This window comes from Porphyromonas uenonis DSM 23387 = JCM 13868, assembly GCF_000482365.1.
Taxonomy (GTDB): Bacteria; Bacteroidota; Bacteroidia; order Bacteroidales; family Porphyromonadaceae; genus Porphyromonas; species Porphyromonas uenonis.
This window is the reverse complement of record NZ_AXVC01000028.1, coordinates 1-52,980: the sequence shown is the minus strand read 5'-3', so window position 1 is coordinate 52,980 and position 52,980 is coordinate 1. Positions and strand designations below refer to the sequence as shown.

General features: G+C 52.6%; 36 protein-coding genes, 3 tRNA genes and 2 rRNA genes. 19 read left to right on the top strand and 22 right to left on the bottom strand.

Annotation, left to right across the window (positions count from 1 at the left end; genetic code table 11):
* The 10 genes from L215_RS0103105 to L215_RS0103060 all read left to right on the top strand — a co-directional run.
* Positions 1 to 375, top strand: a 375-nt coding sequence (locus tag L215_RS0103105; protein WP_027451328.1) for an ISAs1 family transposase, incomplete at its 5' end; no start/stop codon positions are given.
* Between the two features lie 85 nt (positions 376 to 460).
* On the top strand, positions 461 to 982 hold the full coding sequence (locus L215_RS0103100) for a dihydrofolate reductase (protein WP_025882966.1): 522 nt from the start codon (positions 461 to 463) through the stop codon (positions 980 to 982).
* Positions 975 to 2,354, top strand: coding sequence for a histidine--tRNA ligase (hisS, locus tag L215_RS0103095; RefSeq protein WP_027451327.1), 1,380 nt, complete (start codon positions 975 to 977; stop codon positions 2,352 to 2,354). The genes L215_RS0103100 and hisS overlap by 8 nt, the downstream gene beginning before the upstream one ends.
* Positions 2,355 to 2,419: 65 nt before the next feature.
* Positions 2,420 to 3,010, top strand: a complete 591-nt coding sequence (locus L215_RS0103090; RefSeq protein ID WP_025882968.1) for a BamJ family beta-barrel-assembly machinery protein — start codon at positions 2,420 to 2,422, stop codon at positions 3,008 to 3,010.
* A gap of 15 nt (positions 3,011 to 3,025) precedes the next feature.
* Positions 3,026 to 3,754: a BamJ family beta-barrel-assembly machinery protein gene (locus L215_RS0103085; RefSeq protein WP_027451326.1), complete on the top strand. Its 729-nt coding sequence runs from the start codon at positions 3,026 to 3,028 to the stop codon at positions 3,752 to 3,754.
* A gap of 44 nt (positions 3,755 to 3,798) precedes the next feature.
* Positions 3,799 to 4,656 carry a BamJ family beta-barrel-assembly machinery protein gene (locus L215_RS0103080; protein ID WP_025882970.1) on the top strand — a complete coding sequence of 286 codons (858 nt, stop codon included), beginning with the start codon at positions 3,799 to 3,801 and terminating at the stop codon, positions 4,654 to 4,656.
* A gap of 190 nt (positions 4,657 to 4,846) precedes the next feature.
* A complete protein-coding gene (locus L215_RS0103075; RefSeq protein WP_025882971.1) occupies positions 4,847 to 6,055 on the top strand; it encodes an aminotransferase class I/II-fold pyridoxal phosphate-dependent enzyme in 1,209 nt (402 codons plus the stop codon).
* Complete coding sequence (locus L215_RS0103070; RefSeq protein WP_238296275.1) at positions 6,025 to 6,774, top strand: DUF452 family protein; 750 nt, start codon at positions 6,025 to 6,027, stop codon at positions 6,772 to 6,774. The genes L215_RS0103075 and L215_RS0103070 overlap by 31 nt, the downstream gene beginning before the upstream one ends.
* A 40-nt stretch (positions 6,775 to 6,814) precedes the next feature.
* Positions 6,815 to 7,588 carry a methyltransferase domain-containing protein gene (locus tag L215_RS0103065; RefSeq protein WP_025882973.1) on the top strand — a complete coding sequence of 258 codons (774 nt, stop codon included), beginning with the start codon at positions 6,815 to 6,817 and terminating at the stop codon, positions 7,586 to 7,588.
* Entirely contained in the window at positions 7,585 to 8,616 is a 1,032-nt protein-coding gene (locus L215_RS0103060) for a TlpA disulfide reductase family protein (protein ID WP_025882974.1), read from the top strand. The genes L215_RS0103065 and L215_RS0103060 overlap by 4 nt, the downstream gene beginning before the upstream one ends.
* A 185-nt stretch (positions 8,617 to 8,801) precedes the next feature.
* Here the strand turns inward: L215_RS0103060 and L215_RS0103055 are convergent, their stop codons facing one another.
* The 4 genes from L215_RS0103055 to L215_RS0103040 form a co-directional block, all read right to left on the bottom strand.
* Entirely contained in the window at positions 8,802 to 9,611 is an 810-nt protein-coding gene (locus tag L215_RS0103055; RefSeq protein WP_025882976.1) for an MBL fold metallo-hydrolase, read from the bottom strand.
* Complete coding sequence (locus L215_RS0103050) at positions 9,608 to 10,663, bottom strand: asparaginase (RefSeq protein ID WP_025882977.1); 1,056 nt, start codon at positions 10,661 to 10,663, stop codon at positions 9,608 to 9,610. The genes L215_RS0103055 and L215_RS0103050 overlap by 4 nt, the downstream gene beginning before the upstream one ends.
* A gap of 239 nt (positions 10,664 to 10,902) precedes the next feature.
* Positions 10,903 to 11,298: a rhodanese-like domain-containing protein gene (locus L215_RS0103045; protein WP_025882978.1), complete on the bottom strand. Its 396-nt coding sequence runs from the start codon at positions 11,296 to 11,298 to the stop codon at positions 10,903 to 10,905.
* 202 nt (positions 11,299 to 11,500) lie between these two features.
* The gene (locus tag L215_RS0103040; RefSeq protein ID WP_027451324.1) at positions 11,501 to 13,669 is read right to left on the bottom strand and encodes a TonB-dependent receptor; all 2,169 of its coding nucleotides are present in this window, start codon (positions 13,667 to 13,669) and stop codon (positions 11,501 to 11,503) included.
* 475 nt (positions 13,670 to 14,144) lie between these two features.
* On the opposite strand from L215_RS0103040, the gene L215_RS0103035 reads away from it, so the two are divergent.
* Positions 14,145 to 14,217, top strand: a tRNA-Thr gene (locus L215_RS0103035).
* A 250-nt stretch (positions 14,218 to 14,467) separates the two neighbouring features.
* On the opposite strand, the gene L215_RS0103030 is transcribed toward L215_RS0103035, so the two are convergent.
* Complete coding sequence (locus tag L215_RS0103030) at positions 14,468 to 17,506, bottom strand: leucine-rich repeat protein (protein ID WP_027451323.1); 3,039 nt, start codon at positions 17,504 to 17,506, stop codon at positions 14,468 to 14,470.
* A 502-nt stretch (positions 17,507 to 18,008) separates the two neighbouring features.
* On the opposite strand from L215_RS0103030, the gene L215_RS0103025 reads away from it, so the two are divergent.
* The 8 genes from L215_RS0103025 (at position 18,009) to L215_RS09190 (ending at position 30,762) form a co-directional block, all read left to right on the top strand.
* Positions 18,009 to 18,605 carry a DUF3575 domain-containing protein gene (locus L215_RS0103025; protein ID WP_025882980.1) on the top strand — a complete coding sequence of 199 codons (597 nt, stop codon included), beginning with the start codon at positions 18,009 to 18,011 and terminating at the stop codon, positions 18,603 to 18,605.
* A gap of 20 nt (positions 18,606 to 18,625) precedes the next feature.
* Positions 18,626 to 20,092 carry a DUF3868 domain-containing protein gene (locus L215_RS0103020; protein WP_027451321.1) on the top strand — a complete coding sequence of 489 codons (1,467 nt, stop codon included), beginning with the start codon at positions 18,626 to 18,628 and terminating at the stop codon, positions 20,090 to 20,092.
* Positions 20,093 to 20,170: 78 nt separating this feature from the next.
* On the top strand, positions 20,171 to 21,676 hold the full coding sequence (locus L215_RS0103015; RefSeq protein ID WP_025882981.1) for an Mfa1 family fimbria major subunit: 1,506 nt from the start codon (positions 20,171 to 20,173) through the stop codon (positions 21,674 to 21,676).
* Positions 21,677 to 21,817: 141 nt separating this feature from the next.
* The gene (locus tag L215_RS0103010; RefSeq protein WP_025882983.1) at positions 21,818 to 22,804 is read left to right on the top strand and encodes a FimB/Mfa2 family fimbrial subunit; all 987 of its coding nucleotides are present in this window, start codon (positions 21,818 to 21,820) and stop codon (positions 22,802 to 22,804) included.
* A gap of 67 nt (positions 22,805 to 22,871) precedes the next feature.
* Entirely contained in the window at positions 22,872 to 24,518 is a 1,647-nt protein-coding gene (locus L215_RS0103005; RefSeq protein WP_025882984.1) for a DUF4906 domain-containing protein, read from the top strand.
* Positions 24,519 to 24,526: 8 nt separating this feature from the next.
* Positions 24,527 to 27,157 carry a fimbrial tip adhesin FimD gene (gene fimD / locus L215_RS0103000; protein ID WP_025882985.1) on the top strand — a complete coding sequence of 877 codons (2,631 nt, stop codon included), beginning with the start codon at positions 24,527 to 24,529 and terminating at the stop codon, positions 27,155 to 27,157.
* Positions 27,158 to 27,167: 10 nt separating this feature from the next.
* Positions 27,168 to 29,771 (top strand): hypothetical protein, encoded by a 2,604-nt coding sequence (locus L215_RS0102995; RefSeq protein ID WP_244869665.1) that lies wholly within the window; start codon positions 27,168 to 27,170, stop codon positions 29,769 to 29,771.
* A 214-nt stretch (positions 29,772 to 29,985) separates the two neighbouring features.
* Positions 29,986 to 30,762, top strand: coding sequence for a murein L,D-transpeptidase catalytic domain family protein (locus L215_RS09190; protein WP_036871740.1), 777 nt, complete (start codon positions 29,986 to 29,988; stop codon positions 30,760 to 30,762).
* A 176-nt stretch (positions 30,763 to 30,938) separates the two neighbouring features.
* Here the strand turns inward: L215_RS09190 and L215_RS0102985 are convergent, their stop codons facing one another.
* From L215_RS0102985 to L215_RS0102900, 17 genes are all read right to left on the bottom strand, one after another.
* Positions 30,939 to 32,567, bottom strand: coding sequence for a glycosyltransferase (locus tag L215_RS0102985; protein WP_025882987.1), 1,629 nt, complete (start codon positions 32,565 to 32,567; stop codon positions 30,939 to 30,941).
* Positions 32,560 to 33,159 (bottom strand): hypothetical protein, encoded by a 600-nt coding sequence (locus tag L215_RS0102980; protein ID WP_025882988.1) that lies wholly within the window; start codon positions 33,157 to 33,159, stop codon positions 32,560 to 32,562. Before L215_RS0102980 ends, L215_RS0102985 begins: the two co-directional genes overlap by 8 nt.
* Positions 33,152 to 33,967, bottom strand: a complete 816-nt coding sequence (locus L215_RS0102975; RefSeq protein WP_027451317.1) for a purine nucleoside phosphorylase I, inosine and guanosine-specific — start codon at positions 33,965 to 33,967, stop codon at positions 33,152 to 33,154. The genes L215_RS0102980 and L215_RS0102975 overlap by 8 nt, the downstream gene beginning before the upstream one ends.
* A gap of 30 nt (positions 33,968 to 33,997) precedes the next feature.
* Positions 33,998 to 35,269 (bottom strand): amidohydrolase, encoded by a 1,272-nt coding sequence (locus L215_RS0102970; RefSeq protein WP_027451316.1) that lies wholly within the window; start codon positions 35,267 to 35,269, stop codon positions 33,998 to 34,000.
* Positions 35,270 to 35,275: 6 nt separating this feature from the next.
* Positions 35,276 to 36,634, bottom strand: a complete 1,359-nt coding sequence (locus tag L215_RS0102965) for a dipeptidase (protein ID WP_025882989.1) — start codon at positions 36,632 to 36,634, stop codon at positions 35,276 to 35,278.
* A gap of 345 nt (positions 36,635 to 36,979) precedes the next feature.
* Positions 36,980 to 37,330, bottom strand: coding sequence for a PG0541 family transporter-associated protein (locus L215_RS0102960; RefSeq protein WP_025882990.1), 351 nt, complete (start codon positions 37,328 to 37,330; stop codon positions 36,980 to 36,982).
* A 1-nt stretch (position 37,331) separates the two neighbouring features.
* A complete protein-coding gene (locus L215_RS0102955; protein ID WP_027451315.1) occupies positions 37,332 to 40,472 on the bottom strand; it encodes an efflux RND transporter permease subunit in 3,141 nt (1,046 codons plus the stop codon).
* A 4-nt stretch (positions 40,473 to 40,476) separates the two neighbouring features.
* Positions 40,477 to 41,556 (bottom strand): efflux RND transporter periplasmic adaptor subunit, encoded by a 1,080-nt coding sequence (locus L215_RS0102950; RefSeq protein WP_025882991.1) that lies wholly within the window; start codon positions 41,554 to 41,556, stop codon positions 40,477 to 40,479.
* Positions 41,557 to 41,572: 16 nt separating this feature from the next.
* Complete coding sequence (locus L215_RS0102945) at positions 41,573 to 42,988, bottom strand: TolC family protein (protein WP_027451314.1); 1,416 nt, start codon at positions 42,986 to 42,988, stop codon at positions 41,573 to 41,575.
* A 28-nt stretch (positions 42,989 to 43,016) separates the two neighbouring features.
* Positions 43,017 to 43,805 (bottom strand): LytR/AlgR family response regulator transcription factor, encoded by a 789-nt coding sequence (locus L215_RS0102940; protein ID WP_025882993.1) that lies wholly within the window; start codon positions 43,803 to 43,805, stop codon positions 43,017 to 43,019.
* The gene (locus L215_RS0102935) at positions 43,802 to 44,929 is read right to left on the bottom strand and encodes a sensor histidine kinase (RefSeq protein WP_027451313.1); all 1,128 of its coding nucleotides are present in this window, start codon (positions 44,927 to 44,929) and stop codon (positions 43,802 to 43,804) included. The genes L215_RS0102940 and L215_RS0102935 overlap by 4 nt, the downstream gene beginning before the upstream one ends.
* Before the next feature lie 135 nt (positions 44,930 to 45,064).
* Positions 45,065 to 45,769: a porin family protein gene (locus L215_RS0102930; protein WP_025882995.1), complete on the bottom strand. Its 705-nt coding sequence runs from the start codon at positions 45,767 to 45,769 to the stop codon at positions 45,065 to 45,067.
* Positions 45,770 to 45,952: 183 nt separating this feature from the next.
* Positions 45,953 to 48,487 (bottom strand): S9 family peptidase, encoded by a 2,535-nt coding sequence (locus tag L215_RS0102925; protein ID WP_407918619.1) that lies wholly within the window; start codon positions 48,485 to 48,487, stop codon positions 45,953 to 45,955.
* Positions 48,488 to 49,456: 969 nt separating this feature from the next.
* A 5S ribosomal RNA gene (rrf, locus tag L215_RS0102915) occupies positions 49,457 to 49,567 on the bottom strand.
* 130 nt (positions 49,568 to 49,697) lie between these two features.
* Positions 49,698 to 52,574 (bottom strand): 23S ribosomal RNA (locus L215_RS0102910).
* 210 nt (positions 52,575 to 52,784) lie between these two features.
* Positions 52,785 to 52,858 (bottom strand) — tRNA-Ala (locus L215_RS0102905).
* A gap of 42 nt (positions 52,859 to 52,900) precedes the next feature.
* Positions 52,901 to 52,974 (bottom strand) — tRNA-Ile (locus L215_RS0102900).
* Between the last annotated feature and the right edge of the window lie 6 nt (positions 52,975 to 52,980).

Here is a 52,980-nt window from a genome sequence, read left to right as displayed (position 1 = left end):
ACTTTAGACAAATGGGAAGGGCTTAAAAGTATCCATATGATGACAAGAGTACGGACGGACAAGAAGACAGATAAGTCCAGCAGCGAAACCACCTTCTATATCTCTAGCCTGACAGACGGAGCGGAGGTCTTCAAGTTGATACGTGAACATTGGGCTGTGGAAAACAAGCTACACTATATGCTGGATATGCTTTTTAGAGAGGACTACTCTACCAAGAGAGCCCGCAACGCAGCTCAGAACATGAACATTATAAACAAGATAAACCTGACTATCATTCAACGGCTTAAAGACAAGCTCAAAGCCACATCAACGCTACGCCTGAGGAAAAAGCTCTCACGAATGACTCCAGAGGAAATCTTCGAAATGGAATTATAATGCGTCAGCCCTGCGCTTTAAGTAGGCCTACAAACGATATACGGCATTTTTTCGTATCTTAGCCCCCAAATTAGTTCGTCTGAATATGGAAATATGGATTATCGTGGCGACTGCCCGGGACAGAGCTATAGGTCGTGATGGCACGATGCCGTGGCGTCTGAGAGATGATTTGCGCCGATTAAAGGCGACGACCACGGGGCACGCTGTCATCATGGGGCGACACACGTGGGACTCCATAGGCGCTCGCCCACTGCCCAATCGCTACAACATAGTGGTCTCTCGCACCCAGCCCGAGGGCGAGGCTGAGACGCACTATGTCGCCTCCACTCTAGAGCAGGCGCTACAGCATTGCCAGCAGGCGGGCTACGATCGGGTCTACATCATGGGTGGCGGAGTGCTCTACAAGAGTGGCCTACCATACGCTACGCACCTTAATCTAACAATGGTCGACACGGTCGTGCCTGATGCCGACACGCATTTTCCAGAGATCGACCTGGCGGAGTGGTCCAAGCTCGAGGAGGCTCACTATCCAGCCGACGAGCGCAATGACTACGCCGTGACACAAACGCTATACAAACGAATCGAAACGGCTAAACGCTATGAATAAACCTTCGATACCTAAGGGGACACGAGACTTTGGCGCTGAGGAGATGCGCCGACGCAACTATATATTTGAGACGATACGCTCCGTCTTCGCACTCTATGGATTTGAGCAGATTGAGACGCCGGCCATGGAGCAGCTCTCCACGCTCACGGGTAAGTATGGCGTAGAGGGTGATCGACTACTCTTTAAGATTCTGAACTCGGGAGACTATAAGGCGGGGATTGATGCGGAGACCTTTACGGAGGAGTCGCCGGCTGCGCTGGCAGCTCGTCTCTGTGAGCGAGGACTGCGCTACGATCTGACCGTGCCTTTCGCCCGTTATGTGGTGATGCACCGCAACGAACTCACCTTCCCCTTCAAGCGCTACCAGATGCAGCCTGTATGGCGTGCCGACAGACCGCAGAAAGGACGCTATCGTGAGTTTTACCAATGCGATGCCGACGTCATCGGTACCGACTCGCTGATGCCTGAGGTGGACTTTGTCTATATGATCGATGAGGTCTTCCGTCGGCTCAAACTCCGCACGATGCTCCTGCTCAACAACCGTAAGATACTAGCAGGCATCGCTGAGGTGATCAAGGCGCCAGACCGCTTGGCTCAGTTGACCATCTGCATGGACAAGCTGGACAAGACCTCCGTGGAGGCGGTCTTAGCGGATCTCGTCGAGAGCGGCTTTGACCCAGACTCGCTAGCACCCGTTCGTGAGGTGCTCACCCTAGAGGGGAGCAATCGTGACAAGGTGACTGTACTCAAGCAGCTACTCGCAGGCTCCGAGATAGGACTCAAGGGACTGGAGGAGCTCGAGTACGTCCTCGACCATGTCGACACGAACGACCTGATGACCGAGCTAACCTTCTCGCCTTCGCTGGCTCGTGGCCTAGACTACTACACAGGCGCTATCCTGGAGGTCAAGTCGCTTGATGCTCCGATGGGCTCTATCTCAGGAGGCGGACGCTACGACAACCTGACCGGTATCTTCGGACTAGAGGGTGTCTCAGGCGTCGGCATCTCCTTTGGAGCAGAGCGCATCTACGACATCATGCTGTCGCTGGGTATGTTTGACACAGCCATGGAGCCCGAAGAGCGGATTATGATCGTCAACTTTGGCGAGGAGGAGCTCCAGAAGCTACTGCCCATAGCACATCAGCTACGCCGTGCAGGGCTCGCCACGGAGGTCTATCCCTCAGCGGACAAGATGAAAAAGCAGCTCTCCTATGCCAATAGCCGAGGCTGTCGCCACGTTATCATCGCAGGTAGCCAAGAGCTTAACGAGGGCAAGGTCTCTATCAAAGACATGATCCTCGGCACGCAGCAGGAGTGTCCACTCAATGAAATTGTGACCCGTCTGAGAGAGTCACTCTCCGCCAGTCACTAGAGGACTCATATCGTGAAGAATTGCTACCTTTGCAGGAGTATTTCTCATCTAAAGATATATCCCCTATGCCACAAGACGAAGTAAGCTACGCGCTAGGACTAAGTATCGGACAGAACTTCAAAGCGTCCGGAATCAAGGCTATTACCTCCGAAGACTTTATCGCAGGTCTCCAGGATGCTCTAGCTGAGCGTGAGCCTCAGATGACCAACGAGCGAGCTCGTGAGGTGATTAACCAACTGTTCACGCGCCTACAGCAAGAAGAGTCAGAGCTCAACGCAGCTGCTGGCAAGGAGTACCAAGAGATCATGCGCCACAAGAGTGGTGTCGTGACGCTCCCTAGTGGACTACAATACGAGATCATCAAGGAGGGCAAGGGCGCTAAGCCTAAAGCGACCGACAAGGTACGCGTACACTACCACGGCACGCTCATCAATGGGGTCGTCTTCGACAGTTCCGTAGAGCGTGGTGAGCCGGCTGAGTTTCCCCTCAATGCGGTCATCCCAGGCTGGACGGAGATCCTACAGCTGATGCCCGTGGGCAGCAAGTGGCGCGTCGTGATACCCTCTGAGCTAGCCTACGGGAGTCGTGGCGCTGGCGACGTGATCCGGCCCAATATGACGCTCATCTTCGAGATCGAGCTACTAGACATCGTATAAACACACTAAAGACTTATGACACATCGCATCTTAACCGTTGCGCTGACGCTACTGGTGAGCGTAGGCGCACTCACAGCGACCGAGCCTCCACGTCTCATCTCTTCAGCTGATACAGCAGCCTACGCACTAGGCGTCGCTAATGGTGTAGGCTTTGCGCAGAGCCTGTCCCAAATGCCTGGAGATCCTATCAATAAGGAGTTGCTCCTAGCTGGCTTTACGGCAGCTTTTCTAGAGCAGCCTACAGTCATGACCAATGAGGAGGCGCAAGCTTTTCTCTCTACCTACTTCCAGAAGCTGGAAGAGCGGATGGCGCAGGAGACAAAGGAGCGAAACGAGGCTTTCCTCAAGAGCAATGGCGAGCGTCCCGAAGTCAAGACGACTCAGAGCGGTCTACAGTACGAGATCATCTCCGAGGGCAAGGGACCTCGTCCTACAGTCGAGGACACAGTCCGTGTACACTACACGGGTAGGCTCATCGATGGTACTAAGTTCGACAGCTCCGTGGATCGTGGCGAGCCAGCTAAGTTTGGTCTCCTACAGGTGATCCCAGGCTGGACCGAGGGTCTGTGTCTACTGCCCGAGGGGAGCAAGGCTAAGCTCTACATCCCAGCACGTCTAGCCTACGGCGAGCGTGGTGCAGGAAGTTTGATCCCGCCCAATGCGACGCTCGTATTTGACATCGAGCTACTGGAGGTGATCAAGGGTCAGCCTATCCCTCTAGCCTCTCCGACAGAAAAAAAGTAATCAAGACACTATAACGCAAACGAATATCCTAAATACAACTTACAATGAAGAAATCAATTCTCTCACTCCTCGCAGTGGTTGCAATGGTCTGTGCCTTTGCTAGCTGTAACAAGAAAGCTCAGAAGAGTGACACCAACAACGAACTGTCAGCCATGAGCGATAGTGTAGCTATGATTCAGGGCTATATGACTGGTCAGCAGCTTGGTCAGCAGTTTATGATGATGGCTATGCAGGGTATGCCTGTAGACTCAATGGAGTTCCTCAAGGGCTTCAAGAAGGGTATCGCCGACACCACCAAGTTCTCCTACTACGCTGGACAGATCCAGGGTGTGCAGACCGCTATGGGCCTCGCTAAGGAGGGCATCAACGTCAAGCTCTTCACTGAGTACCTAGAGGCTGCGCTCAAGGGCGACACGACTAAGATGACGATGGATCAAGAGACTGCTTACAACTACGTACAGAGCTACTACCAGAAGAAGCAGGAGATCGAAAACAAGGAGAAGTTTGGTAAGAACATCGAGGAGGGCAAGAAGGCCATCGAGGAGTTCACCAAGCAGGACGGTGTCATCACGACAAAGTCTGGTCTCGCTTATCGCTACACTACGAAGGGTACAGGCAAGTCTCCCGTAGATGGCGACAAGGTCAAGGTAACTTACCGTGGTACGCTCATCAACGGCACCGAGTTTGACAAGAGCGAGGAGCCTGTTGAGTTTGGCGTGAACCAGGTTATCCCAGGCTGGACGGAGCTTCTTAAGCTGATGAAGGTGGGCGACCAGGTGACCGCTTACATTCCTTACGACCTAGCTTACGGTGCTAACGGTAGTGGATCTTCCATCGAGCCATTCTCTACGCTTATCTTTGACGTGACACTTCTAGATGTCATCCCCGCAGAGAAGAAGTAATCAGCGCCACGCATGACGACTTAACAGGTTCATGCGTCTGACTAATCTGGACCTACACAGTATCTAGCGTTGGCACTCCGCGTGCTACTAGATCCTGTGTAGGTCTATTCATAAGAAAAAGGGAGTCTATCCGTAGACTCACACGAGCGCTACAGTTCCGACGAAACGCGCTCCACACTAGCTAAGGCTTATGTCTCACTTTGAGTCACATATAGAGCAGATCCTCGCCACGCTACGTGACGAGCAGGCGCTCCGCACGCTCACCCCTATTGAGCTTCTACAGAACGGTCGCTACGCAGCACTTGACGATGCACACCCTCGGCCACTCATCAACCTCAACAGCAACGACTACCTAGCTCTCCACGACGCTAGCTGTCACTTTGCCGATGAAGCTAATCTGACCAATTGCCTACAGACACTCTCTGCAGGAGATCTAGGCTCTACCTCTTCGCGCTTGCTCTCTGGTGATAGAGCCGTGATGCACCAGCTGGAGGAGCTCATCGCTCAGTCCCTACAGCACGAGACAGCCTTGCTCTTCAACAGTGGCTACCACGCTAACGTCGGAATACTCCCAGCGCTCAAACTCCCGGGCATGGTGGTGATAGCAGACAAACTAATCCATGCCAGTATGATCGACGGGATACGGCTCTCGGGCTTGCCGTTCGAACGCTTTCGTCACAACGACGTAGCGCAGCTCCAGCGTCTCATTGAGAAGCATCACAGCGCCGAGAGCTGCCAGCATATCATCGTCATGGCGGAGAGCATCTACAGCATGGATGGGGATCTGGCTCCGCTACAAGAGCTTGTAGCGCTCAAGCAGCAATACCCCAAGGTCGCGCTCTATATAGACGAAGCGCACGCCATCGGCGTCCGTGGAGCGCATGGCTATGGGCTGTGCGAAGAGCTAGGCTTGCTCTCCGAGATCGACCTCCTTGTCGGCACCTTCGGCAAGGCTCTCGGATCCATGGGAGCTTACGTCGCCTGCTCCGAGGCTGTACGCACACTACTCATCACCCGCTCTCGGAGCCTCATCTACTCGACCATGCTGCCCCCACTCATCATCCAGTGGGTGCTGGCCGTCTGGCAAGCGCTCCCCGCGTTCACCCAGCGCAGAGCGCACCTAGCTAAGCTACAGCAACTGCTCACCGATGAGCTAGCCTCACTGCCAGCTCAACTCCTCCCCACCCCTCACAGCCACATCATACCGCTCCTCTGCGGGAGCCGTGAGCGAGCTAGAGCCGTCGCACAGGCGCTGCACGAGGAGGGTTACTTCATCCGCCCCATCATGTCTCCGACCGTACCAGTCGGCTCAGAGCGCCTGAGGATCTCACTGACCGCTGGACTCACCACCGCTGAGGTCAGGCAGCTATGCCAAATCATCTTAACGCATCTTGCCTAGCCGCTATGCAGTATACCTTCCAGCGAAACAGTGACCAGGATCCCTCCCGCCAACTCATCATATACTTCTGCGGATGGGGCATGACCCCTGACACGGTCTCTCACCTGACCTTACCACCAGCGTGTGACCTACTCTCGCTGTACGACTACCGCACCCTCGAGCTGAGCGACGACCTGGCAGACTTACCCTGGGCCTCCTACCAGGCGGTCACCATCGTAGCTTGGTCGCTAGGCGTCTGGGCTGCCGAGCAGGTTGTACCGCACTGGTCTGCACTCCCCTCCGCACGACGCCTCATAGCGGTCGCTGGAACCCCCTATCCTATGCACGACCTGTGGGGTATACCCAAAGGCATCTTCATAGGGACGCTAGAAGGACTAACCGATGAAAACCGCCAGCGCTTCAACCGCCGCATGTGTGGGGGCAAGCGATACAAGCAGCTCTACGAAATCCTCTCCGAGCGCCCCACTGCAGAGCTTCGTGACGAATTGCAAGCGGTCTACGATAGCATCACGGCCTCCGAAGAGCCCGAGACGAAGCCCCACGCCCGCCTAGCTTGGGATCTAGCCATCATCGGAGCGCACGATCAAATCTTCCCAGCGACCAACCTCTCCACCCTATGGCAGGCTCTGCATGTACCCACTAAGCTACTCCCCGACGGGTACCACTACCTCTTTGATCTGTGGCACTCGTGGCGGGAGCTATGGCAGGGCCTAGAGTAACCCAACGAAACCCAACGAGCCTTACTATTCATCTGTGCCTATGACCTCTCTCGCTCATCAATTCGACCGTGCCGCTTCGCATTACAACGAAGCTGCAGAGCCACAGCGACTCGTCATCGATCGGCTCGTCCAGTTGATCGACGAGCATCTTCCTCAGGCAGAGCGTCACTTCGCTCACGCCTTCGAGATGGGCACAGGCTCAGGACTACTGACAGAGCGTATAGATCAGCTACTCGAGGTCGACCACTGGACGCTTGCCGACCTCTCCCCAGCACTCCTAGCGCAGGTGCCTCGCCTGAGAGATCCACACCCCGAGCTGCGGGTCGGAGATGCCTCCGAGCTCTCTCTAGAGGGGCTCGGCATTGACCTCTTTGTCTCCAGTAGTGCCATACAGTGGCTGGCCGATCCATGTGCCTACTTGCAGCGCATCGTCCGCGAGCTCTCTGCCGAGGCGACGCTAGCCGTCAGCACCTTCGGCCCTGACAACCTCCTCGAGCTACGACAGCTCACAGGCCAAGGGCTGCACTACCCCTCACTAGACACCTGGCGCAGCACCCTTCAGGAGCTCGGGCACCCCTATGAGATCCATACGGAGCGACTCGTCATCCCCTTTGCCGATCCTCTAGCTGTGCTAGAGCACCTCCGCCATACGGGCACAGCACAGTTGCCAAATGCGCCACAGCAGATACGCACCCCTAATCAGCTCAGACGCTTTACCAAAAGATATATTACTAACTTTGCAGACGAGACAGGGCAAGTGCCCCTCACCTTCCAACCGATTTATATCATCATCAATAAACATCACACTGTATGAAACGATTCATATCCCTCTCCTCTCTACTGGTCGTACTGGGCTCGCTCCTAATACTGAGTAGCTGTAATCGCGGCAAGAAGAATACGCTACAGCTCCACGGCCTCGAGGGCAATCTATCTGGTATGACAGCTTATCTCTACGATGAGGCTGACACCACCAAGACGCCCATCGACAGCATCGTCATCAGCGACACCGTCGCAAGCCTCTCGCTAAACAACCTCAAGAAGGGCTACCTCTACCTACTCTCTTGCCAGGGCACACCGCTCAACGCTCAGTTTGTCTACGAAGGTACCTCTCTAGAGTACAACTTCAGCGATGGCCGTGTCAGTGGCTCTCCCGCCAATGATGCCTGCAACGCTTTCGAGCAGGACATCATGGTGGTCATGCAGGCCGACTCTATCAACAAGGCTGCTGGCCAGGAGATCGTACGTAAGTATGTCGCAGAGCAAAAGAACAACCCCCTCGTACTCCGCGCCATGCAGTACGCTATGTACCTCTTTGACGACCTCTCCGAGTTTCAGAAGCCTCTCGAGGAGATGGGCGAAAACGTCAAGCGTCTTCCAAGCTATACAACCCTAGTAGAGCTAATCCAAGGAATGATCAACACCAAAGCTGGCAAACCCTTTGTAGACTTTGAGGGTATCACCACAGAGGGTGAGCGCGTCAAGCTCTCGGACTACGTCGGTCAGGGACAGTATGCACTCGTTGACTTCTGGGCCTCTTGGTGTGGACCGTGCCGTCGCGAGATCCCCACGCTCATCCAGATGCACAAGAAGTACAAGGACAAGGGCCTACTCGTCCTCGGCATCGGCGTATGGGAGGAGAACCACGATGTTCACCTACAAGCAGTCAAGGAGCTACAGATCCCCTATCCACAGATCTACGATGATCAGAATAATCACGCCACCTCACTGTACGGCATCATGGGTATTCCACAAATTATGCTCATAGGGCCTGATGGCGTCATCATGCAGCGCGACCTGCGCGGAGAGCAGATCGACGAGCTCCTCAGCCAGATATACAAGTAGAGACTGTTGCAACAGTCTCAAGTAGTGCGTCACACGCTAGTAGCGTAATCCACTAGCACAGCACAGTAATCATAGAGTCTCCACTTGGTGCATACCAGGTGGAGACTCTTTTTTTCTGACGCCAACGGCCTAGGGCACTAGTGACGGTTTCGCTTGTAACCAAGGCTAGACTTTACGCCTCATCTCTAGGTCTCCAGTAAGTACATCGGGCTACAGTGATTGCGCTGCAAGGGAGTGATGTAGACATCCTTGCCGACACGGATCCCCTCAGCGAAAAGACGAATGTCAAAAGTTTTGCGCACCAGCTCCGGGTGGTTATTCTCCTTGCTCAGGTGGCAGAGGAAGACATTGCGCATCGTAGGGCTCCAGATACGACAGAGGAACTCCACCGACTCAGCATTGCTCAGATGCCCGAGCGGGCCACTGATCCGCTTCTTGAGAAAGGGTGGGTACTTGCCGATCCGTAGCATCTCGGTGTCGTAGTTCGACTCCAGCACCAGATGGTGCGCCATACTAGCGTAGTGCTCTATCGTAGGGGTCAGGTGCCCTATGTCTGTCGCTAGCGTAAAGGAAAAACCCTCCTCCGAAGAGATATGATACCCTACATTGTCAGCACTATCGTGCGGCACAGAGAAAGGGGTCACCACCAGCCCAATCAATGCAAAGGGCACCTCAGGCTCGATCGCATAGCGCATATCGTGCTGAATGCGCTCCATACCCCTCATATGGTCCAGTCCGCACTGCACAGGTAGCGTCGCATAGACTGGCAACTGGTAGCGATTGGCCAGCTTACCCACAGTACGTGCATGGTCGGCATGATTGTGTGTCAGGAGGATCGCCTGCACATCGTGCTCTATCGAGAGCGACGCTTGCTCTAATCCAGCCTTGATATCATAGAGCGCTATACCCGCATCTATGAGGAGCCCCTGCCCGTTATGCTCGAGGTAGTAGCAGTTGCCCGTGCTACCACTCGCCAGGCTCATAAAGCGTATCATATCGTCAGCTCGCCACGCAGAGAGACTTGCATCAGATGCGCCACCTCCTCTTGAGATAGATCCTGCGCCAGGAGATACATGAGCTTCGTCGTGGCGCTCTCGGTAGTCATGTCGCCACCACCTATGACACCCGTCTGACTGAGCACATTGCCCGTCTCATAGCGTCCCATGACGACCGACCCTGAGTAGCACTGCGTCACATTGACGATCGTAATACCACGTGCCACAGCGCCCTTGATGGCAGAGAGAAAAGCTTCGTCCGTTGGCGCATTGCCACTGCCGAAGGTTTCTAGCACCACCCCTCTAAGGTCTGGCATGCGGAGGATATGATCTAGGAGCGAGGCCGATAGACCAGGGAATAGCTTGAGCACAACCACATGCCCATCGAAGGCTGGTCGCCACGCTTGCGACAGGGCAGGCTCCTCAAAGCCTATGACACTCGGACTATACTTGATATCGATCCCAGCGAAGGCTAGGTGCGGATAGTTTGGCGAGGCAAACGCCTCAAAGTGCTCGGCACTATACTTAAGCGTGCGGTTGCCACGGTAGAGGTAGTCCTCAAAGTAAACGGCCACCTCAGGGATCATCGGCGATCCATCAGCACGTCTAGCCAAGGCAATCTCAAAGGCGGTGATGAGATTCTCCTTACCATCCGTCCGCAGTCGCCCTATGGGTAGCTGCGAGCCGGTCAAGATGACAGGCTTGTCCAGCCCCTGTAGCATAAAGCTCAGCGCAGAGGCCGTGTAGGCCATCGTGTCGGTGCCATGAAGGATGACAAAGCCATCGTACGCCTCCATCTCCCGCTGTATCATCTCACCCAGCCAGACCCACAGGTCGGGTGTAATAGCCGAAGAGTCTATAGGCGGGTCGCACTGCTCTATGTCGAAGGTGCAGTAGAGCTGATCCAGCTCGGGTACATGCTCCCGTAGGTAGTCAAACTGAAAGGCCTTGAGCGCACCCGTCTCTATATCTTGCACCATACCGATGGTCCCGCCTGTGTAGATAACCTTCAGGTGGGGCAAAGCGGTGGTCGTATCTTGATCTGTAGTCATGGAGGAGGAGAATTCTTCTGTAAAGCTATACCGCACACTCTTTTTTCTGTGCGCTTACAAAGATACGGATATTTCCCTTTGCACTAGATCAGTGTGCGGTGGGTGCGTCTCAATAAGGTTCGTACGCTCTCTTTTGTCGAGCGGAAATAAAATCTCAGCCTGCGAAGTTAAGGACCCAAGAGCCAATAAATCGACAACGGACTAGCTTATGATTATCAATCACTGTCGAGAGAGAAGGGTTATTTTTGAGATATAGGATAGCCAGCATCCAACCATCCGAGGATTCCATCTTTGAGATTGACGATTTGGTATCCTTCCTTTACCAGTGTCTGAGCCGCCATCATGCTTCTCTTGCCCGACCGACAATAGAGGTATATGGGCTGACTTTTGTCGAATCTTTCTTTGACTATTTTGGTGAAGTGTGACTCGTGCACATCTATATTGATAGACTTCTCGAGATGCCCTTTGGCAAATTCATCTGCTGTGCGTACATCAAGTAGCTGTACGGAGGCACTACTTATTTCCGCTTTGAAGGTAGCTGAATCTACCGATTTGATCTCCCTTGCTACACGGCATGACCCTATTAGCATGGATAGTACTCCCATAATGATGCAGTAGTAAAGTGTTCGTGTCATATACAATGTATCGTTGTGGCTGAACTGCCTATTGATACTTACTATAACGGATCGGACAGCAAAGTGTTGTCCTAGAGAGCGACTTCTATATGATTTAATGCTAGACTGTAGCCTAAGGAACAATTGGTGCGACCTCAGACTTTTGTATATCCAAGGTCGCACCGCTAGCTGCTACAAGGAGGACAGTTGACCTCCCGAGTAATTAAAATCTATAAGTCATGGAGAGATTGATCACACGACCATTGCCATGAGTATACTCGTTATCTCTTGCTACTAGCTGAGACTGGACCGTGTAGTAGGTGGTGTTGAGTAAGTTTTCTATGCCCAACGTGTAGGTGAACTTATCTACCGTAAGCCCCGCATTGAGATGCAATAAGGTGACAGGCGTTACCTTTCCTTCGCCCTCTGCATATTTTCCTTTGTCGTTTGTGGCAAAGCGGTCCCTTGCTCCAGTATACATACCATATAGGCGTATGTAGCTATGCTTCGTTGGGCGGCAATTGATATAGGCTGTAAGCTTCATTGGAGGGATAGACTGGCCACTCATATAATGGTCCCAAGAGCCATCAACATATTTCTTGCCTTCCATCATTGAGAATCCAATGCCCGTCTGCCATTGCCTATTGATGGTAGCATCCATTGATAGCTCTCCACCTAGGATACGTTGGGGTGAGCGATCTACCACCCAGAATCCATCTACACTTTTAAGGTCACTACCAAGCGCTGCGTAGGTGTAGAATACTGCGCCAGACGTCTCTAGCCTTGAAGCCTCACCAAAGAGTCCTCTAATGGTAGAGTAAAAGCCTATCTCGGCATTGTGAGTCTTGACAGGCGAAGTCTCTATTTTGCTCAGCACGTCACTCTTGGCATCGCGCAGGGTGCGTCCTAGGTCATAGATGGAGAAGCCTTGAGAGTAAGCTAAAAATGGTTGGAACACTCTCCACCTATTCAAGGTCACACCACCATTTAAGGATAGGTTGTTGTAAGGCAACACACCGCCTTGGACCTTAGTCCGCTCAACGCCCGCCTTCTTTGGAAGGACTTCATAGTCTGGCACGTGGACATCGATGCGATCATACCTTGCCCCCACTTTGATGTTGAGGAGGTCGCCGATAGTGGTTTTGGTTTGCACAAATGGTCCGAAGTTAAGAGCTGTCATCTCTGGCACCCAGTAACGTCCGTCTACAAGGGGCTGTCCAGTACGATCCATTGTGAAGTCTATTCCATACAGGAGCTTTGTAAATACCTGGTCACTCAGAGGGAGTTTGGAGTCAAGCTGAGCTTTTGCTCCGATCTGTTTTGCCTCAATGGTTGCCTGCCCGCTAGTTCCTTCCCAGCGAGGCTTCTTTTCATTATGTATCCGGTAGTCTGTCACGACCTTTAATGCACGGCCCTGTAGGGTCGCCTCAAGGTTCGTTCCGCTGAAGATGTTTTGATGCGTGTAGCGTATGTAAGCATTGTGATTGTACGCCATCCCCTCTGGGATTGCTTCTTTTGGCTGATCACCTTTAATTCCGATGCGTGGGCTTTCCAGATACTTGCCACCGCTAGCGATGAGCGGACTGTTTTGTACGGTCCTGAAGAAGTTGTACATCCCCTCGATACGAGCTGTCTCGCTTATTTGATAGCCCACCTTTGCTAGGGCATTGTATGTGCGGGTGTCGCCAAGCCCATATCTAGGAGAGAGGTATACGCCATCTCCATCTACCGAGCTACCCGTCTGTCCGATCACACCATTGACCAGGTAGTCAAAACCACCTATCTTGCCATAGAGCTGCTGATTGAGACGGTAGCCAAATGACTGTGTCTTATTGCTAAGCAAAGAGTGATCCTGCATTGCTATATAAGATTGCCCACCGAAGGGCTTATCATTACTGTTCTTACGCGTCACGATATTGATGATACCACCATTTGCTCCATTGCCATAAAGAGCAGTTGCACCTTTGATCACCTCAATTCGCTCTACAGCCGTTGGATCAATGGTCCGAAGGTCACGGCTTGTTGCCCGTAAAGGCGTTGTTTGTGGGATGCCATCTATCAGCACTAGTACACTTCTTCCTCTCAAAGTGTTGGAGCGCTCACTAGTCGTATTGCCTGTAGAGGCCATGCCTGGGACCAAAAAGCCTACGATAGCCTGCATGTCTGGCATAGTCTTATTGAGCTCCGCTAGTTCCTTACGTGTTACAATTGTGACGGACGTCGCCGATTGACTTTTCACCTCTGGGGTTCTTTGAGCAGTCACGACCACTTCATCGAGTGCGACTTCATTGTGCACCTCATTTTGAGCCACGGCTGTAAGACCTATGGCCGTATACGTCAATAGAGAAAGGGCCACGCAGCGTACCCATCTGTTTAGTCCTAAATATCTCATGATATTAAATGCCTATATTGTTATTGTGTTTGGGAGAAACGATCAGTTTGGACGTCACTCCCTCTTTCAGCTACAAAGTTCATAAACCACACTACTATATACAATACCCACGTATGGGTATTTCGAGTATGATGTGCGAAGTATACTCTTGCGTCTGAGGTTTCATGTATCAATAAAGCTCTGAGAACCTACAAGTAGATGGAACAGCTACACTCGATCACAACCGACAATGGAGGTGTGTTTGCTAAGTTTAAGACCATTGAGAGGTCTCTCAAAACTCCCGTCTACTTGCATTAGCGGGTGGGAATGTACGCGGACAAAAGATTCTTCCCGAAAAGCTTGCAGGTTAAGAAAATTGTCGTACCTTTGTGATCCGGGCGAGTGCCACACGGCCAGCTCCCTGTGAATCCCCCAGGGCTTGACCGCAGCAAGGGTAGCGGGTTGTAGCGGCGCGATGTGGATTGCTCGCCCTTTTGCCTCTTTAGCTCAGTTGGTAGAGCACGTGATTTGTAATCTCGGGGTCGTTGGTTCGAGTCCGACAAGAGGCTCTCTCACAAGGCTAGTCCTAGAGACCATATCTACAATCGACGAGCAGATTGCTAAGCTTAGCAGTCTGCTCGCTTTGTGTATACAGATCCGCCCTCGCTTAGCGCAAGTCTTAGCATCTAGGCGATGCCTATAAAAAAGGTGGCGAGCTCCTCACGATCGAGGGACTCACCACCATTTTCTTTTCGGAAGAGCGCTCTACTTGCTCACACGCTAGAGGAGATCCTCCGTGTGATCTGAGAGACTCTAGACTTACTGCTTGACCACTAGACGGTCAGCACTAGACACGCGTACCACGTAGGTACCAGCGGGATAGCTAGCGAGGCTGACCACAGCGCTACCCGTAGCGTCCGTACGAGCCGTACCAACGAGCGCACCCGTCAGATCGTAGAGCAGGATGTTGCTATCAGCGCCTGCACCTGCCACGTGGAGTAGCTCCTGCGTGGGGTTCGGGTAGAGCTGTATAGCGAGCTCCTCGACGGCAGCGACAGCAAGATTGGCCTCCTCAACGATATGGCCAAAGATGTTCCAACCCTTAGCCTTGCTGTAAGCCTCCTTAGCGCCTTCCTTAACATAAAGCGTAGACTCCTCAGGTGCGTAAATATCCTTAAAGGTCACCTCATTGATGACGGGAGGCTCTACACTATACGAGTAAACAGACTTGATAATCTGACAGCCAGTGAAGGTGTTAGCCGCGATCGAGCAACCAGCTGGGATGTGCACCTCCTTGAGTGCAGAAGCTAGCCCGAAGGCTCCCTTGCCAAACGAAGTGCAGCTAGGCATGTAAGGCACCTTCTCTAGCGAGCGGTCATAGTAAAATGCGGAGTCGCCGACCGAGACAAGCTGAGGTGTGACACCCTCTGCCCATCCGAACGACTTCATGGCCCCATTGTAGGTGAGTGCCATCGCATCAATACGCTCCAGCGATGTGGGGAGCGTCAGCTCCTTGACTCTTGGATTGTAAGCGAGAGCGAGGCGCGTGATCTCCTTGACACCATCCGATAGCGTCAGCTTACCCTCCATACCGATCGCTTGATTGCCTATAGGTAGGTAGAGTAGCTTCGATCCGTCTGCCGTGTAGAGGACACCCTTGACACTCTTAAGAGCCGTATTGCCCGTGGCAACCTCGACATCCTTCAAGTGTATAGGAGTTAGGAAGGCTCCTGGCTGCATCGAAGTAACCTGAGCCCCTAGGGTATAGCTGGTAGCCTCGAGACCCGCTGGGTAAGCGATGAGCTTCGTCTGATCCTTGCTGTAGAGGACACCCTCTATCGTTGAGAACGACTCATTAGCCTCTGGCACGACAAACTTCGTCAGAGCCGTGCAGAAGAGGAATGCACGATCACCGATGTCCTTGACCTTATTATTGAGTGTCAGCGAAGTCATCTGGATGGCGCCCTCGAAGGCTAGCGGAGCAATGTAAGTCACCTCATCAGGTAGGACTGCATCACCCGCAGGCTTCCACTTGTATAGTACGCCATCGACGATGTTCGGATCCGTATCAGAGACAGAAGGTTTGCTACAAGTTAGGTTCACCTCGACATCCTCCTTGAGGCTCTCGATCGTGTAGGTCAGCTCACGGTTGTTAGGTTGTGGCTCACGATTGACCTGCCACTCATCGACGGTGTAGCCCTCAGCAGGGTGTGCCGTAAAGACAAGCTTGCTACCAGCCTTGACTGCCTGACCCGTCTTGATTTCGACACCATTAGCCGTAGCGGTGAGCGTGCCAGTCTTCTCATTGAAAGAGGCAAACTTCACTATAAAGTGACCCTCCAGACGGTCAAAGTCGACCTCTATCTCACGTGAATCGAGCACTTCGCAACGATAGGTGGACTTACCATTCTGTCCCTCTATCGGCTTATACTTCTCGCCACCGATCTCAATCTGCTCAAACCAGTCTCCGATGCGGTAGCCCTCCTTAGGCGTAGCGGTAAAGTTCAGCATCGTACCCATAGGCACACGAGCGCCACGCTTCACCTCTGTGCCGTCATTTAGTTTGCAGGTCAGTGTACCCATCTCTGGGTCACGACTACGGAAGTAAACGTCAGCACCCTCAGGACGAGCCTCAAAGGTTACCTCGACATTTAGATGACTGGTTAGGTGCTCGACCTTATAGATTTGGGGAAACTTTGGATCTCCCTCTACGGTCACGACCTTTCCATTGACACGCCACTCTTTAATCTGCTGCTCAACCCTAGGGCTCGCCTTAAAGTTAACAGTAGATTGCTCTAGGAGCATCGCGCCATTCTCAACATCCTGCGCTCCAGACGTCCAAGCCTCCAGCGTACCATCTCCTATAGCCTTATAGGTTACCTTGTAGCGTTGCTGTGTCCCTGCGGGAGCACCGACGACGATCTGGCACTTCTTCAGCTTCTGCGCTAGCTCCGTCTTGATCGCCTCAGTAGCTACATAAACGATTGTCGTATTATTGTCCGGCCAGAGTGTCTCCAGACCAGAGATGGAATTACTCAAGTGCAAGTCTACGACACGTAGCGAGCCCACACCGCTAAAAGATAACCAGTTGTTCTTGATACGCTCCAAGCGTGGCAGATAAAGCTCAGCAAGCTTAGTACAGTTGACAAAAGCATTTGTACCTATCTCCTTAACGTAAGGAAGCTCTAGACGCTCCAAAGCTCCACAGCCAAAGATAGCGTTGTCACCGATAGCCTTGCACTCCTCACCAAGGGTCACCTTCTGGACACCTCCCGCCAATACTCGTAGCACGCCATCAGCACGGGAGATGAGCGCACCCTCGGCTGTGAGGTAGTTAGCGCACCCCTCCTTGAGCGTTAGCGAGGTGAGGCTAGTACTGTTTTGGAAGGGGTTGCCCACGATAGACTCGAGCGACTTGCCCAGTGAGAGGGAGGTCAGTGCATTCGCATTCTCAAAGGCCTTCTCCCCGATCGTCTTGATCATCGGCAGATCGAGTGCCTCCAGAGCCGTACAACCCTCGAAGCTGTGGCTCCCCACGCTCTCTAGCTTAGGAGCCTTGATGGTTTTGATACCCGTGCAACCCCTGAAGGCGTTGTCACCAATCTTTGTCACCCCGTTGAGATCTACGCTGGTGATATTGGTATTGCTGACTGGTTTTGAGGGTTCCCCCCCACCATAGGGATCTTCCTCACCAGGTGTGTAGAAACAGTTTGCAGCGATCTCAGTCACCCCGTCGGGTATCTGGATAGCTCCAGTCGCATCACTCCAAGAGGTCAATACGTTACCCGACACCGTCTGCGCGGCAAGAGCCGTCGCCGAGAGGACGAGTAGGAGTAGTAAGTTTGTTATTCTCTTCATAAAGTAATCTGTTAGTAAAACATTAAGTACGTAGTGCACATATCGTGCACAGAGACTCCGAATATCCGGAGCTGTCTGGTCTAAGCACTATGGGTAGCATCTAACCCCAAAACTTAGCAGACGATTGGGAGGTAAAGGTACAGAAAAATAATTACAGACCAGAGGCAAATAAGGCGCGACGCCTCACTATTAGAGGATGTTAACTTACACTTTCGCATCTTTATATTCAGACTTCCTTCGTATAAGGGTGCAGACAATTCGGATTTCTCACGTGAGTATCGCACAAGAGCTTTTGATGCACAACGACTTAGCGTTGAATATTCTCCAGCGGACTTAAATAAAAAATAGCCGAAGTCGCTTCGATTGATCGAATATGTCAAATGATTGATCGAATTTGACAAACAAGGGCCGGAACTTTTCCTCTACCTTTGTGCCAAGATCTTTGGGAGAATCTACCTTTCCCAATGATGCTTTACACATACAACGATACATACCCCCCCCTATGATGCATCACTATCGTAATACACAGAGGGCACTGCTAGCCCTCCTCACTGGTTGCCTACTACTCCTACTGCCTGCGCAGGGAGAGGCGCAAAAGGCAGCTGGCAAGGTTAACCTCCTCTATGGAGCTACCACAGCACCAAACGCTGCCGTCGAGTTTAGACTAGGCAAGCAGTTCACACTAGAGATAGGTGGCGGCGGGAGCCTATGGGCTTTTGACGAGGACACCCGCTATAAGCATTGGCTGCTCCAGCCTGAGCTACGCTGGTGGGCTTGTGATGTCTTCAATGGGCACTTCCTAGGACTACACCTTCACACGGGACAATATAATATAGGAGGTATCAATATCCCCGTCGGGAGACTCAAGGCGTTCAACAATCATCGCTTTCAGGGCTACTTCTACGGTGCAGGCCTATCCTATGGCTATCAGTGGATACTCAGCAAGCATTGGAACGTAGAGACCTCCATAGGTGGTGGCTACGCACGCATACAGTACGAGAAGTTTCCCTGCGCTACTTGTGGTACCAAGGAGGATGAGGGAGCATACAACTATTGGGGCGTGACACGCGCCACGATGTCGCTCATATATCTCTTTTAACCTAGACGAACAGCTTGACTATGAACAAGATCAAATACGCCCTAGTGGCCATATCACTGCTACTGACGCTCCCAGCTGCTCTCTCAGCTCAGAGACCTTATATCCATCAGATCTCAGTGGATCATCTAGAGGTGAGCAAAGCGACAGATATCGTGACCGTACAGATGGATATCGTCCTCGACGGGCTCAACCTTCGATCCAACGACCTGCTGCGTCTCTCACCCGCACTGCGCTTGAAGGATAGTGGCAAGGTGGTCGAGCTACTACCCCCAGTACAGATCGAGGGGCGTAAGCGTAGCATCATACAGGAGCGCAAAGCCTCTACCGGGATCCGCGATGAGTGGGACACAGAGGCACTACAGTCACTACGCCGTAAGAATGGCACCGCACAGCGAGTCACCTATAGCTACACCATCCCCCGCAAGGAGTGGATGAGTCAGGCCGATCTACTCCTCGTGGAGCGTGTCTATGGTTGCTCCGATTGCTTCAAGCTCGAGGAGACACAGGTGCTCCGTACCCCCTTCCTCACAGATCCCTACCAGCCTAACTATCAGCTCTCTTATATCGTTCCTGAGGTTGAGCCGGTCAAGGCGCGTGCCGACAAGCATATAGCAGTGCTCAACTTCCGCTCTGCTAAGCACGACCTAGACCCCAACTACAAGAGCAATGGACAGGTTCTGGCTGAGGTGCGTAAGGTGATGGATGAGATAACCCGGGACAAGAATATCAAGGTGACGCAGCTCTCTGTCGTAGGATACGCTTCTCCGGAGGGTACCTTCAGCTACAACAAGGCACTCGCAGAGCGTCGCTCGAACTCCTTCGCACAGTACCTAGCGCAGCGCTACAACCTGCCGACTAATCAGCTCCAGGTCTCTGGATATGGTGAGGACTGGGTCAAGACCCGTGAGGTCATTGCGGCTTCCTTCATCCAGGACAAGGACGAGATACTCCGCATCATCGACGAGGTCGACAATCCTGATGCTCGTGATGCGCATCTCAAGCGCCTCTCCCGTGGCGAGACCTATCAGATCATGCTGCGCGACTACTACCCGCAGATACGTCGCACGGAGTACACGGTCGCTTACGAGGTCAAGGCGTTTGACGTAGCCGAGGCGCGTGAAGTCATCAAGGTCAATCCACGCTTGCTCAGCCTCAACGAGATGTATCTCGTCGCCAAGACCTATCCAGCCGACTCGCCTGAGTTCAAGCAGGTCTTTGACATAGCCACACGCATGTTCCCCAATGAGCCTGTAGCGATCATCAACGCCAGTGCCTCTGACATCGAGGCAGGCAGTTATCAGGTCGCCATAGATCGTCTGAGCAAACTACAGCACGACCCCAACGCACTCAATAATATAGGTGTCGCCTATAGTAAACTGGGCAACTACGAGCAGGCCAAGAGTTATCTCGAGCAGGCCAAGGCTCAGGGTAGCCAAGAGGCTGCGGCCAATCTAGTCGAACTAGAGAAGCTCCTACAAAGCTTGTAACCCGTCCTGTGGTAAGCTACAAGCTCCAACCTAAAGAACGAAAACAGTACTTCATAATAACAATTTAATCAACTAACAATGATGAAACTAAGAATGAGAACAGCTCTTCTGGCCACTGCAGCACTCCTGCTCGGGCTAGCAAGCTGCAAGAGTGACAGACAAGACGCTGCACTCCAAAACGGCAACTGTGATACCTATGTAGGTGTCTCCGTTCGCTTCCCAGCACCTGAAACCCGTGCTCTCCCTGGAGACTACAACGAAAAAGGTGAGTGGCAGGGTCGCGACAAGATCGAGAAGATCAAGGTCTATGTAGCCACTACTTCTAATGGTGCTACCTCGATCAGCTCAGATCAATTCACGGAGGCTAACTTCGGTGGTATCAACAACGGTATCCTCGCTCCTAACCTCGCTGTAGAGGCTAAGTCTGGTGACAAGGTAAAGGTCTACGTCGTCATCAATGATATCAACAGCAAGGTCACGAGCATCCTAGATCAGAAGGCCTCTAATGGAGCGACATTTGACGATGAGTTCAAGAAGACTGTCGCTGTCGCAGCTGCTATCAACGATGTAGCTAAGTACGACACTGATAAGGACATCGTCCTGATGACCAATGAGAAAGCTCCTGAGGACGTAACGATCGCACCAAACGTCAGCAAGGAAGACGCTATCGGTGGTAAGGCTAACCGTGTCGAGGTACGCGTATCACGTGTCGCATCTCGTGCTATCGTTACTGTAGACGATCAGGTCAAGAAGACGATCGAAGTCAAGCGCTCCTTCACAGATGCTCAGGGAGCCACCTCAGAGTCTACGACCGCAACGGTTACTGTCAAGGACATCGCCTATCAGGTAACGGGTAGTGCCCTACAGTTCAACGTCCTAGAGGATCGTAAGAACTGGAAGGTCGCAGCTCCTGTCTATGACTTCGCTCCTACATCTAGTACTTGGACCGCTCTAGCTACTGAGGCTGATGGTAAGATGCTCTTCTCTGACGCTGAGGGTTACAAGGCTGCTATCACTGCAACCGATAACACCGTTGATAACGTCAAGAAAGCGCTAGGCGAGGAGAAGTTTAGCAAGTTCGTCCTCCCAGTCACACACGCTGCTGGCAAGTACATGAAGGGTAACACGACCATGTTCGAGATCAAGGCTACCTTCACCGTAGACAAGATTGATGGTGCTGCTCCTACGAGCACTGATGCTCAGACTGTTTACCTAGGTCTATCTGATGGTAAGTTCTACTCTACCAAGGAGAAGGCTGAGGCTATGGATGTCAACGCAACAAGCACCTCCGAAAAGAAGCAGAGCGCTAAGGAGTACAAGAACGGTGAGATGTACTACTACATCTGGCTGAATCCAGACGTTGATTATAACGATACGACCAAGACAATCAGCGCGTCTCCTACGGTACGCAACCAGGTATACCATGCACACATCACTGGCTTCGGCGAGATGGGTGTAGCAGACAAGGATGAGATCAAGCCCGATGAGCCTCTCGAGACGAAGAAGACTCACCTCTCTGTACAGCTGCGCGTACTCCCCTGGACGATCCACAGCTATACGGTAAATCTTGTCAACCGTTACTAATCATCGACCCAGCTTCTATCCTAATATAGAGGCTGTGTAGATCGCACAACAGACGACTACAGGGGGCGTTGGTCCCCCATCTCACTGAGGCGTCCAGCCCCCTGTAGTTCTTTCTTATCACTTCTATCAAACATCTGAGCTATGAATAGGGTTCACCATATTATACTTCCCTTACTCACTCTCCTAGCACTCACCGTCTCTTGTAGCAAGATCATCTACGAGGATCTCGAGGAGTGCCCTCAAGGGGTGTACATCAGTTTTTACAATCAGACCCCCTGTATGAAAGCACCAGCAGCTGTGGGTGAGGTAAATGGGCTGTATGTCTTCGCCTTCGACCTAAACGATGTGCTAGTCACAGTAAAGAAGGTGACAGGATGGGTGGATCTGACTGAGGTGTACAAGGTCGAGCTTCCTCCCGTCGAGAATGGACAGTACTCCTTCATCGCATGGGGTGGAACGCCAGACCAATACTTCACTCTGGGGAATTTCGTAGAGGGCACGACAACTAAAAAAGATGTCATGCTACGACTACGTGCCGAGAATGATAAAGCCATCAGTCTCGGAGAGCATAAGGTGTGGCAAGGTGAGAGCCGTGTCGTCTCTCTACCAGACCGTAAGGAGTACGGTACCGTGTTTGCCAATGTCTCCATCAATATGCTAGAAGTGACCAACCGCATCAACATCACCCTGCGACTCCACGAGAGCGTACGGGATCGCTACGATATTGACGACTTTGACATACAGACCTACTCGGCTGACGGCACCTACCTCATCAATAGGCGGATGCCTCTAGACAACCCGACCCTCACCTACCCAGGCGTAGAGCTATACAAAGACAAGTTTGCTAGGACCCTCTCCTTCACACTTATGGAGCTCAAGAGCGGCTACCACAACCTCCTACGCCTACACAATAAGAAAGAAAAGAAGGACTTCCTCGAGCAGGACCTCCTAGGGAAGGTCTTACTGGAGAACCCTAACGTAAACCTAGAGTGTACCCACGACTTCGACATCGTCCTAGAGCTCGAAGATAAGTGTAAGGATTGTCCAGACAATAACTTGGTGATCAACATCTTCATCAACAACTATCAGATTCACTCCTTCCCAGTCAATCTGATCAATAGATACTAAGGGCCTCCCACTCCCCTCGAACTATCCACACTCCCTTCCCTAACACACATACAGCTCTCAGCTTATTATGTCTCGCAATACATTATACATCACACTCCTAGCTCTCCTCTGCAGCACGCTACTATCCGTATCGTGCCAGCGGATGAACGGAGGAGCCGTGCCTGACGATGACCCTAGTCGGACCACCTGTCTGCGCTTCTCAATGGGTGGGATAGAACTCCCCAACACATCTCTGCGTGAGCAGGGCGACAATCCCTCTATACAGTCTGACCCCAAGGACTATGAAGACTATGTAAGCGAGCTAGCGGTTTTGATCTATAAGGTGGGAGCTTCGGATGATCAGAGCCTACTTGTCAAGAGCCACTTCACGACGGAGCAATACTTCCTTATGGAGCTACAGCCCGAGGAGGGGGCACGGTACCACTTTTGCTTTGTAGCAAACTACCCTGAGAGCTGGAAGAATACGCTAGAGGGCTTGAAAACCTATGCCGACCTGAAGACGACGCTACAACATCTCGAGAGCTTCCAGAGCCGTAACACAGGCACGCCACTCTACAATGGGGCCGTCATGAATGGCACGGAGAAGAGTCTCTTCCCGATGGCGCGTATCTATGAGAACCAAATCATTCCTATGGGCGGGAGTGTGAGCGTACCCAAACCCTTTACTCCGACGACAAATACATCGAAGCCTCTTGAGCCTGTCAGCAATTGGCCTGACAGCCCCGAGACTGGCACGACACAGCAGACCGTCAATCTGGTACGCTCCTCAGCCAAGGTCAGCCTCAACCTCACGGGTGATGGCGTCAGCAAGATCAAGAGCATCAAGATCTGCAATGTAGCTACGCAGCACTCCTTTATGGAGAATAGCGAATCTGCCACTGTAGCTTTAACCGAAAAGCAATTCAATGGCAGTGGCTCCATCACGGGCAATAGCTTCCAAGCCAAGATGTACATCCCGGAGCGACTCCTCGGGAAGGCTTCCACTACACTAGGATGGAATCCGAGCAGCGATATGCCCATTGGCACTCCCAGCTACATACAGATAGAGATGGTGAGTGGAGTCGTCCACAAGATCCCTATCATCTCCAATCAGAACACACAAAACATGACCCCAGGGTCGGAATACACCTACCTAGATGTCGCTACGGGCAATGTCTTAAGCAATCAAGCCGACTACAGCATCGTCCGCAACCATCACTATCGTTACGACATCAATGTACCTGCCGATGGTAAGTACCTAGTCATAAACTTTAAGGTGATGCCCTGGCAACTGATCCAGTCAGAGCTGCAGTTCACGCTACCGAAGTATACGTGTACACTCAAGGTCGTCAATACAAAAACTAATGCCACACGTGATCTAAACGACATATCTCAGGAGGTACTCCTCTCACACAACGAGATCGTAGAGGTGACCTTTCAGATCTTCAAGCCCGTAGGTGCTATCTGGTCAGCCTCCATCACGAACGGACTGAACTACCTCTTTACGGGCGGCAAGACCTACGATCAGGTAGAACCAGACATCGTTGGTGGTGTTCCTCCCAAGACCTATACATTCCAGATCAAGCCCCGACAGGAGTTTACCTCTGAGCCATACTACACTCAGTTTTACATCATAGTCGATGGCAAGGAGCTAAACTTAGATCCACGCAGTAAAAACAGCTATATGGATGGCGGTGGCTCTCAGCGGTGGCGTATCAAACAAGTAATGTACTAAGACTCGCAATGACAAAGCTTCGATATAATATCCAGACCAGCGCACGCATAGCCCTCTGCACCGTGCTCACCTTCGTGGGCATCTGTGTGGCATTCACCAGTTGCGTTAGTGAGCGAACAGACGATGCTCTGCACATCTCCGAGGGCGATGGCAAGCTCCTCGAGCTCACGCTCATACCGCGCACCGAGCAGACGACCACGGCCACGCTCCGTAGCCACGTCGGCGAGGAAGAGGGTGACAAGGAGAACGGGCTCCATGGTGTCAGCATACTGAATGAAAACAAGATCGAGAGCATAGAGCTCTTTGTCTTTGACCCAATGTCAGGCAATCTCGTCGGGCGCTACACTCCGCTCAAGCAGGAGGCACTCACGGGTAGCGAGATCGGCAGTCGTGCCACCTTTATTGTCCCCAAGGATGACCTTCCTAAGCTCGAGGGCACGCCACTAGACTATATCGCGGTGGTCAATGCCAGCAAGCCTATAGCCACAACTGTCGCAACGAAGACTGCTCTCTACAAGCTCATACAAGACGATCAGAGCAAGCTCAACCCAGCTCCACAAAGCGGCAAGATAGCCCCACAAGATAAGTTTCTTATGGATGGCGCACTCCAGACGACCGTTGCTTGGGGCTTTCAAAACCCAAGAGCAGAGCTAGGAACGATTGACCTCTATCGTGCAGCTGCCAAGATCCGACTGAGGATCGACCATATCGATGTCAAGGACTATCAGAATGGTATCAAGACTCAATATGTCGTCAAGCCAGGCAGCGTACCTGAAGTCTGTCTCGTACGCTATCCAGAGAAGACGAAGATCGTACGGAGTGACTCACCCTACCAGCCCGATGGTAGCGACTGGCACAACTCCGCCTACCGACCCATGGCCGTGACCGACTTCTCTGCTCTAGGGTATAAGAATCTCAAGGGAGACGGCAAGTTTTACGGCACAGTGCCTTTTTACGCTTACGAGCATGACTGGCGTAGCACCTCGACAAATGAGACTTTCCTACGTCTCAAGCTGACTATGCGTCCCGAAGGAGCCGCAGCGACAGACCCTTGGGTCAATTACTACTACCGCATACCGGTGAACTATCGTAAGGCTCTCGGTGAGGTCACCGATGCTATGCTCCACAAGCTCGAGCGCAACCACCTCTATGACGTCCTCACCTCCATCGAGGTCCTAGGCAGTCTCAACGAAGACACCCCCGTAGACATAACCGCTGCTATAGCCATCAAGCCGTGGAACCTGATTGAGTCGGTCGACGGCGAGCTCCTCAAGGCGCAGTACCTCGAGGTGTACGACAGGCGTCCCATCATGGCGGATGTCGATAAGGTCTCCATACCCTATGCCTCCAGTCTGCGCGTAGATATTGAGATAAAGAGCGTTTGGTACGAATACTACGACAAGAAAGGCGTACACTACCGTCGTGAGTATAGCCAGACGGAGTCCAAGCTCTACAAGATCAATGGGACTAAAACTGAGGTCTCTAGTAAGCCTAATACGTTACCTTGGGACGGCATCGTGATTACCCCCTCAGCGGATTACCTATCCAATGGAGTCATCACAATCCAGCACCCTGTACCGGTCAACTATATCCCGTACCACATTGAGTTCACCGTAAAGCAACGGGGCGGTAACTTAAGCCAAGTCGTGCACGCCTTGCAGTACCCCAATAGGTATGTAACAGGCGATCGCTCTCAGCGCTTCCACAATGGCACGGAGCAGTACGTAGACGAGGATGGTAAGATGACACCCGTCTACGCTGACTTTAGGTATCACTCCACAATTGGCATCTTCGGCAAGTATCAGGGAGAAGACAAATACTCTCCTCAGGTCAACGAGGTGAACTTTAAGATCACAACTGTAGTTCCTAGAGAAGGTGAGCGCATCGGCTCGCCGGTGGATCCTGCAACGGGGATGACTAAGACTGATCACATGTCCAACCAGCTCATCTCTCCACAGTTCATCATCGCCAGCCAACATGGTATGACTTTCTACACTTACCAGATGAAAAAGGATGTCCCCAGCAACAAGAATCGCGAGGAGAAGTTCTCCACGCAGAGATTTTCGCCTGAAGCTCCTTATTACGGACCATTGTCTACAGCCTTTTGGGGTAATGAAGGGCCTTATCTAAAAACGAACTATAATACAGACATCAACTCCAACGGTAACTATTATACTGGTTTTAAGCCTTTTAAAAGACAAAACATCGTAGCGTACTATTTCGACGCCCAGACGCGATGCATCGAGTACTTCGAGGGTGAGTTTGGTACTAATGGCAACTATAAAGAGTTCTATAACATCACGGGTGATGAAGATTACGGTGGTTTCACAAGTTGGAAGTGGCGTACCATTCACAAAGAGTTCAAGTATCAAGGGCGGTGGCGTATCCCGACCTCTGCTGAGATGAAGCTTATTGACGAGATGCAGACTGATCCTAAAACGGAGATCGAGGGCTTGCTCTTTGGCTCCTACTACTGGGTAGCAGAGGAGGGGATGGTGTATGACTTCATAAAACATGAGGTCATCACATTTGATGAAATGGTTAAAAGACGAGGTTACACCGACTCGTACAATAACGCTGGTATCCCCACAGTCTATGTCCGCCCCATCTTTGACACATATATGTATGACGAGCAGTAATCCAATTCTTATGAAGCGAAGAGTATATCTTTATTATATAGTCCTGCCACTGCTCCTGCTACTCGCAGGGTGTGCCCGGGATCCTATGGGTGACATGCTCATACCTGAGGGTAAGGTGGGTGACTCGATCACGCTGACCCTAGGACTACACGCTGATGATCTGCGTGAACTAGCACTCAGGAGTGAATCTATCAATGATGACCAGGTCGAGAAGATCTCTTCGCTACGCATATTAGTCTTTGACGAGAATCAGCAGTTTCTCTACTCGACAGACGCTGTGCTAGGAGACCCCACCTCAGCAGAGAATTATGGTGATGACGCCTTCCTGCCTGATGGTAAGCAAGGCTCTATCAAGATGATCAAGAGCTTTAAGGCGACCTTCATACAGAGTGACAAGCCGCGATACTTGCACTTTGTGGCTAATTACGACTGGACGGGACAGACGCAGGATTACTACCTCGTGGGCAACTCGGCAGGAGCGATTATACCCAAGCTGACGACAAGCATTGAGTCAGCCAATGGTAATAACGATAAGACCAAAGCCTTCGACCCGATGTGGGCACAGGTCAAGCTAAATAAGCTAGACGGTCAGTCGCTACAAGGCAAGGTGATCAAGCTCCTACGCTGTCACGCCAAGGTCACGGTAGTCAATAAGGCTCCGGCAACGGATGGCTTCAAGCTGACCGGCTTCACCGCTTGCAATGTGCATAAGAGCGGCACGGTAGCTCCCTTTGTGATGGACAACTACGCCTTTGCCTTTCCCTATGCACCGACCAAGGCGACGATCCCTCCCGATGTAGAGATCATCCCCAACAACATCCCAGAGCATATCGTCCCAGCGGATTCTGAGTTTAGACTATTTGAGCATCAAAACGATGGGAATAAGAAGGTCTTTCTGATCATTCAGGGAAAGAAGCAGCTCAAGAATGGGTCCACTGAGACTCGCTACTACAAGGTAGACTTCGTTGCCAAGCGAAATAAGGAGAATATCGTCAGCGACCGCGTCCTCCCGATCATCCGCAACAATCACTACAAGGTGACTATCACGGCGGTCAATTCGGACGGCTACGCTACGATGGCTGAGGCGATAGCAGCCCCTGCGCACAATAATATATTCTCCTCTATCGAGCTACAGGAGTTCACGCAGGTCTCCGACGAGATGTTTACGCTCAAGGCGGATCCTGTTCAGATACTGATCGTGCGCCCTGGGACGTATGACTTTAACACCAGCTTTGCCATCACCAATAACGACTATCACTTCAAGCCCTATGGGGGTGGTACGGGAGAAGGCTCTGGTGCACAGTATATCAGGTATTACAAGCGGTGGAGTGACCATGACGCTTACATGGGTGCTCTGATACAGACAGATGTAAGGACTCGTAGTGGCAATGACGACCGCTTTAGCGTCGAGGTCAAGAGCATCCCCTCCGATGCTGTCGAGCGATACAGCATTGAGGTGGCCGGACTACGCTCTTACGCTCCTGACGACAACCCCCCAGCTAACCCTAAGGATCTATACACCTATGAGCGGGTAGATGGCAAGCCTGTCACTGGTGCTACCAACCCCCTGATACGTAATGTGGAGATCACTATACGTAAGCCTCTACTCTTTAAGACCAAGCTGGTCGATGATAAACCGGGGGGGCAACCAGGAGATAAGCTCCTCGAGTTTGATCTATACAAGAATCTGCCCAAGGGCATCTTCCCCTTTGAGGTGCTCATCGAGGCTCCAGATCTCTCCCCAAGGAATAAGCAAGGGAATACGGAGAACCTAACCATCGTCAAGCGTGGCAGCAAGATCTACTACCGCTATATCGTCAAGACAGACTCCTACGATCGCCACAATGGGCGCGTACGCATCCCTGTGCTAGTCAATGATGGGACAGCCTCCCCTAAGCACGATATCGTCCTCTCCTCCCCTTACTACGAGACGGAGACGATCTATCCCAAGACCTCGACCTACGAGCGCAAGCGCATACGCCTTTACTTCAAGGATCCTGGCACCGTGAGGAGGAATGGCTCCTATGTTAACTCCAGGAGGCCGATGCCCAGCACCAGTCGTTTCGTGCAGGAAGGTAACGCCGTCGATAAAGGTACGTATTACATCCAGGCTACCAATACCGACGGACTGTTTTATCTGACCTATGATACGAACAAGGCTCCTGCGAAGATGGATCAAAAGGTAACGATAAAGAGTGTCTATCAGGTTCGATCTGAGTACGGCTACATCTCTTTCAACGTTAGTGCGACCAAGACTTTGCGAGAGTGGGTGGCAAATGATGAGCATGTATTCACAGCTACTAGCGTGGAGGTCAAGGGGCAACTCCTACACTACTCAAATGGCGAGTATTACAAACGTCCCAATGCGCGACCATACTGGTATATCAACGATGATAAAGCGGGACAATATAAGCATATTCCCCAATATATAGAGGTCAGCAATACTCCCATCAGTCAAGATAATCTCTCTTACGAGTTTTCTCTGAAGATCCCAGAGAGCGAGTTCAAGTCCTATATGTCTCTTATTGCGGTTGACTATGAGGGATATGGTAACTTTTCTTACTACTACTGGGAAGATCTTATGAATACGACCCGACTCGTTTGGTACTACTAGCGATAGTCTCAAGCAGTCGAGCACTATCAGTCGGTCGGCACACAGGTTGTGTGTGCCGACCGACTTCGTTTTTAGAGAGGGGCACTAGGGGCACTAGTGCTACTAGAAACTAACATCTACCCTCTAGCCTCTGACCTCTAATTTCTAACCTCTAACATCTAACATCTAATCTCTTTTTCGTACCTTTGGCGCGACGATGAGCCTTTTACTAGATATGCATACGCTTCATAGATCCTCACTTAGATGGTTGATAATCTTGATGATACTCGTGCCTAGCTACGTAGCTGGGTCTGATGTCTCGCTGTGGGACATACCGCCTACGGGACACCGTGTGACGGTCGTACCCTCCTCGGCTGAGCGACAGCAGATCAATCAGCTCTACCAGCAGATGGGACTGGAGGGGAGACTCTCGTTTGAGGCCTTTAGCCTAGGCGTGCGGGGGTACAATCAGATCTCAAATAAGCATCGCTCACGGCTCACCATCGTGGACTTCTCCAAGCCCTCGACTCAGGAGCGTATGTTTGTCATTGATATGGAGCAGGGCAAGCTCCTCTATGCTACGCTCTGCGCGCACGGACGTGGTAGCGGGGAGAACTACGCTACCTCTTTTTCCAATCAACCGAACTCACATCAGAGTTCTCTGGGCTTCTACCTAACCAATGAGACTTACAGCGGGAATAACGGATACTCGCTACGTCTCGATGGCCTGGAGCGTGGGTACAACGATCAGGCGCGGGCTCGTGCCATCGTCGTGCACGGTGCTGCCTATGTGAATGATCAGATCATCCGACAGGGACGTCTCGGACGTAGCTACGGTTGCCCAGCGGTGCCTCGTGCGCTGGCGCGTCCTATCATCGATGCGATCAAGGGGGGCAGCGTCCTATACATCTACGCCAATCGTCCTGACTACCTTGCCCAGAGCTTAGTGCCTCGCTCCCAGATGGATCCTACCCTCACCAATCAAGATAGTCGCACGCAGCTGATCAACTGAGACTGTTGCAAAAGTCAACAGTCTCACAATCTTGCTTGCAAGATTGTCTAGACTTTGCAGAAAGGATGAAGCGCAAGGCGCTGAGGGTGAGGCCTGAAGGGAGCATACCTCCGTATGTGACCAAAGCCGAATCCCGAAAGCAACACGGCGATTCGCCTTTATGCAACAGTCTCCAACTAGCTCAGCGTCATCATCTGACGATAAGCCTCTATATAATAGTCGTAATAGTGTGTCCAGAGCGCTTGGGAGGCTGTCTTCCGAGCTTGCTTGTAGCACGCCTTCGGGAGCCCTGCGGTAGCTTGCTCTAGGATCGTTGCCAGAGCTTGCGTCACGACTGCGTCGTCATGGTCACGGCGTGGGATAACCTGCACACCGTGCTGCAGGCTGTCTGTAGCAGGCTCGCCATAGAGCTCTAGGATCGCTTGGCCAAAGCCAGACAAGTCGGTCGTCACCGTCGGCACGCCATAAGCGATGCTCTCCAGGGGCGTGTAGCCCCACGGCTCATAGTACGAGGGGAAGAGCGTCAGATCGAGGGCGCTCAGCAGATCATAATAAGGAAGGTCTAGGATGCCGTCGTGACCATCAAGGTAGGTGGGCACGAAGATCGGATAGATGTGCTGCGCTGTTGCACCTCTCTCGAGGAGTGCGCCGAGGCGTCCTGCCAGGGTGTCCTCCCGCAGGTTGTGTAGCCAATGCGTTAAGTAAGGGTACTCTAGCGGGGTCGTGCTACTCGCTGGACTGGGATCGCTTAGTAGGTAAGCGAGGTCAGCTCTTGGCTCGGCAACCCAAGCGGGAATGAAGAAGTAAAGGATGAGATCTGACGAAAGCTTCGCTTGCTGCTGGAGTAGACTTTCCAGCGAGTTGACGATGAGATCGATCCCTTTGTTGCGATACTCGTAGCGTCCCGAGGTAGCAACGAGTGTCGTGCCCTCAGGGTCAAAGGTTTTGCCATAGAGCCGGCTGGCCGCGTCTATTAGTCGCTGACGAGCTTTCGTCTTAAAGCGGCTTGTAGCCAATGCGTGGAAGCCATTCGGCAAGACCACTGGCGTGCGCTCCAAGAGCTGTGTACACTCCAGAGCGGTCACCTCGCTGACCGTCGCAAAGATGGTAGCGGTATGGGCGGCCGCCTTCTCTAGCGCATGCTTCGCCTCGACATGCAGTTCGCTCGCCATCTGGTCTCCGTGGTAGCCAGCGAAGTAACGGTAGAGATCCTTGCCATTGCTACAGATAGAGCGCCCGACGGTCGTGGCGTGGGTGATGAAGAGCGAGCGCAGATTGGGCTGTTGCAGGCGATGATAGAGCAAGCCCATGCCAGTGATCCACTCATTATAAATAGCTATCGGCTGACTCCCAGGCGACGCGAGCTGCGGGGTCACAGCGAGCAGTGTCGCGGCCGCGGCAACGGCAAAGAGACAGGAGTCGTCGTAGTCGCCATAACCGAGGTCGGACTGGATGCCGTAGTGCTGCCACATGAGGTAGTAGAGCTGATCACGGACTGTGGCGAGCGGCTTGTAGTCCACGAGGATCGTTTGCGCTTCGCCCCCAGGCGTGAGCCAGTAGCCCTGCGTGATCGGGAGCTCCACGCCCAGTAGCGAGATGTGACTAGGCAGGGTGATGCAAAAGGTCTCCGCGCGAAAGTCTACCATCTCCTCCAACGGTCGAAGGCGGGGACCGACGAAAAGAACCTGCTCCGCCCCGTGGCGAAGCATCATTTCGCCTGCTCGTGACGAGAGGACAGTGTAGATGCCACCCACCTTGTTGGCAACCTCCCACGACACCTCTGAGATAAAGTATGCGTCAATCATTGCTTGCTGTGCGCTCTTCTAATGTAACTTGCAGATCGTACGCCACGCGGCGACAATGCATCGGTAGCTCTTCGGCAGAGACATAGGACTCCAGCACCTCCGTCAGTTGCTCTGGCAAAGGCTTGTCAGGCTGTCGCTTCGTATAGTTTGCGATGGTCAGGAGTGCCACGTAGAGCCTCGCTTCATCTGTGACACGGCCTGTGACAACCTCCTCCGCCCAGCGAATGGCTAGTGGTGCGTATGATAGGAGGTTAAAGGCAAGCTGCTCTTGTAGCTCCACATTGGTCGCCTTCTCGAGGAAAGCCTCCACGTCTTGCTCCGTGAGCTCCTCACGGGGGAAGAGCATTGTGGAGAGGATCAGCAGCTCCCGCACAGAGGTCTCCCGCAGTGCCTCGGCAAGCTGTCGAGAAGGCTGGTACTGCGCAGCAAGCTCTAGGAGATAGCCTCGTGTCCAGCCCCAGTTGTAGCGGTAGTCCAGTCCCGACTCCCGCATCGACTGCGCCACAGAGCCGTCCATACGTGTGCGGAGCGCAGCACGTATGGCGGCAAGCTGTGTGGCGATCGTCTCTTCCTCTATCGGAGAGCTAGGCACGGGCTATGAGCTCTGCGATGAGACCGCCCATACGCTTGGAGGCGGCATTGGCGGCAGCGACCACCTCGTCGCCATCGTTCGTGTAGTCTCCCTCGAAGTGCCACCCCTCGTTAGTGATGACCGACATGCCGAAGACGCGGATACCCGCATGGCGAGCCACAATCACCTCAGGCGTCGTGCTCATGCCGACCGCATCAGCGCCGACAGTCTGCCAATACTTATACTCTGCAGGCGTCTCGTAGGAAGGACCCGTAAGGCTTACGTAGACACCCTTCTGGAGCGCCAGCTTTTGCTCCTGGGCGATGGTCTCAGCGAGCGCAATCAGCTCACGATCGTAAGCACGCGTCATATCAGGGAAGCGGACCCCAAAGTTCTCATCATTAGGACCAATGAGCGGATTGGGCAACATATTGATATGGTCTCTGATGATCATCAGGTCACCCACGTGGAAGTTCGGATTGATGCCGCCCGCAGCGTTGGAGACGATCAGGATCTCGATGCCGAGGAGCTTCATCACCCGCACTGGCAGCGTGACCACCTCCATCGGGTAGCCCTCGTAGTAGTGAAAGCGTCCCTGCATCGCCACCACGGGGACACCGCCCAGCGTGCCAGAGATGAAGTTGCCCTTGTGACCGATAGCGGTCGAGTGTGCGAAGTTGGGGATTTCGCTGTATGGGATAACCGTCGGGTTAGCGATTTCGTCGGCTAGATTGCCCAGACCGCTACCTAGTATGATGCCCACGCGGGGCTGTGCCGCTATCTTACTCTTGATATAGTCGGCTGCTTGCTGATATTTTTGAAAGTCCATAGTCTATTTCGTTTGATAGTGAAAAGGTCTTTACCCCTTACGGTGAAGTAGATCGTGAGCCGTGCGACGAGCCATCTCAATGATGCGCTCCATGCCGACGATCTCACGGTCACGCATGAGGATCGCTCCGTCCACGATGGTCGTCGAGACGATCGTTGAGGAGCCTGCGTAGACGAGATTAGAAGTAAGATTGTGACAAGGCACCATGCTCGGCGCCTTAAGGTCTATGAGACAAAGGTCGGCTAGATAGCCCTCCTCGATGCGTCCGCCCTTGAGTCCCAGCATAGCGTAGCCCACCTCCGTTGCCGAGCGGTAGATATCGGGAGCGCAGACCGCTGTCGGGTCGTAGCGCCACACCTTGCCCAGGAGCGAAGCCATACGCATAGCGATGTACATGTCCAGGTCGTTGCTCGAGGAGCAACCGTCCGTACCAATAGCCACAGGGATGCCCCGCTCCTTCATCTCCTCGTAGCGGAAGCGCCCACCACTAGCCAGCTTCATATTGCTCGCCGGGTTGTGCACTAGCGTACATCCGTGACGTGCGAGGATATCCAGCTCCTCATCGTCCAGCCATAAGCTGTGCGCCATGATGCAGCGAGGCGAGAGCGCATCGATCTGCTCCAGATAGCGGACTGGCGTCGTGCCATGCTCGGCAATACAGTCCTTCACCTCACGCTCTGTCTCGGAGAGGTGCAGGTGAATGGGGATCTCATGCTCCTCGGCAAACTCCTTCGCAAAGTGCAATTGCTCACCCGAAACGGTGTAAATAGCGTGTGGTCCCACACTCCAGCCGATTCGCTCAGGGAGATCCGCAAAGAGCTGCTCATAGCGGTAGCAATTATCGCGATCTAGCTGTGCCCGCTCGGCATCGCCACGGTCAAAGAGCGTATAGCTCAGATTAGCCCTTATGCCCGTCTCCAGCACCGCACGAGCGGTCGCCTCAGGTGCTGTGTACATGTCGAGGAAGCAGGTCGTCCCGCTCTGGATCATCTCCACACAGCCGAGCAAAGCGCCGACGTAGATATCCTCCTCCGTCATATGCGCCTCCACGGGCCAAATGTAATCCTCCAGCCAAGTCTGCAACGGCAGGTCATCGCCATACCCTCTGAAGAGCGTCATGGCACAGTGTGTGTGACCGTTGCAGAGTCCTGGCACGACAGCCTTGTCACGGCCGTCGAGGATGATCGTCTCTTCATCGATCGGGAGCAGATCCGTACCGATCTTGTCGATACGGTTGTCCACGATCAGAAGGTCTTGCGTCACCCCTCCTATGAGCGACTCCTTGATTAGTATGCTACTCATGCCCGTTTAGTTAAATAGTCGGTAAAACTCAGCCACTGCCTCGACACCCTTGCGGAAGACGCCTACCGAGAAGCTCTCATTGGGCGAGTGGATTGCATCCTCCTCTAGGCCAAAGCCCATCAAGACCGTCTTAAGTCCGAGGATCTCCTCAAAAGCGGCAATAATCGGAATGCTACCGCCACTGCGTATCGCTAGCGGAGCCACTCCGTAAGCCTTCTCGACCGCCTGAGCAGCAGCCTGGTAAGCGGGTAGGTCTAGCGGACAGTAGTAGCCCGCACCGCCGTGCATCGGCGTCACCTCCACATGGACAGACTTAGGCGCGATCTGCTCGATATACTCTTTCATCAGGCGGGAGATCTCCTTGTGATCCTGATTAGCCACCAGACGGCAAGAGAGCTTAGCATAAGCCTTCGAGGGGAGCACCGTCTTGGCACCTTCGCCCTGATAACCGCCCCAGATGCCGCACACGTCAAAGGAAGGACGACAGCTATTGCGCTCCAGCGTGATGTAGCCCTCCTCGCCTTGTGTCTCACGAATGTCTAGCGCACGGCAGTAAGCCTCCTCGGAGAAAGGCGCCTTGCGGATCATCGCACGCTCCTCATCGGAGAGTGGTAGCACCTTGTCGTAGAAGCCTGGTACCGTGATACGTCCCTTGTCGTCTACGATCTGAGCAATGATCTTGCACAGCTCATTGATCGGGTTAGCGACAGCACCTCCGAAGTGACCCGAGTGCAGATCCCTATTGGGACCCGTTACCTCCACCTGCCAGTAGGCGAGGCCACGCAGACCAGCCGTAATGCTCGGTGTCTCCTCGCTCAGCATCGTCGTGTCAGAGACGAGGATCACATCCGCTGCCAGCAGATCCTTGTGCTCACGGCAGAAAGGCGACAAACTCCCTGAGCCAATCTCCTCCTCGCCCTCGAAGATAAACTTCACATTGACCCCGACCAAGCCCAGTGCCTTAGCGGTCTCGAAGCCTTTGAGCTGGATCATAATCTGCCCCTTGTCATCATTAGCGCCACGAGCGTAGATGCGTCCATCGCGTATCTCAGGCTCAAAGGGCTGGCTCTTCCACAGCTCCAGAGGCTCCACGGGCATCACGTCATAGTGACCGTAGACGAGGATCGTCTTCGTCGCTCCAGGCTGCTTGTAGTGTCCGAATACGATGGGGTTACCCTCCGAAGGCATCACCTCCGCCTCCTGCACACCTAGTGAGAGCAGGTGGTCACGCAGATACTCGGCGGCACGCTGCATATCAGCCTTGTGCTCGCTCTGTGCACTGATCGATGGGATACGTACGAGACCATATAGATCCTCGTGAAAGCGGCCCTCATGCTCCGCTATATACTCTTTGATATTTGCCATAGTAACGTTTTCTTGTTTTTCGATTGCTCCGTAAAGATACAAAAAGCTCACGAGGAATTTCCCAATAGCTCACGAGAAAACGAAGATTCCCCACGGAACTGGGAAATGAAACTTCAGAAGAAAGGAATCGAAGTTCCGATGAATTTCTCCGCTCCTCCCTAGGGAATTCCATTTTCCTCGGTAGGAAAATCCATTTTCATACGGAGGAAAATCCATTTTCATGCGGGAGAAAATCCATTTTCATGCCTATGAAAAACCTCGCAGTACTGAAGCGCACAAAAACGAAGATGCGCCAAAGCCCCAACGACTCTGACGCATCCTCTCTAATCACATACTAAATGAAGCTTAAGCTCCACTTAATGGGTCACGCTCCTGCACGGGCGTGATGGGTTCGGGCGCTACGTGGGTGTCGACAGACCAGAGGTACGCAGCGACCAACTCGCTGTTATTGTACGCTAGAGCATTCATCTCTCGGATACGCTCTAGGAGGGTGTCACCCTTGGCGGTGTCTGCCTCCTGTACCAGTAGGCAGGCGTTGAAGCCTGGCCAGACGGCAGTATCCTTGTGCGGGATGTCGAAGTTGCTCTCGGCGAGTGCCTTCGGAATGACTTGGTAAACGCTTATCTCCAGCTCCCGCAGGAGCGACTCCATCTGCTCCAGCATACTGACATTGCAGGTGATATATACGAATCTCATACTACTTCTTCTTAATCTGTTTCCTCAATCTAGATATTCTACGCTCCTTATTGAGCTTGCGCTGGTGCACAGCAGCATAGGCTGTCGGCACCAAGATGAGCGTCACGAGCATAGAGATCAGGAGACCTCCGATGATGGTGATGCCTAGCGGTGCATAGAGCTCCTTACCCATACCTCTACTGAGTGCCATGGGTAGCATACCGAGTATAGTGGTCATGGAGGTCATCAAGACAGGGCGCAAGCGTGAGCGCCCAGACTCCATCACCGCATCTCGTATGCTATAGCCTCGGTGCACGAGCATGTTGCTGTAGTCCACTAGGACGATACCATTGTTTACAACGATACCTACGAGCATGATGAGACCGATGAAGGTGACGACACTGAGCGTGGTACCTGTGACAAGGAAGGCTAAGATAACTCCTACGAGGGTGAAGGGTATCGCAAAGAGGATGATAAAGGGGTCGAGCAACGACTCAAACTGAGCAGCCATCACCATAAAGACGAGGAGCAGTCCGATGACGAAGATGACCGTAAGCGAAGAGAAGGTATCTCCCTGATCCTCCACCTGACCACCTAGCGATACGGTCACCCCTTGTGGCGTATCAAGGTCGGCGATGATCTGCTCCGCCTTCTTAGCACCATCCCCGAGCGAGATACCGTTGAGGTTGGTTGTAACCTTGACATAGCGCTGCTGGGTGAGTCGCTCGATCTGCACGGGGCCCTCCTTCTCCTGAATATCAGCGACCGCAATGAGCGGGATCTGCTGCCCCAGGAGGTTGGTCACCTGCATCTCGCGCAGCTTGCTGATTGAGTTACGATATTCCGGTGCATACTGTATGCGTATATCGTAGTCGGTACCGTCTTCAGTATAGGAGCCAGCCTTAGCTCCATAGAGATTCTCACGTACCTGTATACCGATGATACCAGGATTGAGAGCCATCTGGGAGGCTTTGTCCTTGTCCACGAGGATGTGCACCTCACGATTGCCTGCCGAGACAAGCGCCTCGACATTGGTAAACTCAGGGCACTCCTTCGCCTTGCGCTCGATCTCAAAGGCGACTTGATTCATCTGGTCGATGTCTTTGCCATAGACGACAAACTCAATCGGAGCTCTATTACCCGTCAGAGCAGTCGCCATAGCACTACCACCAGAGACGGTCACCTTCTCAATCTCAGGGATTGCCTCAATCAGCGGACGTATATCGTCTGCTATCTGCTGACTGCTACGCTTGCGCTCATCGACAGGCTTGAGGTGGCAGAAGATGGTACCGATGTTCTTACCCTCCTTAAAGCCGACGGCCGTCAGGACGCCATCATCGGTCTGTCCCGTAATGCTGGCGATACCTCCCTCGGCAATCTCTGGCACATGGTCCTGCAGGAGCTGTACGATCTGATTACCAACCTGCTCCGTAAGCGTGTGCGAGGTCCCCTGCTCCGTCTCAAACTGGATGGAGACAGAGCCCGCATCGATGTCGGGGATATAGTCCGTACCGACCGCCTTGCCTAAGAGCAGTACTAAAGCAAAGATCACGAGAGCCGACACGAGGGTGATGCCTTTGTGAAAGACCGCCCACCCAAGGAAGTCATGGTAGACGCGCTCGATCCTTTGGAACATACGCTCGCTCCAGTTGTAGAGCTTGCCGTGCTTCTTGCCTTCGCCTCCACGAGGAGCGGGCTTGAGCAGGACACTCGAGAGCATCGGTGTCAGTGCCAGAGCAGTAAAGAGGGAGGTGATCATACAGGTCACCGTCAGGACGGCTAGCTGCTTAAACATCACGCCGACGATACCACCCATGAAGACCAATGGAAGGAATACCACGATCGTGGTCAGCGTCGAGGCGGCAATGGCCAGTCCCATCTCCGAGGCTCCAAACATGGCCGCTTGCTTTGGCATGGCGCCTCGCTCGATGTGTTGCGTGATATTTTCGAGTACGACGATGGCGTTGTCCACCACCATACCGATAGCGATCACAAGTGCTACGAGTGAGAATATATTAATCGTGTAGCCCAGCACATTCATAACGATAAAGGCCGAAATCAGCGACACAGGCATCGTCAGGAAGACGATAAGACTAGACTTCCACTCTCGTAGGAATAGCAAGACGACTAGGGTGACGAAGATCAGAGCGTACCAGATTGACGAACTGAGGTTGTTGATTGAAGAAGTAACCAGCTCATCAGAACCTATCACCTCAAAGATCTGTACATCTGAGGGTAGATCCTTCTGTATGTCGGCTATCTCAGCACGCACCGCATTGACTACGTCTACCGTATTCGCTCCTGACTGCTTCTGTACGAGCAGGGCTATACCTTTGCCCACGTGGTTGAAGGCGGAGGCATCGGTCTCCTTAAAGGTGTCTCGGACAGTAGCTACGTCTTTGAGTCGTACTACCCTACCATTGACCGCCTTGATGACCGTATTCTCCAGTTCCTCGACTCTCTCGTACTTACCAGGCATACGCACGGAGAAGTCGTAAGCGCCCTCCGTGACGAAGCCCGAGGGAACGTTGACATTGTTTGCCTTGAGCATCATCGATAGCTGCGCTACCGACATACCATAGGCCTGCATCCTCGTGGGGTCTATCTCGACTCGTATCTCACGCTGAGGCTGTCCTAGATAGATGACCGTACCGACGCCATCAACCTTACGCAAAGCGGAGGCGATCTGATCCTCTACGATCTCCTCCAGTCCGTTGTAGTTCTCGTCCGCATTGACTGCGTAGCCGAGGACAGGCATCATGGAGGCGTTGATCTTGTAGATAATCGGCGTGTAGGCCTGTGACGGCATACGCGACTTGACCAGCTCGAGGAGATCTCGGGCATTGTTTGCCGCAGCCGTGATATCCTCCTCCCACTCGTAGCGCAGTTGTATGAAAGAGACGTTTTCCTTAGAAATAGACTTGATCTCGACGAGGTTCTCCGCTGAGGAGAGCACTGCCTCCAGGGGCTTGGAGACCTGCTCTTCGACCTCTATCGCTGAGGCTCCCGGGTAGACCGTGATGACCGTCAGGGAGGGGAACTCCATGTTTGGCATCAGGTCTAGCGGTAGCTTCGTCAGCGAGAAGACACCGATGACCAGTATGGCGACGAAGATCATCGCCGCCGCAATGGGTCGCTTTACACCAAATTCGGGAAGTTTCATAGGCTTACTTCTTCACAACGTTCACCTTAGAGCCGTCGCTGAGCTTGTTCTTGCCATCTACTATGATGGTGTCGCCGCTCTTGATCTCAGGGCTCTCTACGTAAACCCAACCATCCTTGATCTCGCCACGCTTCACGGCGATGCGGGTCACGGTCGTCCCATCTTCGTTGAGCTTGAAGACAAACTCCTCAGCCGTACCCGCTAGACGATAGATAGCATTGAGGGGAACGAACAGCCCCTCCCGCTCGGGCAGGGCAATGGAGACGTTGCAATACATACCAGGCTTGAGCCGGTTGTTGCTGTTCGGTATATTGACCTCCACGGAGGCGGTGCGCGTCATCGATGAGAGGACGGGGGAGATGTAAGAGATCTTACCCGTAGCGGGCTCATCAGGATAAGCGTCGAAGATAATCGTAGCTTGCTGCCCTTTCGCTATATAACTTAGGTCCTTCTCGTTGACCTCGATGGTAGCCTTGAGCGGATTGATCTGGCGTAACTCGATGATTCCACTTTCTAGCTTGAGATCACTGCTGAGACTGGGGGTAAAAGCGTAGGTCTCGCCCTCATTGATCATGATCTCGGTGATGACTCCGCTAAAGGGTGCTGTGATGGAGGTATTCTTCCTAAGCATCGCAACCTTAGCGACAGAGGCATCGTACTTAGCCTTGACATGGTCGTAGTCCATCTGGCTGATGCTCTCCTTCTCTCTCAGACGTGTGACACGATCAAAGTCGCGCTTGATCGCTTCGTTCTCAACTCGTGCCTGCAGGAGCATCTCGTCAGACATCTCTACGATGACAGCCCCCTTGGGGACAAAGCTCCCCTTGCTGTAGCGTATGCGCTCTACCTTGCCAGGCAGTGCGGTCCCTAGACTGGCACTCTTGGAGGCTTCGGCTGTACCAGAGAAGCGAATGCTCGGCATAAAGGTCATCTCTTTAGCCTGTGCGATGGTTACGGGGATCACTTTGTCCGCCTCGGACTCCTGATCCTGATCTCCTTGCTTGTTGCAGGCAGTCGTGGTGCCTAGGGTTAGCAGGAGTAATATTGTTGGGAGCAAGTAGCTCTTAAGTTCTTTAGTATGCATATTGTGATGTGATCTTCTATTTCTCTTCTTGCGTCTGTGTATGCTCGGTCGCATACTGATAGAGCGCACCGGTGGTCTTCTCTAGCTGGGAGAGCGTCACGGCAGCCTCTACACGAGCGTCGATATCTTCGGAAGCCGCTTTCTCCCACATGGTCTGCGCCTCGAGGATGTCTCGGACGCTATTCATACCCTCTAGGAGATTGTTTTTGGTAATGCGCAGGCTCTCCTCCGCCTGCTCCTTAGAGAGCTTCGTCAGCTCCATCTTCTTAAGCGCCTCGGCATGCTTAAATCTGTTTTGCTGTACCTGTAGGGTGATCATCTCCTGAGCATCTTGCAGCTCCAGCTCCGCCTTGGCGACCTCTTGATCGGCTATATGTACCTGGTGTATCCTATCTCCCCAAGTGAGGATGGGCACCTGTACGCCGATGCCTATCATCCAGTCTCCGCCCAGATTGCTCTGGCTACCCTTGTAGACGTTTGGCTCGACCCAGTTGTACCCTGCGGTAAGGAAGACGTTGGGGAGGAACTGCGACTTGACCATCCGCCTCGCCGACTCCGTGAGGGCGAGCTTGCTACGTAACATGACGATCTCTGCGCGCTCGGCATTGCTGCTATCCAGCGCTAAGAGACGACTGCTCAGCTGCTCCTCGCTAATGATCGCACTATCCAGCTCGATCTGCTCAGCCTCTAGACCAATGATCTGCCCTAGTAGCATCTTGGAGAGCTGGAGCCCGTTTTGTGCCTTGACGAGTGTGAGCTCCGCTTCGTTTTGCTTGACCTGCACCTTCAGCACTTCGTTTCTGGTCGTCATGCCCTCGGCGTAGACATTCTCCAAGTCCTGCACGAGATGATCTAGGAGCGACTTGTAGGTCTGAGCTAGGCGCACCTTCTCCTGTACCGAGATGACACGCCAGAAAGCTTCATCGACAGTGGCTAGGACGTCGGCTTCTTTCATCTTGACCTTCTCATGTGCTAGGTCGGAGGTGTAGCGCGCCATCTTGTTTGCCTCGAAAATCTTACCGCCCATAAAGATCGGCTGACGTAAGGTGAAGCCGCCCGTATAGATCTCCCGAGGAGCGACACTGATGAAGTCTAGTGGCATCGATAGCCCCGGCGGGGTCACGCCTGGTATGTTAAAGTCTATCGCAAAGGGACGCAAGGCTCTATCTCCTGGATTGATCCAAGCCCCAGCGAAGTCGACGCGTGGTAGATACTTCGTCTTGGCTGACTGGACTAAGTAGTCAGAGGCTACGGCATCTGCCTGTGCTATCTGTATCTGCTTGTTGTGCTCTAGAGCGAGGTCTCTACACTGCTCTAGCGACATCGGCACTTGCTCTTGCTCTTGGGTCTGCGCCTGGGCACTGCCCCCCAGCGTAAGGACAAGAGCCGTGCCTAGGAGAAGAAAACTCCTCCCATTAAGTCTATATTTCATGATTTGCTAATGTCTATTCGTTACGACATCACTTGGTGTCGGGATCGTAAGCTCCCTGATACCACTCCTTAAACTCTTTGTTTTTCGCTTTGCTTACTACGATCTTCTCTGGAGTCTCTATGTCAAGGGTCACCGTCAGCTTGCCACCGAACCAGGTCGACATACTCTGTATCGCACTATGTGCCACGATGTACTGCCTGTTGGCTCGGAAGAAAAGCCTCGGATTGAGCTCCTGCGCCATCTTCTCTAATGATAGGTCGACAAAGTGCTCCTTCCTATCCGTCGTCACTACCACCGAAGCCTTACTATCCGCACGTATGTAGGCGATCTTGTCCACCGATATAGGAATCAGCTTGTCTCTCCACGGGATCAGGAAGTGGCTCTTGTAGCTCATCTGCGACTCACGGAGTGCCTGCATCATCTTAGCCATCAGAGCTTGGTTGTCTACCTTCTGCTCCGTATGACTAAAGCGCCTCACCTTATCAAGGGCTCTCTGGAGATCCGTCTCCTTGATCGGCTTGAGGAGGTAGTCGATACTGTTGACCTCAAACGCCTTCAGCGCATACTCCTCATAAGCTGTCGTGAAGATAATTGGACAGGTAACCTCTACCCGCTCGAAGAGGGAGAAAACCGGTCCATCTGCCAGGTGAATATCCATAAAAGCCAGATCAGGTTCCGGATGACTACCAAACCACTCGACACACTCAGATACACTCTGCAAGATGGTCAGCACCTCTATGGCAGGGTCCATCTCAGTGAGTAGGGACTGCAACCCAGTAGCGGTAAAGTACTCATCCTCTACGATTATTACTCTCATATCAGTGATTTGGCTTTGGGTTCGACTTCTTCTAAGCTTCGGATCAGGGGCAGGGAGACCGTGAAGTGCCCATCGTTAGAGACAATATCTATATCCTTGCCAAAGAGCAAGCGATACTGCTCCATCAGATTGTCTAGCCCTACGCCGGTGCTTCCCGACTGGCTATCCTCTCGTAGCTGGATCTTATTATCCACCACGATCTGATTATCTACCGTACGGATGTAGATAGTCAGTGGCACCTTGGCGCTAGCTATATTGTGCTTGATCGCATTCTCCACCAGGATCTGTAGTCCCGATGGGACGACATAGTAGTCTAGATACTGCTTGTCTATATTCCACTCCACACGCAGCCCGTCGAAGTAGCGGATACACATCAAGTAGAGGTAAGACTGGACAAACTCTAGCTCATCAGACAGACGCACCACCACCTTGTCTCGCATCGTGTGCCGAAAGACCGTCGCCAGCTCCTGCACATAGGCTCTAGCGCGCTCATCATCGCGACCGATCAGCCCGTTGAGCGTGTTGAGACTGTTAAAGAGGAAGTGCGGGTCCGTTTGGTTCTTGAGTGCTGTATACCTGTTTTGCAGATTCTCAAAGTCCAGCTCCTGCATACCGACCACGGCCAGGTGATTCTGCTTCATCAAGTAGATGGTCATCGTAAAGAGGAAGGTCACCACGAGGATCACCAAGTCCTTGACATACTGCATGGCAGCATACGCATGATAGCTAAAGAGATCTCTAAACCACCAGCGCTGTAGTCGAGATAGGTAAGGCGAAATGAAGATCACCCCCACGAGTAGTCCCAGCAAGATCAGCCAGAGCTGATACTGACGTATCTCGTACCTATTGATCGCCCAAGACTGAATGCTGAGCAATAGGTAGAAGAAGACCATGTTGACCAGTAGCGAGGCAAACGAATTCACCGAGAGGATCGCTCCTAGGTCAATCTTTCGGCCCGTATCCAGCAAGCTGTAATAGTAGATCGATGACGACAGCATCACAAACGCCAGCAAGAAGCTGATGATCAGCGTTGCTAGCAGCACGCTCTTGCGCTCATTGCTGAGCAATATGAAGCCCTTGCCTTGTCGCCGTCTCAGGCGGCCCGTTATGATGCGTCTCGTCATATATCTTTGTCTGCTCTATATAGAGGCTATGCCACTATCAGTATGCTCGTGCTAAGGTAGCAAGAAATAGCGGAACCCTACATCCCCCTCCCCTCTTAGGGCGACGAAGATAGGGTCCCTATTTCTTACTTTACACTAGAAGCGGTAGCCTAGACCTACCGTAAAGACACTAGCATTGGCCTTGTAGGCGTCGTCCTTGAGAGAGGTGCCAAACTTAGAAACGACATCGTTGACTGTCGACTTGAGATCGTCTACCTGATTGATGAAGCCATACTTGTAGCCCGCATTGATCTGGATACCATTGGCAAACTCATAGCCTAGCTGACAAGCGACACCTACGTCCCATCTCTGGAGGGCTGACTTGTCGTTGTGCTGCTCATACAGATCTATCGGATCCTTCTTAAATATAGCAAGCTCAATCTCATCAGTCTTAGCTGAGAAGCCTACACCCACGTAGGGGCCTACACCTCCGTACAGCTGCCCTTTGCCTAGCTCGACCTTACCCAAAGCGTAGACGGGGATCTGCATACCCCACTGGTTGATCTTATTCTCTACTGAGAGCCCAGCTGCCTCTGCCTTGACACCTGTACCGCGGTAGTAAAACTCCAGCTCAGGCTGGATAGCAAAGTTCTGGTGAAGATTGATCCTCATGAATCCGCCGAAGTCAGCGCCGGGCTTCATCTCGGTCTTGAGAATATTAAAGTCATCACTCAGGATCATGCTGGAGCAGTTGACTCCAGCCTTGACACCATAGTTGAGAGATGTGGTCTGTGCGACAGCTGAGACAGCGGTCATACCCATCAGGGCGGTTGCTACGAGAGCGATGATGTTGCGTTTCATACTTTCTTTTGTTTCTTGCGTTAGACTTAATACGTTTCTATTTCTTAGTCGTGTGATCTATCCGATCGCAATAGATCAACGAACTCTGGGGCAAAGGTAGGAAGCGCAATATGGCTCCACAAACCTTTGCCTACCGAAATGCATCTAACGGTGACCGAAACGACTGAAACGCTGACCGAACGACTAGAGGTGTGCCTCTGGATAGCGCGCATCCCACCAGGTGGGGTCGTCCTTGAGCCACTTCTGAAACCACGCGAAGAGCGTATTCGTCCACTCGATCTTCTTCTCAGGAGCGGTGATGATATGATCTTCGCCATGCACCTTGACAAAGGCTACCTCACGGCCCAAGATCTTCAGCGCATTGTACATCTGGATGCTCTCGCCGATGGGAACGTTCGTATCGTCCGTGCCGTGGATCAGCAGCAACGGCGTGTGGATCTTGTCGGCATGAAAGAGCGGACTCTGCTCCGTGTAGAGCTGTGGATTATTCCACGGATAGCTGTTGTAGCTAGCCACCGTACTATAGCCGATACCCCAGGTACCCTCGCCCCAGTAGGAGGAGAGCGCACTGATACCCGCATGGCTGATCGCTGCCGCAAAGATGTCGGTGATCGTCTGCAGGTACTGCGTCATAAAGCCTCCGTAGCTAGCCCCCATACAGCCGATCTTCTTCGCATTGACGTAGGGGTGCTCTTGGCAAAACTGCTTCGTAGCAGACACGATCTCGTCGGCCGTCACCTTACCCCACGCATTGACGTGGCGAGCGGCATACTCCTGGCCGAAGCCGGTGGTACCGCTCGGATTGAGCGTGAGGACGATGTAACCCTGCGCCGCATACATCGGAAGCGAATAGGACCCTTCGAAAAAGCGAGTCGTCGGCGAGGTGCCTCCATAATAATAGACGATCATCGGGTACTGCCGCGTAGCGTCAAAGTGAGGAGGCAGGTAGTAGCGCCCCTCCACCTTGTCGCCATTCGGCATCGTGTGTACCCAGTCGCTCACGCTACCCAGCTCTAGATCCTGCATCTTGCTCTTAGCTAGGTCGTAGAGAAGCGTCTCACGCTTTCCTTTTCCTTTTAAGCTGTAAAAGCGATCCGCATTCATCGCACTCTGCCCGTAGTAAGCGAGCTGACTGGCGTCATCGCTGATGTCAAAGGAGCGCACGAGGTCTTCCGTCGTAGCTACCTGCTCGATCTGCTTGCGTCTGAGGTCGAGGCGATAGAGGGAGATGCGGTCTTTGTTTTCCGCTGTAAAGTAAGCAACGGGCTGAACCGTACTGACCTTGACCCGCTTGATGGCGGGGTCGAAATCCTTCGTCAGAGGCGTCGCCTGCTGGCTCTGGCGGTCATAGAGGAAGAGCTGACCATCGTACGTATTGGTGATCATTCCATCAGGTAGGTTGCGCCCGATTCCACCGAAGGCATTCGCATCGCCCTCAATGAGCAGGGTGTGAGGCAGAGCGGTGTAAGAAACTGACGAGATAGAGCGCTCCTTAGTGAAGAGTGGCTTGACCTCCAGCGTCTCTAGGTTCATCGTATAGATATTGCTCTGGGAGAAGGGGATCTCGGTGATCTCCTCCGAAGTGCTAAAGATGATCTCACGGGCATCAGGACTGACGTCCTGCAAATAGGTAGAGCGATGGCCGAAGGTAAGTGGCTGGTAGCGACCGCTCTCAATGTCGTAGAGAGCGAGGAAGGTGCGTTTGCGAAAGTCCGCCATACGGTCATACCGTCCCAGTACCTGCTCGGTGATTTTGCCCCGTGCGGGCCCCTCCTCCTCAATAGTGTAGAGCAATTGCTTGCCATCAGGCATCATAAAGAAGGAGCCGGTGGGGATCTGCTCCGCCACGATACGCTCCTCCTGCGTCTTAGGATCGTAGCTGATCAACTGCCGTCCATCGTCTGTCGTGGAGGTGCGGTACAGCTTGTCTTCTTTTGGCATCCAGCTGGCAAAGCGATACTGCTCGCTCAGCGTGGAGAGGAGCTTGTCGCCTTGGTACAGGTAGGTACGGTAGCTACTCTTGAGAGCGGTCGTCTCCCGCTCCGTCAGTAGCGTGTAGCGACCCGTAGGCGACACTGACACGGAGTAGAGGTTGCGACCCGTCATCATATACTCTAGGCTCAGGTACTCCTTATCGTCGTGGCGTACCTCTATCTGGCTATCAGCCTTGGCGGGAATGAGTTTCAAGCGATACTGCGCAGACTCGCCACCCTTAGTCAGTAGCTGAAGCGTCACCAGATGCGACCGTCCAGGTGTCAGCGTGAGGGACGCTGGCGAAGCAGGCTTTAGCTCGCTCTGATACTGCGTAGCAGATGAGAGTTTGTCACCGTCCAGCGCTAAAACAAAGGGCACCGTCGTCTCGACCTGCAGCGTCGCCTGCTCGTAGCTCGGCGTGCGCAGACGTACGGCATAAGTCGTGATCGCATCCTCTGTCGTGTGTAGCGTGACGACACCCTCCTTCGCTGTGGGCAGAGTGCCGTGCGCCTGGCTCAGCTTGATGTGATTCACAGGCTTCAGCAGGTCGGTAGCGTCATACGCTTTGCCCTGCACATCGAGACTATCTGAGATAAACGGCTTCATCACCCGATACTGCTGCACCTGTAGCGGCACCACCGTAAGCGTGTCAGGCTGACTCGCTGTAGCTGACGCTCCTACGGCATCTGGTAGCTGATATGTAGCTGACGAAGCTATTGCAACTGGTTGCTGAGATGTAGCCAACGGAGCTATTGCAACTGGCTGTTGAGATGTTGCCAACGAAGCTATTGCAACTGGTTGATGAGATGTTGCCGACGAAGCTATTGCATCTGGTTGCTGAGATGTTACCGACGAAGCTATTGCAACTGGTTGCTGAGATGTTACCGACGAAGCTATTGCATCTGGTTGCTGAGATGTAGCTAACGGAGCTATTGAAACTGGCTGCTGAGGTGTAGCATAGAGAGTCGTAAGCACCCAGAGCGGGAGCATCGTAAGTAGTCGTAATACGTTTCGTTTCATCTGCTTTCGTTGTTTATTGACCGTGATAGGTTCATTGACCTTGATGGGGTTATTGACCTTGATAGGGTTATTGACCTTGATGGAGTTATCGACCTTGATGGGGTTATCGACCTTGATGGGGTTATCGACCTTAATAGCGTCGCTCCGTAAGAGCTCTAGCTAAGTTTCCGCGCCACAAAGTTAACCTTTTGTTTTCTCTTACGCCGAGTTTCCCCTTCGGACAACGTTTACTAGCCTTTATATCCTGACAAGCAGTTCGATAAAACTAAAAAGAAGTAGAGCCTCCAAACAATCGGACGCTCTACTTCAAACAGGGGCTCGGCTTAACATCTAGCTATTGCGTCTAGCCTCGCATTCCCGCCCCAAGTGGACAAGACCGCCCAAAGGCGATGAACTCCACCGCAAAGATACTAACTAATGAGCACTCAGATACCTCCGATACTTCTCCCCTCCAGCGGGGAAGGACCTCGCCAGAGGTCCGATGCATCGTAGCCGTCGGTCGGAGGGGCAAAGCACCGAACGGCCGATGGGTAGGCAGACGTGACTGGATAGCGACCCCTTGAGGGTCGGACTAAACCAAGATACAGTTCCCCTCCGATCCCTCCGATCCCTTTGCTGACTCTTTGGCCTAGGCACACAAAAAAAGAGAGTCCCCAGACAGGTATCGATACCTATCTGAGGACTCTTCAATGGGAAAGGCGGTTACCTACTCTCCCGATTTTACTCAGTACCATCGGCGCTATTGGGCTTAACTGCTCTGTTCGGAATGGGAAGAGGTGGATCCCCAACGCTATAACCACCTTAATAGGGTGACATACGTAGTCTTATATAGTTACTTTAGAAATTTGATGAGTCTGCGAGCTACACAAACACTCAAATACAATGCTTCGTTTTTAGGCGTACAATCTAAGTAAGTCGTATAACTCAACTCTCTTAGCGAATCGTTCGGGTAATTAGTACTACTCGGCTTTGACATTACTGTCTTTACACCTGTAGCCTATCAAGGTCATCGTCTTTGACCACCCTCAATGAGATCTTATCTTAGGGTCGGCTTCGTGCTTAGATGCTTTCAGCACTTATCCTAGCCCGACTTAGCTACTCGGCATTACACCTGGCGGCATAACCGATAGACCAGCGGTCGGTCCAACACGGTCCTCTCGTACTAGTGTCAGAGCCCTGCAAATCTCTACGCCCACAACAGATAGAGACCGAACTGTCTCACGACGTTCTGAACCCAGCTCGCGTGCCACTTTAATGGGCGAACAGCCCAACCCTTGGAACCTTCTCCAGCCCCAGGATGTGACGAGCCGACATCGAGGTGCCAAACCGCTCCGTCGATATGAGCTCTTGGGAGCGATCAGCCTGTTATCCCCGGAGTACCTTTTATCCTTTGAGCGATGGCCCTTCCATACGGAACCACCGGATCACTATGCTCTAGTTTCCTACCTGTGCGACTTGTTTGTCTCCCAGTCAAGCACCCTTGTGCCATTACACTCTTCGACCGGTTACCAATCGGCCTGAGGGTACCTTTAGAAGCCTCCGTTACGCTTTTGGAGGCGACCACCCCAGTCAAACTACCCACCATACAGTGTCCTTGCCTAAGCAAGTTAGTACCCAAACATCAAAAGGGCCGTATTTCAACAGCGACTCCTGAAGCACTGGCGTGCCCCACTCTCAGTCTCCGGCCTATCCTACACATCTGATACCCAAGTACAATGTAAAGCTATAGTAAAGGTTCACGGGGTCTTTTCGTCCCGTTGCGGGTAATCGGCATCTTCACCGATACTACAATTTCACCGAGATCGCGGTTGAGACAGTGCCCACATCGTTACACCATTCGTGCAGGTCGGAACTTACCCGACAAGGAATTTCGCTACCTTAGGACCGTTATAGTTACGGCCGCCGTTTACTGGGGCTTCAATTCAATGCTTCTCTTGCGATGACATCTCCTCTTAACCTTCCAGCACCGGGCAGGTGTCAGGCTGTATACTTGATATTTCTATTTCGCACAGCCATATGTTTTTGTTAAACAGTCGCATGGGCCTATGCTCTGCGGCCAGTGTCGCCACTGGCGTCCTTTCTCCCGAAGTTACAGGACCATTTTGCCTAGTTCCTTAACCGCGAATCTCTCGAGCGCCTTAGTATACTCAACCCAACCACCTGTGTCGGTTTGTGGTACGGGTAATATATCAATTGTTTAGCGGGTTTTCTTGGGAGCTGGCTTACCTACATTATCACTTTGTGCACGCACGCAGTGTACTCTCAGGTTCGACTCGGTCTGCGGATTTGCCTACAAACCAATTATCTACACCCTTCAACCAACTATTCCGTCAGTCGGCAGTAGTGTCACTTCTCCGTCTCCACATCACTCAATATATTAGTACTGGAATATTAACCAGTTCTTCCATCGGAATCGCCATTAGGCTTATCCTTAGGCCCCGACTAACCCTGATCCGATTAGCGTTGATCAGGAAACCTTAGTCTTTCGGCGAGGGGGTTTCTCGCCCCCTTTATCGTTACTTATACCTACATTTGCTTTTCCTATCGATCCAACACAGGTTGCCCCTGTATCTTCTGCTCAATAGGAATGCTCCCCTACCGATGTATTCACATCCCACAGCTTCGGTACACCACTTATGCCCGATTATTATCCACGCCAAAATCCTCGACTAGTGAGCTGTTACGCACTCTTTAAATGAATGGCTGCTTCCAAGCCAACATCCTAGCTGTCTTCGCATCTTGACTTCGTTTGTCCAACTTAGTGGTGATTTCGGGACCTTAGCCGATGGTCCGGATTGTTCTCCTTTAGGACATGGACCTTAGCACCCATGCCCTCACTCCTTGGCTCTAACTTGTACGCATTCGGAGTTTGTCTGGACTTGATAGCCGGTGAAAGCCTCGCATCCAATCAGTCGCTCTACCTCATACAAGAAACACCAAAGGCTGCACCTAAATGCATTTCGGGGAGTACGAGCTATCTCCAAGTTTGATTAGCCTTTCACCCCTACCCTCAGTTCATCCGAAAGCTTTTCAACGCTTACCGGTTGGGTCCTCCAGATAGTGTTACCTATCCTTCAACCTGACCAAGGGTAGATCACTTGGTTTCGCGTCTACCTCTACCGACTCGTCGCCCTATTCAGACTCGCTTTCGCTCCGGTTCCGTACTTACCTGTACTTAACCTTGCCGGCAACGGTAACTCGTAGGTTCATTATGCAAAAGGCACGCAGTCACCCCACGAAGGGGCTCCTACCGCTTGTAAGCAGATGGTTTCAGGGTCTATTGCACTCCTCTTATCGAGGTTCTTTTCACCTTTCCCTCACGGTACTTGTTCACTATCGGTCTCTTGGAAGTATTTAGCCTTACGGGATGGGCCCCGCAGATTCACACAGGATTTCTCGTGTCCCGCGCTACTCAGGTGGTAGCTCTGTCTATAAACGCATTTCAAATACGGGACTATCACCCTCTTTGGTCGACCTTTCCATGCCGTTCTTCTACACGTGTATAGTACATTAGTGCTACTCCTACAACCCCGTAGATGCCGAAACATCTGCGGTTTGGGCTACTCCCCGTTCGCTCGCCACTACTAAGGGAATCACTTTTGTTTTCTTTTCCTGAGGGTACTGAGATGTTTCAGTTCCCCCCGTTGACCTCTCTTACGAGATACTAGACCTTCTGTCTAGTGGGTTGCCCCATTCGGAAATCTGCGGATCAATTCGTATGTGCCAATCCCCGCAGCTTATCGCAGCTTATCACGTCCTTCTTCGCCTCCAAGAGCCTAGGCATCCGCCATCTGCCCTTATAACTTTTCGCCTTGAGCCTTGTATCAACCTAAGTCAATACAATCTCAGTTGAGTTATACTACTTAGCGCACGATCTAAAATCGTTACTCGCTTTGTATTCTTTGTTTGTTCGTACTTATTCCTAAGTACGCTCGTTACTCGTTTCTATTGTTTCTATTGCTACGTATGTCAAAGATCACTTGATGCCTCTCTTTGCTTGCGCTCTGTCTTAGCATCCATGTGGAGAATATCGGATTCGAACCGATGACCCCCTGCTTGCAAAGCAGGTGCTCTAGCCAGCTGAGCTAATCCCCCGTCCATCTTATTTTATAAGATATACAAGCCTCCGTCCTATCGTAGTCCCAGGCAGAGTTGAACTGCCGACCTCTACATTATCAGTGTAGCGCTCTAACCAACTGAGCTATAGGACTCTCTAG

Bases quoted from the DNA above. Each gene is read 5' to 3' on its own strand.
- L215_RS0103100 (WP_025882966.1), top strand. From the start codon at position 461: ATGGAAATATGGATTATCGTGGCGACTGCCCGGGACAGAGCTATAGGT.
- hisS (WP_027451327.1), top strand. From the start codon at position 975: ATGAATAAACCTTCGATACCTAAGGGGACACGAGACTTTGGCGCTGAG.
- L215_RS0103090 (WP_025882968.1), top strand. From the start codon at position 2,420: ATGCCACAAGACGAAGTAAGCTACGCGCTAGGACTAAGTATCGGACAG.
- L215_RS0103085 (WP_027451326.1), top strand. From the start codon at position 3,026: ATGACACATCGCATCTTAACCGTTGCGCTGACGCTACTGGTGAGCGTA.
- L215_RS0103080 (WP_025882970.1), top strand. From the start codon at position 3,799: ATGAAGAAATCAATTCTCTCACTCCTCGCAGTGGTTGCAATGGTCTGT.
- L215_RS0103075 (WP_025882971.1), top strand. From the start codon at position 4,847: ATGTCTCACTTTGAGTCACATATAGAGCAGATCCTCGCCACGCTACGT.
- L215_RS0103070 (WP_238296275.1), top strand. From the start codon at position 6,025: ATGCCAAATCATCTTAACGCATCTTGCCTAGCCGCTATGCAGTATACC.
- L215_RS0103065 (WP_025882973.1), top strand. From the start codon at position 6,815: ATGACCTCTCTCGCTCATCAATTCGACCGTGCCGCTTCGCATTACAAC.
- L215_RS0103060 (WP_025882974.1), top strand. From the start codon at position 7,585: ATGAAACGATTCATATCCCTCTCCTCTCTACTGGTCGTACTGGGCTCG.
- L215_RS0103055 (WP_025882976.1), bottom strand. From the start codon at position 9,611: ATGATACGCTTTATGAGCCTGGCGAGTGGTAGCACGGGCAACTGCTAC.
- L215_RS0103050 (WP_025882977.1), bottom strand. From the start codon at position 10,663: ATGACTACAGATCAAGATACGACCACCGCTTTGCCCCACCTGAAGGTT.
- L215_RS0103045 (WP_025882978.1), bottom strand. From the start codon at position 11,298: ATGACACGAACACTTTACTACTGCATCATTATGGGAGTACTATCCATG.
- L215_RS0103040 (WP_027451324.1), bottom strand. From the start codon at position 13,669: ATGAGATATTTAGGACTAAACAGATGGGTACGCTGCGTGGCCCTTTCT.
- L215_RS0103030 (WP_027451323.1), bottom strand. From the start codon at position 17,506: ATGAAGAGAATAACAAACTTACTACTCCTACTCGTCCTCTCGGCGACG.
- L215_RS0103025 (WP_025882980.1), top strand. From the start codon at position 18,009: ATGATGCATCACTATCGTAATACACAGAGGGCACTGCTAGCCCTCCTC.
- L215_RS0103020 (WP_027451321.1), top strand. From the start codon at position 18,626: ATGAACAAGATCAAATACGCCCTAGTGGCCATATCACTGCTACTGACG.
- L215_RS0103015 (WP_025882981.1), top strand. From the start codon at position 20,171: ATGATGAAACTAAGAATGAGAACAGCTCTTCTGGCCACTGCAGCACTC.
- L215_RS0103010 (WP_025882983.1), top strand. From the start codon at position 21,818: ATGAATAGGGTTCACCATATTATACTTCCCTTACTCACTCTCCTAGCA.
- L215_RS0103005 (WP_025882984.1), top strand. From the start codon at position 22,872: ATGTCTCGCAATACATTATACATCACACTCCTAGCTCTCCTCTGCAGC.
- fimD (WP_025882985.1), top strand. From the start codon at position 24,527: ATGACAAAGCTTCGATATAATATCCAGACCAGCGCACGCATAGCCCTC.
- L215_RS0102995 (WP_244869665.1), top strand. From the start codon at position 27,168: ATGAAGCGAAGAGTATATCTTTATTATATAGTCCTGCCACTGCTCCTG.
- L215_RS09190 (WP_036871740.1), top strand. From the start codon at position 29,986: ATGCATACGCTTCATAGATCCTCACTTAGATGGTTGATAATCTTGATG.
- L215_RS0102985 (WP_025882987.1), bottom strand. From the start codon at position 32,567: ATGATTGACGCATACTTTATCTCAGAGGTGTCGTGGGAGGTTGCCAAC.
- L215_RS0102975 (WP_027451317.1), bottom strand. From the start codon at position 33,967: ATGGACTTTCAAAAATATCAGCAAGCAGCCGACTATATCAAGAGTAAG.
- L215_RS0102970 (WP_027451316.1), bottom strand. From the start codon at position 35,269: ATGAGTAGCATACTAATCAAGGAGTCGCTCATAGGAGGGGTGACGCAA.
- L215_RS0102965 (WP_025882989.1), bottom strand. From the start codon at position 36,634: ATGGCAAATATCAAAGAGTATATAGCGGAGCATGAGGGCCGCTTTCAC.
- L215_RS0102960 (WP_025882990.1), bottom strand. From the start codon at position 37,330: ATGAGATTCGTATATATCACCTGCAATGTCAGTATGCTGGAGCAGATG.
- L215_RS0102955 (WP_027451315.1), bottom strand. From the start codon at position 40,472: ATGAAACTTCCCGAATTTGGTGTAAAGCGACCCATTGCGGCGGCGATG.
- L215_RS0102950 (WP_025882991.1), bottom strand. From the start codon at position 41,556: ATGCATACTAAAGAACTTAAGAGCTACTTGCTCCCAACAATATTACTC.
- L215_RS0102945 (WP_027451314.1), bottom strand. From the start codon at position 42,988: ATGAAATATAGACTTAATGGGAGGAGTTTTCTTCTCCTAGGCACGGCT.
- L215_RS0102940 (WP_025882993.1), bottom strand. From the start codon at position 43,805: ATGAGAGTAATAATCGTAGAGGATGAGTACTTTACCGCTACTGGGTTG.
- L215_RS0102935 (WP_027451313.1), bottom strand. From the start codon at position 44,929: ATGACGAGACGCATCATAACGGGCCGCCTGAGACGGCGACAAGGCAAG.
- L215_RS0102930 (WP_025882995.1), bottom strand. From the start codon at position 45,769: ATGAAACGCAACATCATCGCTCTCGTAGCAACCGCCCTGATGGGTATG.